Origin of the sequence: Synechococcus sp. UW86, assembly GCF_900474085.1 — a bacterium.
Taxonomy (GTDB): domain Bacteria; phylum Cyanobacteriota; class Cyanobacteriia; order PCC-6307; family Cyanobiaceae; genus Parasynechococcus.
The window spans coordinates 1-53,494 of sequence record NZ_UCNU01000003.1 but is presented as its reverse complement, the minus strand read 5'-3'; the positions used below and the strand labels follow the sequence as shown (position 1 = coordinate 53,494).

General features: G+C 61.8%; 68 protein-coding genes and 3 tRNA genes (1 of these 71 cut by a window edge). 56 read left to right on the top strand and 15 right to left on the bottom strand.

Features of this window, described 5'->3' with window-relative positions; translation table 11 throughout:
• Both DXY04_RS00615 and DXY04_RS00610 read left to right on the top strand, forming a co-directional pair.
• Window positions 1-630, top strand: partial view of a lipid-A-disaccharide synthase-related protein gene (locus tag DXY04_RS00615; protein ID WP_115160575.1) — the 3' portion only. It extends 591 nt beyond the left edge of the window; 630 of the gene's 1,221 nt are visible here — the last part of the coding sequence; its start codon lies off the left edge, out of view; it ends in the stop codon at window positions 628-630.
• A 19-nt stretch (window positions 631-649) separates the two neighbouring features.
• The gene (locus DXY04_RS00610) at window positions 650-907 is read left to right on the top strand and encodes a hypothetical protein (RefSeq protein WP_006850096.1); all 258 of its coding nucleotides are present in this window, start codon (window positions 650-652) and stop codon (window positions 905-907) included.
• 9 nt (window positions 908-916) lie between these two features.
• Here DXY04_RS00610 and DXY04_RS00605 read toward each other — a convergent pair whose 3' ends face one another.
• The gene (locus tag DXY04_RS00605) at window positions 917-1,561 is read right to left on the bottom strand and encodes a ribonuclease D (protein ID WP_115160574.1); all 645 of its coding nucleotides are present in this window, start codon (window positions 1,559-1,561) and stop codon (window positions 917-919) included.
• 115 nt (window positions 1,562-1,676) lie between these two features.
• Between DXY04_RS00605 and DXY04_RS00600 the strand changes: the two genes are divergently transcribed.
• Genes DXY04_RS00600 through DXY04_RS00590 form a run of 3 tightly spaced genes read left to right on the top strand, consistent with a single transcriptional unit; the run spans window position 1,677 to window position 3,502 of the window.
• The gene (locus tag DXY04_RS00600) at window positions 1,677-2,060 is read left to right on the top strand and encodes a helix-turn-helix transcriptional regulator (protein WP_115160573.1); all 384 of its coding nucleotides are present in this window, start codon (window positions 1,677-1,679) and stop codon (window positions 2,058-2,060) included.
• A 50-nt stretch (window positions 2,061-2,110) separates the two neighbouring features.
• Entirely contained in the window at window positions 2,111-2,665 is a 555-nt protein-coding gene (locus DXY04_RS00595) for a cofactor assembly of complex C subunit B (RefSeq protein WP_115160572.1), read from the top strand.
• A 3-nt stretch (window positions 2,666-2,668) separates the two neighbouring features.
• Window positions 2,669-3,502, top strand: a complete 834-nt coding sequence (locus DXY04_RS00590) for an N-acetylmuramoyl-L-alanine amidase (RefSeq protein ID WP_115160571.1) — start codon at window positions 2,669-2,671, stop codon at window positions 3,500-3,502.
• On the opposite strand, the gene hemF is transcribed toward DXY04_RS00590, so the two are convergent.
• Window positions 3,499-4,587 (bottom strand): oxygen-dependent coproporphyrinogen oxidase, encoded by a 1,089-nt coding sequence (gene hemF / locus DXY04_RS00585; RefSeq protein ID WP_115160570.1) that lies wholly within the window; start codon window positions 4,585-4,587, stop codon window positions 3,499-3,501. The genes DXY04_RS00590 and hemF overlap by 4 nt on opposite strands.
• 115 nt (window positions 4,588-4,702) lie before the next feature.
• On the opposite strand from hemF, the gene DXY04_RS00580 reads away from it, so the two are divergent.
• The 8 genes from DXY04_RS00580 (at window position 4,703) to DXY04_RS00545 (ending at window position 15,105) form a co-directional block, all read left to right on the top strand.
• Window positions 4,703-5,779 (top strand): Mrp/NBP35 family ATP-binding protein, encoded by a 1,077-nt coding sequence (locus tag DXY04_RS00580; RefSeq protein ID WP_115160569.1) that lies wholly within the window; start codon window positions 4,703-4,705, stop codon window positions 5,777-5,779.
• A gap of 2 nt (window positions 5,780-5,781) precedes the next feature.
• Window positions 5,782-7,020: a rod shape-determining protein RodA gene (gene rodA / locus DXY04_RS00575; RefSeq protein ID WP_115160568.1), complete on the top strand. Its 1,239-nt coding sequence runs from the start codon at window positions 5,782-5,784 to the stop codon at window positions 7,018-7,020.
• The gene (locus DXY04_RS00570) at window positions 7,017-8,366 is read left to right on the top strand and encodes a sensor histidine kinase KdpD (protein ID WP_115160567.1); all 1,350 of its coding nucleotides are present in this window, start codon (window positions 7,017-7,019) and stop codon (window positions 8,364-8,366) included. Before rodA ends, DXY04_RS00570 begins: the two co-directional genes overlap by 4 nt.
• 102 nt (window positions 8,367-8,468) lie before the next feature.
• Window positions 8,469-8,900, top strand: coding sequence for a photosystem I reaction center subunit II PsaD (locus DXY04_RS00565; RefSeq protein WP_011363412.1), 432 nt, complete (start codon window positions 8,469-8,471; stop codon window positions 8,898-8,900).
• Between the two features lie 60 nt (window positions 8,901-8,960).
• Window positions 8,961-10,478, top strand: a complete 1,518-nt coding sequence (locus tag DXY04_RS00560; RefSeq protein WP_115160566.1) for an anthranilate synthase component I family protein — start codon at window positions 8,961-8,963, stop codon at window positions 10,476-10,478.
• Complete coding sequence (gshA, locus tag DXY04_RS00555) at window positions 10,475-11,617, top strand: glutamate--cysteine ligase (protein ID WP_115160565.1); 1,143 nt, start codon at window positions 10,475-10,477, stop codon at window positions 11,615-11,617. The genes DXY04_RS00560 and gshA overlap by 4 nt, the downstream gene beginning before the upstream one ends.
• Window positions 11,614-14,643, top strand: coding sequence for a phosphoenolpyruvate carboxylase (gene ppc, locus DXY04_RS00550; RefSeq protein WP_371634492.1), 3,030 nt, complete (start codon window positions 11,614-11,616; stop codon window positions 14,641-14,643). The genes gshA and ppc overlap by 4 nt, the downstream gene beginning before the upstream one ends.
• 6 nt (window positions 14,644-14,649) lie before the next feature.
• A complete protein-coding gene (locus tag DXY04_RS00545) occupies window positions 14,650-15,105 on the top strand; it encodes an N-acetyltransferase (RefSeq protein ID WP_115160563.1) in 456 nt (151 codons plus the stop codon).
• 17 nt (window positions 15,106-15,122) lie between these two features.
• Here the strand turns inward: DXY04_RS00545 and DXY04_RS00540 are convergent.
• A tRNA-Arg gene (locus DXY04_RS00540) sits at window positions 15,123-15,196 on the bottom strand.
• Window positions 15,197-15,299: 103 nt separating this feature from the next.
• Here DXY04_RS00540 and recF point away from each other — a divergent pair.
• A complete protein-coding gene (gene recF / locus DXY04_RS00535) occupies window positions 15,300-16,394 on the top strand; it encodes a DNA replication/repair protein RecF (protein WP_244278529.1) in 1,095 nt (364 codons plus the stop codon).
• Between the two features lie 31 nt (window positions 16,395-16,425).
• Entirely contained in the window at window positions 16,426-16,893 is a 468-nt protein-coding gene (gene speD, locus DXY04_RS00530) for an adenosylmethionine decarboxylase (RefSeq protein ID WP_115010551.1), read from the top strand.
• Between the two features lie 16 nt (window positions 16,894-16,909).
• On the opposite strand, the gene larE is transcribed toward speD, so the two are convergent.
• Window positions 16,910-17,737 (bottom strand): ATP-dependent sacrificial sulfur transferase LarE, encoded by an 828-nt coding sequence (gene larE, locus DXY04_RS00525; RefSeq protein WP_115160561.1) that lies wholly within the window; start codon window positions 17,735-17,737, stop codon window positions 16,910-16,912.
• A 53-nt stretch (window positions 17,738-17,790) separates the two neighbouring features.
• On the opposite strand from larE, the gene DXY04_RS00520 reads away from it, so the two are divergent.
• Window positions 17,791-18,939 carry a cob(I)yrinic acid a,c-diamide adenosyltransferase gene (locus tag DXY04_RS00520; protein ID WP_115160560.1) on the top strand — a complete coding sequence of 383 codons (1,149 nt, stop codon included), beginning with the start codon at window positions 17,791-17,793 and terminating at the stop codon, window positions 18,937-18,939.
• 9 nt (window positions 18,940-18,948) lie between these two features.
• Here DXY04_RS00520 and moeB read toward each other — a convergent pair whose 3' ends face one another.
• Both moeB and DXY04_RS00510 read right to left on the bottom strand, forming a co-directional pair.
• Window positions 18,949-20,085, bottom strand: a complete 1,137-nt coding sequence (moeB, locus tag DXY04_RS00515; protein ID WP_115160559.1) for a molybdopterin-synthase adenylyltransferase MoeB — start codon at window positions 20,083-20,085, stop codon at window positions 18,949-18,951.
• On the bottom strand, window positions 20,078-20,530 hold the full coding sequence (locus tag DXY04_RS00510; RefSeq protein ID WP_244278524.1) for a M67 family metallopeptidase: 453 nt from the start codon (window positions 20,528-20,530) through the stop codon (window positions 20,078-20,080). Before DXY04_RS00510 ends, moeB begins: the two co-directional genes overlap by 8 nt.
• A 64-nt stretch (window positions 20,531-20,594) precedes the next feature.
• Between DXY04_RS00510 and DXY04_RS00505 the strand changes: the two genes are divergently transcribed.
• The gene (locus DXY04_RS00505) at window positions 20,595-20,981 is read left to right on the top strand and encodes a CAAD domain-containing protein (RefSeq protein ID WP_114987298.1); all 387 of its coding nucleotides are present in this window, start codon (window positions 20,595-20,597) and stop codon (window positions 20,979-20,981) included.
• Between the two features lie 3 nt (window positions 20,982-20,984).
• Here the strand turns inward: DXY04_RS00505 and DXY04_RS00500 are convergent, their stop codons facing one another.
• Window positions 20,985-21,872: a fructosamine kinase family protein gene (locus DXY04_RS00500; protein ID WP_115160558.1), complete on the bottom strand. Its 888-nt coding sequence runs from the start codon at window positions 21,870-21,872 to the stop codon at window positions 20,985-20,987.
• Between the two features lie 50 nt (window positions 21,873-21,922).
• On the opposite strand from DXY04_RS00500, the gene crtD reads away from it, so the two are divergent.
• Entirely contained in the window at window positions 21,923-23,425 is a 1,503-nt protein-coding gene (crtD, locus tag DXY04_RS00495) for a C-3',4' desaturase CrtD (RefSeq protein ID WP_115160557.1), read from the top strand.
• On the opposite strand, the gene DXY04_RS00490 is transcribed toward crtD, so the two are convergent.
• Window positions 23,409-24,290: a prephenate/arogenate dehydrogenase gene (locus DXY04_RS00490; RefSeq protein ID WP_115160556.1), complete on the bottom strand. Its 882-nt coding sequence runs from the start codon at window positions 24,288-24,290 to the stop codon at window positions 23,409-23,411. The two genes, crtD and DXY04_RS00490, sit on opposite strands and share 17 nt — an antisense overlap.
• 83 nt (window positions 24,291-24,373) lie before the next feature.
• Between DXY04_RS00490 and DXY04_RS00485 the strand changes: the two genes are divergently transcribed.
• From DXY04_RS00485 to DXY04_RS00475, 3 genes are all read left to right on the top strand, one after another.
• Window positions 24,374-25,819, top strand: coding sequence for a helicase (locus DXY04_RS00485; RefSeq protein ID WP_115160555.1), 1,446 nt, complete (start codon window positions 24,374-24,376; stop codon window positions 25,817-25,819).
• 35 nt (window positions 25,820-25,854) lie between these two features.
• Window positions 25,855-26,103 (top strand): DUF2839 domain-containing protein, encoded by a 249-nt coding sequence (locus tag DXY04_RS00480; RefSeq protein WP_115010475.1) that lies wholly within the window; start codon window positions 25,855-25,857, stop codon window positions 26,101-26,103.
• A 69-nt stretch (window positions 26,104-26,172) separates the two neighbouring features.
• A complete protein-coding gene (locus DXY04_RS00475) occupies window positions 26,173-26,517 on the top strand; it encodes a DUF1815 family protein (RefSeq protein WP_115160554.1) in 345 nt (114 codons plus the stop codon).
• Between the two features lie 2 nt (window positions 26,518-26,519).
• On the opposite strand, the gene recA is transcribed toward DXY04_RS00475, so the two are convergent.
• The 6 genes from recA to DXY04_RS00445 form a co-directional block, all read right to left on the bottom strand.
• Entirely contained in the window at window positions 26,520-27,644 is a 1,125-nt protein-coding gene (gene recA / locus DXY04_RS00470) for a recombinase RecA (RefSeq protein ID WP_115160553.1), read from the bottom strand.
• An 86-nt stretch (window positions 27,645-27,730) separates the two neighbouring features.
• Window positions 27,731-28,480, bottom strand: a complete 750-nt coding sequence (locus tag DXY04_RS00465) for an HAD family hydrolase (RefSeq protein ID WP_115160552.1) — start codon at window positions 28,478-28,480, stop codon at window positions 27,731-27,733.
• 9 nt (window positions 28,481-28,489) lie between these two features.
• A tRNA-Gln gene (locus tag DXY04_RS00460) sits at window positions 28,490-28,561 on the bottom strand.
• A gap of 102 nt (window positions 28,562-28,663) precedes the next feature.
• Window positions 28,664-30,304, bottom strand: a complete 1,641-nt coding sequence (locus DXY04_RS00455) for an AAA family ATPase (protein ID WP_115160551.1) — start codon at window positions 30,302-30,304, stop codon at window positions 28,664-28,666.
• 22 nt (window positions 30,305-30,326) lie between these two features.
• A complete protein-coding gene (locus tag DXY04_RS00450; protein WP_115160550.1) occupies window positions 30,327-31,358 on the bottom strand; it encodes an LdpA C-terminal domain-containing domain in 1,032 nt (343 codons plus the stop codon).
• Complete coding sequence (locus DXY04_RS00445) at window positions 31,325-31,786, bottom strand: NAD(P)H-quinone oxidoreductase subunit N (protein ID WP_115160549.1); 462 nt, start codon at window positions 31,784-31,786, stop codon at window positions 31,325-31,327. Before DXY04_RS00445 ends, DXY04_RS00450 begins: the two co-directional genes overlap by 34 nt.
• Before the next feature lie 381 nt (window positions 31,787-32,167).
• Here DXY04_RS00445 and rplC point away from each other — a divergent pair, with 381 nt between their 5' ends.
• The 30 genes from rplC (at window position 32,168) to prfA (ending at window position 48,610) form a co-directional block, all read left to right on the top strand.
• Window positions 32,168-32,824 (top strand): 50S ribosomal protein L3, encoded by a 657-nt coding sequence (rplC, locus tag DXY04_RS00440; protein WP_115010470.1) that lies wholly within the window; start codon window positions 32,168-32,170, stop codon window positions 32,822-32,824.
• A complete protein-coding gene (gene rplD / locus DXY04_RS00435; protein WP_114987276.1) occupies window positions 32,824-33,459 on the top strand; it encodes a 50S ribosomal protein L4 in 636 nt (211 codons plus the stop codon). Before rplC ends, rplD begins: the two co-directional genes overlap by 1 nt.
• Entirely contained in the window at window positions 33,452-33,754 is a 303-nt protein-coding gene (locus DXY04_RS00430; RefSeq protein ID WP_006850625.1) for a 50S ribosomal protein L23, read from the top strand. Before rplD ends, DXY04_RS00430 begins: the two co-directional genes overlap by 8 nt.
• Window positions 33,755-33,769: 15 nt before the next feature.
• Window positions 33,770-34,633: a 50S ribosomal protein L2 gene (gene rplB / locus DXY04_RS00425; RefSeq protein WP_006851794.1), complete on the top strand. Its 864-nt coding sequence runs from the start codon at window positions 33,770-33,772 to the stop codon at window positions 34,631-34,633.
• Between the two features lie 35 nt (window positions 34,634-34,668).
• A complete protein-coding gene (rpsS, locus tag DXY04_RS00420) occupies window positions 34,669-34,944 on the top strand; it encodes a 30S ribosomal protein S19 (protein WP_006849645.1) in 276 nt (91 codons plus the stop codon).
• Window positions 34,945-34,947: 3 nt separating this feature from the next.
• Complete coding sequence (gene rplV, locus DXY04_RS00415) at window positions 34,948-35,313, top strand: 50S ribosomal protein L22 (protein ID WP_114987273.1); 366 nt, start codon at window positions 34,948-34,950, stop codon at window positions 35,311-35,313.
• 20 nt (window positions 35,314-35,333) lie between these two features.
• Window positions 35,334-36,062 carry a 30S ribosomal protein S3 gene (gene rpsC, locus DXY04_RS00410; RefSeq protein ID WP_011363386.1) on the top strand — a complete coding sequence of 243 codons (729 nt, stop codon included), beginning with the start codon at window positions 35,334-35,336 and terminating at the stop codon, window positions 36,060-36,062.
• A gap of 16 nt (window positions 36,063-36,078) precedes the next feature.
• Complete coding sequence (gene rplP / locus DXY04_RS00405) at window positions 36,079-36,555, top strand: 50S ribosomal protein L16 (RefSeq protein ID WP_006851743.1); 477 nt, start codon at window positions 36,079-36,081, stop codon at window positions 36,553-36,555.
• 2 nt (window positions 36,556-36,557) lie between these two features.
• Window positions 36,558-36,767 (top strand): 50S ribosomal protein L29, encoded by a 210-nt coding sequence (gene rpmC / locus DXY04_RS00400; RefSeq protein ID WP_115010469.1) that lies wholly within the window; start codon window positions 36,558-36,560, stop codon window positions 36,765-36,767.
• Window positions 36,768-36,784: 17 nt separating this feature from the next.
• Window positions 36,785-37,081, top strand: a complete 297-nt coding sequence (gene rpsQ, locus DXY04_RS00395) for a 30S ribosomal protein S17 (RefSeq protein WP_115160548.1) — start codon at window positions 36,785-36,787, stop codon at window positions 37,079-37,081.
• On the top strand, window positions 37,078-37,443 hold the full coding sequence (gene rplN / locus DXY04_RS00390; protein WP_114987269.1) for a 50S ribosomal protein L14: 366 nt from the start codon (window positions 37,078-37,080) through the stop codon (window positions 37,441-37,443). The genes rpsQ and rplN overlap by 4 nt, the downstream gene beginning before the upstream one ends.
• A gap of 2 nt (window positions 37,444-37,445) precedes the next feature.
• Window positions 37,446-37,802 (top strand): 50S ribosomal protein L24, encoded by a 357-nt coding sequence (gene rplX, locus DXY04_RS00385; RefSeq protein WP_006852039.1) that lies wholly within the window; start codon window positions 37,446-37,448, stop codon window positions 37,800-37,802.
• A gap of 40 nt (window positions 37,803-37,842) precedes the next feature.
• Window positions 37,843-38,382: a 50S ribosomal protein L5 gene (gene rplE, locus DXY04_RS00380; RefSeq protein ID WP_006851706.1), complete on the top strand. Its 540-nt coding sequence runs from the start codon at window positions 37,843-37,845 to the stop codon at window positions 38,380-38,382.
• A gap of 19 nt (window positions 38,383-38,401) precedes the next feature.
• A complete protein-coding gene (rpsH, locus tag DXY04_RS00375; protein ID WP_006850769.1) occupies window positions 38,402-38,803 on the top strand; it encodes a 30S ribosomal protein S8 in 402 nt (133 codons plus the stop codon).
• 14 nt (window positions 38,804-38,817) lie between these two features.
• Window positions 38,818-39,357, top strand: coding sequence for a 50S ribosomal protein L6 (gene rplF / locus DXY04_RS00370; RefSeq protein WP_114987267.1), 540 nt, complete (start codon window positions 38,818-38,820; stop codon window positions 39,355-39,357).
• 33 nt (window positions 39,358-39,390) lie between these two features.
• Window positions 39,391-39,759 (top strand): 50S ribosomal protein L18, encoded by a 369-nt coding sequence (gene rplR, locus DXY04_RS00365; RefSeq protein WP_114987264.1) that lies wholly within the window; start codon window positions 39,391-39,393, stop codon window positions 39,757-39,759.
• A gap of 14 nt (window positions 39,760-39,773) precedes the next feature.
• Window positions 39,774-40,418 (top strand): 30S ribosomal protein S5, encoded by a 645-nt coding sequence (gene rpsE, locus DXY04_RS00360; protein ID WP_011363379.1) that lies wholly within the window; start codon window positions 39,774-39,776, stop codon window positions 40,416-40,418.
• 6 nt (window positions 40,419-40,424) lie between these two features.
• Complete coding sequence (rplO, locus tag DXY04_RS00355) at window positions 40,425-40,880, top strand: 50S ribosomal protein L15 (RefSeq protein WP_115010467.1); 456 nt, start codon at window positions 40,425-40,427, stop codon at window positions 40,878-40,880.
• 104 nt (window positions 40,881-40,984) lie between these two features.
• On the top strand, window positions 40,985-42,304 hold the full coding sequence (gene secY, locus DXY04_RS00350) for a preprotein translocase subunit SecY (protein WP_115010466.1): 1,320 nt from the start codon (window positions 40,985-40,987) through the stop codon (window positions 42,302-42,304).
• 52 nt (window positions 42,305-42,356) lie between these two features.
• Window positions 42,357-42,908 (top strand): adenylate kinase, encoded by a 552-nt coding sequence (locus DXY04_RS00345; RefSeq protein WP_115160547.1) that lies wholly within the window; start codon window positions 42,357-42,359, stop codon window positions 42,906-42,908.
• Window positions 42,909-42,954: 46 nt separating this feature from the next.
• Window positions 42,955-43,068 carry a 50S ribosomal protein L36 gene (rpmJ, locus tag DXY04_RS00340; protein ID WP_006850859.1) on the top strand — a complete coding sequence of 38 codons (114 nt, stop codon included), beginning with the start codon at window positions 42,955-42,957 and terminating at the stop codon, window positions 43,066-43,068.
• A 71-nt stretch (window positions 43,069-43,139) separates the two neighbouring features.
• Window positions 43,140-43,505 (top strand): 30S ribosomal protein S13, encoded by a 366-nt coding sequence (gene rpsM / locus DXY04_RS00335; protein ID WP_006850466.1) that lies wholly within the window; start codon window positions 43,140-43,142, stop codon window positions 43,503-43,505.
• A 35-nt stretch (window positions 43,506-43,540) separates the two neighbouring features.
• A complete protein-coding gene (gene rpsK, locus DXY04_RS00330; RefSeq protein ID WP_006850182.1) occupies window positions 43,541-43,933 on the top strand; it encodes a 30S ribosomal protein S11 in 393 nt (130 codons plus the stop codon).
• 47 nt (window positions 43,934-43,980) lie between these two features.
• Window positions 43,981-44,919 carry a DNA-directed RNA polymerase subunit alpha gene (locus DXY04_RS00325; protein WP_114987249.1) on the top strand — a complete coding sequence of 313 codons (939 nt, stop codon included), beginning with the start codon at window positions 43,981-43,983 and terminating at the stop codon, window positions 44,917-44,919.
• 49 nt (window positions 44,920-44,968) lie between these two features.
• Entirely contained in the window at window positions 44,969-45,319 is a 351-nt protein-coding gene (gene rplQ / locus DXY04_RS00320; protein ID WP_006851925.1) for a 50S ribosomal protein L17, read from the top strand.
• Window positions 45,320-45,344: 25 nt separating this feature from the next.
• Complete coding sequence (truA, locus tag DXY04_RS00315) at window positions 45,345-46,226, top strand: tRNA pseudouridine(38-40) synthase TruA (RefSeq protein WP_115160546.1); 882 nt, start codon at window positions 45,345-45,347, stop codon at window positions 46,224-46,226.
• Window positions 46,227-46,381: 155 nt separating this feature from the next.
• On the top strand, window positions 46,382-46,834 hold the full coding sequence (gene rplM / locus DXY04_RS00310; protein ID WP_115160545.1) for a 50S ribosomal protein L13: 453 nt from the start codon (window positions 46,382-46,384) through the stop codon (window positions 46,832-46,834).
• Entirely contained in the window at window positions 46,831-47,232 is a 402-nt protein-coding gene (rpsI, locus tag DXY04_RS00305; RefSeq protein WP_006849745.1) for a 30S ribosomal protein S9, read from the top strand. Before rplM ends, rpsI begins: the two co-directional genes overlap by 4 nt.
• Window positions 47,233-47,245: 13 nt before the next feature.
• The gene (rpmE, locus tag DXY04_RS00300; RefSeq protein ID WP_006851595.1) at window positions 47,246-47,497 is read left to right on the top strand and encodes a 50S ribosomal protein L31; all 252 of its coding nucleotides are present in this window, start codon (window positions 47,246-47,248) and stop codon (window positions 47,495-47,497) included.
• A 15-nt stretch (window positions 47,498-47,512) separates the two neighbouring features.
• Window positions 47,513-48,610 carry a peptide chain release factor 1 gene (gene prfA, locus DXY04_RS00295; protein ID WP_114987239.1) on the top strand — a complete coding sequence of 366 codons (1,098 nt, stop codon included), beginning with the start codon at window positions 47,513-47,515 and terminating at the stop codon, window positions 48,608-48,610.
• A 3-nt stretch (window positions 48,611-48,613) separates the two neighbouring features.
• Here prfA and DXY04_RS00290 read toward each other — a convergent pair whose 3' ends face one another.
• The gene (locus DXY04_RS00290; RefSeq protein ID WP_114987236.1) at window positions 48,614-49,114 is read right to left on the bottom strand and encodes an HNH endonuclease; all 501 of its coding nucleotides are present in this window, start codon (window positions 49,112-49,114) and stop codon (window positions 48,614-48,616) included.
• Window positions 49,115-49,183: 69 nt separating this feature from the next.
• On the opposite strand from DXY04_RS00290, the gene alr reads away from it, so the two are divergent.
• From alr to DXY04_RS00265, 5 genes are all read left to right on the top strand, one after another.
• On the top strand, window positions 49,184-50,314 hold the full coding sequence (alr, locus tag DXY04_RS00285; protein WP_170951281.1) for an alanine racemase: 1,131 nt from the start codon (window positions 49,184-49,186) through the stop codon (window positions 50,312-50,314).
• A 37-nt stretch (window positions 50,315-50,351) separates the two neighbouring features.
• Window positions 50,352-50,440: transfer RNA gene (locus DXY04_RS00280), tRNA-Ser, on the top strand.
• Between the two features lie 503 nt (window positions 50,441-50,943).
• Complete coding sequence (locus tag DXY04_RS12325; protein ID WP_136975346.1) at window positions 50,944-52,128, top strand: calcium-binding protein; 1,185 nt, start codon at window positions 50,944-50,946, stop codon at window positions 52,126-52,128.
• A 90-nt stretch (window positions 52,129-52,218) separates the two neighbouring features.
• Window positions 52,219-52,419 carry an AlpA family transcriptional regulator gene (locus DXY04_RS00270; protein WP_115160543.1) on the top strand — a complete coding sequence of 67 codons (201 nt, stop codon included), beginning with the start codon at window positions 52,219-52,221 and terminating at the stop codon, window positions 52,417-52,419.
• 615 nt (window positions 52,420-53,034) lie between these two features.
• A partial coding sequence (locus DXY04_RS00265; protein ID WP_136975345.1) for a C-type lectin domain-containing protein occupies window positions 53,035-53,494 on the top strand: 460 nt, incomplete at its 3' end.

The following is a 53,494-nucleotide window of genomic DNA, read 5'->3' as shown; positions in this document are numbered from 1 at the left end:
CTTCAGGTCCAACCGCTGCCATCGGCCCTGGACCGCTGCCGCCGAGTGCTCCTGCTCTGCGGAAGTCGCATGCCGGAGGCCCAGCGAAACCTGCAGCGGTTGGTTCGCAGTGCCATGGCGCTTCCCGGCCGTGTGCCGATGGCACTGCTCGTGGCCGTGGGCGCCCAACCCGATGCAGAGGCCCTGAGCAACAGTCTTGAACAACTGGGGTTTCGACGCAGCCTTCCGCCTTCGGACCAACTGGGTGCCGAAGCCTGCTGGGTGAAAGGAGCCTGCCTGGTGCTGATCGGGCGAGGTTGCTTTGACCAATGGGCCGGCTGGGCAGAAGCCGGCATCGCCACCGCCGGAACGGCGACGGAACAACTGGTGGGGCTGGGCATTCCGGCCCTGTCCCTGCCGGGACCAGGACCGCAGTTCAAGCCGGGCTTCGCTCGCCGTCAAAGCCGCCTGCTGGGGGGTGCGGTTCGTCCCTGCTCTGATGAATCCGAGCTCACGAGACGGCTCGAATTTCTCCTGGACGACCCGACACTCCGCTCCCACCTGGGACGAATCGGCACGCAGCGGATGGGGCCGGCAGGGGGAAGCGATCAGCTGGCACGCCTGATCCTGGATCGCTTCAACGGATACTGAAGATCTTCGGTTGGTTGCGATGGCCGCGATTCAAGACCCCACCCTCGTCAAACTTTGTGCCCAGTTGGCGAGTCGACTGAGCATCAGCCTCGCCAGTGCCCGGCGCCAGGTGGAACAGGCCGCGGCCCGAGAAGGACATCGCGATGTGGAGGGACGGCGAGCAATGGCTGAATCCATGCTGGCCGCCCTCGATAAGGACAACGGTGACCACGCCCGTCAGCTGGACGCGTTGCTCGAGAACAGCGAAGGCGACGGCAATTTCATGCTGGAAGACTGAGCCCCAACCTCAGTGCTCAAAGATCTGGTGAAAGCGCAGCCGATCCAGCTCGGCTACCACCGGAACGCACTGGAAGCAGCGTTGCGCCAGATCCCAGCGCCCTTCCCGCCGCAACATCTGCTCCAGGCGCTCACGGGCTGGCAGCAGATAGCGCACATCATTGGCGGCGTAGGCCAGCTGGGCATCCGTGAGTTCGTCCACCCGGCCCCAGTCACTGCTCTGGGCGCCCTTGTCCAGCTCAACGCCGACCAATTCCATCACCAGATCCTTGAGGCCATGGCGGGGGGTGTACGTGCGGCCGAGCCGACTGCCGACCTTGGTGCAGAACACGGGGTTCACGTCAATCCCCAAACCGGCGGCAAGCGCAGCCACATCAAAACGGGCGAAGTGAAACACCTTCTCCACCGTGGGCGCCTCAAACAGGCGCTTGAGATTCGGCGCCTCGGTCTGGCCCAGGCCAATGCGGACGCAGGCCACACGGTCTTCAGCGTCGGCGATCTGAACCAGGCAAAGCCGATCACGCCCATGGATCAGCCCCATCGCTTCGGTATCAACCGCAAGCCGCGGGGACTGCAGATAGCGCTCCGTCCAAGCTGCATCGAGGTCGCGATCAAAGACGGCGAATTCCGCTGGGGATGACGACTTCTCAGCCATGACTTCAGGAAGGGATAGGGCCAGTGTGGCCAATCACCTCCACAGCAAGTCTCAAGACTCTCCTCTTGAATCTCGAAATGAGATCGCTTTTGATTGGTGAAGTCGTCCCGCGCCTGTGTTCTCTCGCAGAAAGCCTTCGCGCACCTGTCTGTCAGACATCGAGCAGTACTTCCATCAGCCGCCGCCGCAGTTCCTCGATCTCGAGCTGGCTGTCTGCTGGATCCTCGAGTGCTTGCTCAAAGACGACAACTACCCCTCCGGACTCCTGCAGAAACTGATCCGGGAGGAGCCCCAACTGCGGCTTTCTGAAACCGTGCTGCAACAGGCCCTGGAGTTCCTTGAGCAACAGGGCTCGATCAGCAGTTACACCCAACGCTGCCCGAGCCGCGGACGGCCACGGCGCATGCTGCACCTTGAATCCGATGCACGCGGCGAAGCCGAGCGACTGATGCAGCCCTGGCGCAGCTGGCTGGACTCCCACCGTTTCGCCTTGAACTAAGCGATTCAGCCGGCGCAAGGCTTAAAAAGGTTGAACATCACCGGGATGCCATGCCTGCAGGATTCCAATCCACCCTCCTGCTGACTGTTCTGCTGGCGATTGGTCTGGTCTTCTTTCTGCGTGCAGCCAGCAAAGACCGAACCACAGTGGTGGACGTGATGTCCCCCCAACCCCCCATCACCGTGCTTGACGGGCTCAGCACTTGGCTGGAAGAGCGCGGCTGGAGCCGGGATGGCGGCGATGCTGAGCGCCAGGTGCTCCGCTTCAAGGGGAAAGTGGCCTCCAGCCAACCCCTTGCGGTGTTGCTGTCAGTACTGGCGGCCATTGGCTCCGGCTGCTTCGGCCTGGTCCTGCGTCAGCTGGCACCGCAACTGCACTGGTGGCCTCTGCTGCTGATCGGCATCGGCCCTCTGGCAGGAGCTGTCTACACACGGCGGGCCGCTCGCACAGAAGCCCTTGAACTGCAACTCCTTCCTGCTCCCGAGGGAGACGGCAGCGCCATTCGTCTGCGGGCTCATCGGGACGAATTGATCGCCATCGAACTGGAACTGGCTGAGACCCTGCAACTCGCCAGTGACGGATCCCTGCTCTCCTCCCCCATCTGAACCATGGGTCTGCCGGCCTGGATGCGACGGCGTCGCTTTGCCTCAGGACTTGCCATCGCAGGCCTGTCACTGGCAACCCTGGCGATGACCAAGGCTGCGGAACAGCACAACTGGCTTGGCACAGCCGAGCCCAGCAAAAAAACAGCACCGAAACAGCCAGCCCCCTGTCCTGAGCCCGCCACGCCAGATCCCTTGCTCGGCCCACGCACAAAGAAACCCGGGAGCTGGGTTGGCAGAAGCCCTGTGCAGAGCAACCTGCCAATCGTCGTCATGGCAGGACACGCCGACTCCCAGGGCACTGCCAGTCCAGGGACCCCTGGATATGCCGTGGATCAGCAGAAGCGAGCGCCGATGCAACCGGGCATTCGCGATGAGCTGTTCTGGAACCGCGAAGTTCAGGCCGCTGTGGTGACCCAAGGCCAGGCCCGTGGCTTGAACATCCGCGCCTACACCCCGCCGTCCATCAGCATCGCGAACGATGACGACCCCAGCACCAACTGGTCGAAGGCCAAGGTCTTTTCAGAGCGTGGTGAATATGTCCTGGAGATCCATTTCGATGCCTTCCGGCCCCATGGCTTCGGTTCCGGCCTGATTCCGGTGCTCCCAAATGTGCGCGAACTGAATGTCGTCGATGAAAGCCTGGCCCAGGCATTTGGGCGCTACCCACGCCTGTTCCGCGGAGGCCTTGGCGGTCCGCGGCGCGGGATCGGAATTCTTGAAATCGCCATGCTTGAGCCCCCTCTCGAGACGAAACTGAGGGATCCACGCTCCAGAGAGCACACGTTGAATTGCCTGGCCGAGCGCGTGGTGAACGCGCTCGTTCAAGGCGTCAGTTAGTTGATCGCTCCATGGGGGCGGCAGCGCTCATCCAGCGAGGCATCACCGAGCCAGTCCTGCGGCTTGGTGAACAGTTCGGTCAGCAGGGCTTCCCTTGATCCGGCCTCAGCGGTGTAGCCGTACTCCCAACGCACCAAGGGGGGCAGAGACATCAGGATCGACTCCGTGCGTCCATTGGTCTGCAGGCCGAAGATCGTGCCGCGATCCCACACCAGGTTGAACTCCACATAACGTCCCCGGCGATAGAGCTGAAAGTCCCTTTCGCGATCGCCGTAGGCCATCGGGTGGCGCTTCTCCACGATGGGGGCATAGGCGGGTAGGAAGGCTCTGCCATTGGCCTGCCCCAAGGAGAACAGCTGCTCCCAGCTCAACGGCCGAGCTCCCAAGCGAGCCGACACCTGAGCAGCAGGCCCGGAGGGATCCTGACCCTTGTAGAGGGTGCCGTTGGCGTCTTGGTAGTCGTAAAAGATGCCGCCAACGCCGCGGGTTTCACCACGGTGCTTCAAATAGAAGTATTCATCGCACCAGGGCTTGAACACCTTGTGCAGATCCGGGTGAACTGAATCACAGGCCGCCTGGTGGGTGCGATGGAAATGACGGGCGTCGTCGAGGAACGGGTAGTAGGGCGTCAGGTCGGCACCGCCGCCGAACCACCACACCGGGCCAGCCTCGAAATAGCGGTAATTGAGGTGAACGGTCGGGATGTAGGGGTTGCGGGGATGCAGCACCATCGAGGTTCCCGTGGCGAACCAGGGATGCCCCTTGGCCTCAGGACGCTGCTTGAGGATCGACGGGGGCAGTTCTTCGCCTTGAACCTCGGAGAAATTCACGCCGCCCTGTTCAAAGACGCGCCCCTCACGCATCACCCGGGAGCGCCCACCACCCCCTTCAGGCCTGACCCAACTCTCCTCAACGAAGCGACCTTCACCGTCGATGGCTTCCAGGCCCGCACAGATTTCGTCCTGCAGCCCCATCACCATCGCCCGGGCCCGCTCTCTGGAATCGCTGGGGGGCAGCTCAAGGGGAGCCTTGCTGACACCCACGTCCTGGCGTCCGAGGACGCGGCGAATCAGGGAGCGGACCATGTGTCAGAGACTGAAGACATCGAAACCTAACCAGGTCACCCCAGGCCTGGACAAGCATCCGTCAGGGACTGTCACGGGCGGCGCCCCTAGGATCCGGCTTGCCTTGATGAAACGGATGACCCCGGTCGAGCAGGCCAACCAAGCCCTCCAGCAAGTCAAAGATGCCGGCAGTGGCAAAACGGCCCTGGAGCTCGGCTGGATCGAACAGATCCGCATCACCCCGCCGCGGGCTGTGTTTCGCCTCAGCCTTCCAGGCTTTGCCCAAAGCCAGCGTGACCGCATCGTGGCCGAAGCACGGGGCGCTCTGATGGCGCTCGATGGCATTGACGACGTGCAGATCGAGATCGGCCAACCGCCAAGCCAAGGGGGCATTGGCCAAGCCGGCCATGGTCAGCCGGCGGAACGCCAGTCGATCCCCGGCGTCCGCCAGGTGATTGCCGTGAGCAGCGGCAAGGGCGGCGTCGGCAAAAGCACCGTCGCGGTCAATCTGGCCTGCGCCCTCGCCCAGACCGGCCTGCGGGTCGGACTTCTGGACGCCGATATTTACGGGCCGAACGCACCCACCATGCTGGGCGTCGCTGACCAAACACCTGAGGTGCAGGGCAGCGGCGATCAGCAGCGGATTGTCCCGATCGAGACCTGCGGCATCGCCATGGTGTCGATGGGTCTGCTGATCGACGATCACCAGCCTGTGATCTGGCGCGGCCCGATGCTCAACGGCATCATCCGGCAGTTCCTGTATCAGGCCGAATGGGGTGAGCAGGACGTTCTCATCGTTGATCTGCCGCCGGGCACCGGTGATGCACAGCTCTCCCTGGCCCAGGCAGTGCCGATGGCGGGCGTTGTGATCGTGACCACCCCACAACAGGTGTCGCTGCAGGATGCGCGACGGGGGCTCGCCATGTTCCGGCAGATGGGCATTCCCGTTCTGGGGGTGGTGGAGAACATGAGCGCCTTCATTCCTCCGGACCGTCCCGACTGCCGCTACGCCCTCTTCGGCAGTGGCGGCGGCGCCCAACTCGCTGCGGATTACGACGTACCCCTGCTGGCTCAGATCCCCATGGAAATGCCCGTGCAGGAAGGCGGTGACACGGGGCGACCGATCGTGATCAACCGCAGCGACTCGGCCAGCGCCGCTGAGTTCAAGGGCCTTGCGACAGCGGTGCTCAAGGCCGTCACCCAGCCCGTCTGACGATGTTCAGCCGACGTGACCGCCGCAGATCGCACCGGGAGTGGGTGCTCTGGGGTGTTCCGCTCGGAATGATCACCATCGCCGGGGTGCTGATCGCCAGCACCCAACGCCAGGCGGACTATGCCGACTGGTATCACCACTGGATCACCGCGGCCTTCGGAGTGCTGCTGGCGCTGGGACTGGAACGGCTGCCGTTGCAGCGTCTACGGCCTCTTTTGGTTCCCGTCTACGCCTTCACGGTGATCAGCCTGGTGGCGGTGCGCGTGATTGGAACCACAGCGCTGGGCGCCCAACGCTGGATCAGCATTGGCGGGGTTCATGTTCAGCCATCAGAGTTCGCCAAGATCGCGGCGATCCTGCTCGTGGCAGCAGTCCTGTCGCGACACCCGGTGGAACGACCGATTGATCTGATGCGCCCGCTCGGGGTGATTGCAGTGCCGTGGCTGTTGGTGTTCATCCAGCCTGATCTCGGCACATCGCTTGTGTTCGGCGCCCTGATGCTCACGATGCTCTATTGGTCGGGGATGCCGGTCGAGTGGGTGATTCTGTTGTTCTCACCGCTGGTGACGGCCCTGCTCTCAGGCCTTCTCCCCTGGGCCATGGCCCTCTGGATCCCGCTGATGGGAGTTCTCGCATACCGCTCCTTGCCCTGGAAACGTCTGGCAGCCACAGCAACCCTGGCCATCCACGGCGCCATGGCTGCTGTGACGCCATGGCTCTGGATGCATGGTTTGAAGGACTATCAACGGGACCGTTTGGTGCTGTTCCTCGACCCAAGTCAGGATCCATTGGGCGGGGGCTATCACCTGCTCCAGAGCACCGTTGGCATCGGTTCAGGCGGCGTCTTGGGCACAGGTCTTCTTCAAGGACAACTGACCAAGCTTCGTTTCATCCCTGAACAACACACCGATTTCATCTTCAGCGCCCTGGGTGAGGAAACCGGCTTTCTTGGCTGCCTTTTGGTGGTTCTTGGCTTTGCCGCGTTGATGGCACGGCTGCTCCAGATCGCACGCAATGCCCGCACCGACTTCGAATCACTCGTGGTGATCGGGATCGGCACGATGCTGATGTTCCAGGTGGTGGTCAACATCTTCATGACCATCGGCTTGGGCCCCGTCACAGGAATCCCCCTGCCCTTCCTCAGTTATGGGCGCTCAGCCATGGTGGTGAACTTCATAGCGCTCGGCCTCTGCCTGTCGGTGGTCCGGCAAAGCCGTCGCTCCTTGGCGCACCTCCGTTGACCGGCCCCTCCTTCACAGACCTGCGGCAACGGCTGGCACAGGACGTGCCCCAGGGCCGCTGCGATGAGATTGGTGTGCGGCGGCTTTGGTGGGCGGCCCTGGAAACCCTGCAACAGGACCTGCTTGAGCGAGGCCTGGAACGCGGCATCTGGCTGGCTGCCCCCCTGCCAGCTCTCTACGAACCGGAATTACTGAAACATCTGCAGGGATGGGTGTGGGCTCCAGATCAACTGGATCAACTGAGTCCGCATCCAACGGCACTGCCGGGACGGTCCAGCAGCGATGAGTCCGGTTCCCTGCGGGGATTCCAACGCTTGTCCCTGGGCCCCGACGACGGAGATGACCCACTGCTGCTGGTGATCACACCCGAGGTCCAGGTGGCCCTTGCCCTGCATGGGCCGCCCCAGAAGCGGCAGCTGCTGATGCGATGCGACCCTGCAACGCTCAGTGATGTGCTGGTGCAGCTGGGGGGGCGGCTGGAGCACCAGTCACCAGCGCAGGCCGAGCAGCTGCGCAAAGCACTCGAATCGATCGGCTCCCTGCAGAGCAATGCAGCCTGGTCAGAACAGTTCTGGCCCCGTCTCACGGAGCGGCTCACCGGCACAGCCCCCGGGCTGATGCTGCAACCCATCCAGGCTGAGCGCCCACCGGAAGCGCCCAGCCATGGAGATCTGAATTTGCTGGAAGCGATCACCCATGAGGTGCGCACCCCGCTGGCCACGATTCGAACACTGATCCGCTCTCTGCTGCGGCGAAAGGATCTGGCTGATGTCGTTATGAATCGCTTGCGGCAGATCGACGTGGAATGCAGCGAGCAGATCGATCGATTTGGCCTGATCTTCCATGCCGCTGAACTGCAACGGGAGCCCAACGAGGCCAATCTGGCCCGCACGGATTTGCGGGCCATGCTGAGCGCCCTTGCACCCAGCTGGACGGAGCAGCTGAACCGTCGCGGGATCGCCTTGGAGCTGGATCTCAGCGCCGACCTACCGGCGATCCTCAGTGACTCCCGTCGACTGGAACCGATGCTGGGGGGTCTGATCGACCGCAGCACCAGGGGGCTCCCCTCCGGCAGTCAGCTCACGCTTCACCTCCAGGCAGCCGGTCCACGGGTGAAGCTTCAGCTGCATGTGGAGCATCCCGACAGGAGCCAGGCCACGGAGGCCGGCCCGTCTCCCCAACGCGAGGACGTGGGCACCGTCCTGAGCTGGGATCCCAGCACCGGGAGCCTGCAGTTAAGCCAGGATGCGACCCGCCAGATGATGGCCAGCCTGGGAGGCCGCTATCAGCCCAGGCGCGACCGCGACATCACCGTTTTTTTCCCGGTGCATACGCCCGCAGAGTGATGGGTTTGTTGACGGGTGTGAAGGTTGCTGTCGGAGCTCAAAACAGGCCCCAATGACGGTGCTACTTTCCAGCCATAACGGCTCTTGTGGATTCTTTCAGCCATGGCAGCAACGGCGTTGAACGGTCAACTTCCCCAGCACATCGCCAGCACTGGCGGCCTTCTTAATTCAGCGGAGACTGAAGAGAAATACGCAATCACCTGGACCAGCAAGACAGAGCAAGCTTTTGAGCTGCCCACCGGTGGCGCCGCTCTGATGAACTCAGGCGAGAACCTGATGTATTTCGCTCGCAAGGAACAGTGCCTCGCCCTCGGCACCCAGCTGCGCACGAAATTCAAGCCGCGGATCGAGGACTACAAGATCTACCGGATCTACCCCGGTGGTGACACAGAGTTCCTGCATCCCAAGGATGGTGTGTTCTCCGAAAAGGTGAACGAAGGTCGTCCCATGGTGGGCCACAACCCTCGTCGCATTGGCCAGAACGTCAACCCGGCCAACATCAAGTTCAGCGGCCGCAACACCTTCGACGCCTGATCTCTCAAAACCGACGCCCGGAGGTCATGATCTCCGGGTCCCGGCTGCGATGATCAGGTCATGTTCAGTCCCGATCGCGACGCCTTTCATCAGGCTGTTTGCAGTGGTGCCAACCTGATTCCTCTGGCTCAGAGTTGGCCCGCAGATCTTGAAACACCCCTCACCACCTGGATTAAGGTGGGTGAAGGAAGGCCTCCTGGCGTGCTGCTGGAGTCCGTCGAGGGTGGTGAAACCTTGGGGCGTTGGAGTGTGATCGCCTGCGATCCGCTCTGGACGGCGTCAGCGCGCAACGATCATCTGACGCGCACCTGGCGAGACGGTCGTGAAGAGACCTTCAACGGCAATCCATTCGAATCCCTGCGCCACTGCCTGTCGCCGTACTCCTGCGTCAACCTGCCGGGCCTCCCTCCGCTTGGGCAGCTCTATGGCGTTTGGGGTTACGAACTCATCCAGTGGATCGAACCCACCGTCGCCGTTCATCCCCGCGCTGCTGCCGATCCCCCGGATGGGATCTGGATGTTGATGGACGCGATCCTGATCTTTGATCAGGTGAAACGACAGATCACCGCTGTCGCTTTTGGCGACCTCTCCGACGGAGCGGATGAGGAGCAGGCTTGGCAAACCGCAATCGGACGGATTGAGGCCCTGCGCCAGCGGATGGACGCACCTCTGCCGGCCGTCAAACCACTCACCTGGGACGCGAGAAGCAAAGAGCTTCCCGCGGTGCGCTCCAACCGCAGCCGCGATGAATTCGAAGCCGCCGTCGACACCGCCAAGGAACACATCGCAGCTGGTGATGTGTTCCAACTGGTGATCAGTCAGCGCCTGGAAACCGAGATACCTCAATCGCCCCTGGAGCTGTACCGCAGTCTGCGGATGGTGAATCCTTCCCCGTATATGGCGTTCTTCGACTTTGGGGACTGGCAACTGATTGGCTCCAGTCCGGAGGTGATGGTTCAGGCCGAACCCGCTGCTGATGGCATCCACGCCAGCCTTCGGCCCATTGCCGGAACCCGGCCCCGCGGCGCCACGCCCCTGGAAGACCGCGAACTGGAAGCTGACCTGCTGGCCGACCCCAAGGAAAGGGCTGAGCACGTGATGCTGGTGGATCTGGGCCGCAATGACCTCGGCAGGGTCTGTCAGCCCGGAAGCGTTGCGGTGCAGGACCTGATGGTGATCGAGCGCTACTCCCACGTGATGCACATCGTCAGCCAAGTCGAAGGACGCCTGGGGCCCACGCACGACGTGTGGGATCTGCTGATGGCGGCGTTCCCCGCCGGCACCGTGAGCGGCGCACCGAAAATCCGGGCGATGCAACTCATCCACGAGCTGGAGCCCGATGCCCGTGGCCCCTATTCCGGGGTGTACGGATCCGTTGATCTGGCCGGGGCCCTCAACACGGCGATCACGATCCGCACCATGGTGGTACAACCCCGTGATGGCGGGGGATGCAGGGTGAAAGTGCAGGCCGGAGCCGGCGTTGTGGCCGATTCACAGCCGACGGCGGAGTTTGAGGAGACCCTCAACAAAGCCCGGGGAATGCTCACAGCACTGGCGTGCCTGAATCCACAGGGATGAGAGCGCACCCCCTTCTGCTGAAAGGCTTCGAGGTTGAACTATTCACCGGTCGAAGCAACGGAGCCAACGTGGGAGTCGCCCCCGACGTGGCCAGGGAGCTGCCTGGCTTCGTGACGGAACCGGACTGTCGCAACCTCGAATACGTCACCGAGCCGATCCGGGATTACGCCGAACTGCCCGAGGCGCTGCTCGCTCCCCGACGGACGCTGCGGCGGTGGCTGCAGAAGCGGGAGCTAACGCTGCTCCCCGGCAGCGCCATGAGCCTGGGTGACAGCAGCCGATTCGAACGCTCCGACCCTGAAAACGCCTATCACGCGCTGATTGAACAGCTTTATGGCACCAGGGTCGTGACAGCCAGCATCCATATCAACCTTGGGATCACCGATCTCAACTGGTTGTTTGCAGCAGTGCGGCTCGTGCGCTGCGAAGCGGCTCTGCTGCTTGCCCTGAGTGCAAGTTCTCCCTTCCTGGATGGGCAGAGCACCAGCAACCACTCCCAGCGATGGCATCAATTCCCGCTCACGCCCGCTGCAGTTCCTCTCTTTAGGGATCACCAGCACTACATCGAGTGGGTGGAGGAGCAGCTGTCCACGGGTGCCATGCGCAACGAGCGTCATCTGTGGACGTCGGTTCGGCCCAATGGTCCGCGGCGCCCCTACGACCTCAACCGGTTGGAATTAAGGATCTGTGATCTGGTCACCAATCCCGATCAGCTGCTGGCGATCACCTGTCTGCTGGAGCTGCGGCTACTGGCCCTCAAAAACAACATCGAAAACCTCGATCCACTACGCAGCAGTTCGCTGAGCGCCGCTGAACTGGTCCAGCTCGCCGACAGCAACGACGCCGCCGTGGCCCGATCCAGCCTGAATGCTGAACTCAGGCATTGGCAGGACGGCCGTGTCATCAACTGCAAAGACTGGCTGCTGGAGCTGATTGATCAGCTCACTCCCCTGGCCGAATCGCTCCAGCTCAGCGCCTGCTTGAAGCCCTTGGATTCCCTGCTTGTTGATGGCAACCAGGCCATGCGCTGGGAAGCGGCCCATGGCCAGGGGCAATCCATCGAAAACCTGCTTCAGGAAGGGATCCAGCGGATGGAGGAGGAGGAACGGATCTCCACCGGGGAAGCCTGTTTGGGATGATCATGTCGAGTTCGTCGCAGCGTGGAGACTTCATGCCCGAGTCCACCACCCCTGTCTCCGAGCAAGAGACTGCACGCTTGAGCGGTGGCGGATCCGGCGCAGGACAGCTTCTTCAGCACCGCCTGGACCTGATTGAAGACCTCTGGAAGTCGGTGCTGCGCAGCGAGTGCCCACCGGAGCAGAGCGAACGCCTGCTGAGGCTCAAACAACTCAGCGACCCCGTCTCGATGGGAGGGCGAGATGGCGACACCACGAGCGAGGCGATCGTCGAGCTGATCAAGGCCATGGACCTTTCGGAGGCCATCTCGGCCGCCCGTGCCTTTTCGCTGTATTTCCAGCTCATCAACATCCTTGAGCAACGGATCGAGGAAGACAGCTATCTCGACAGCCTGAGGCCCAATTCCAGCGCTGACGCGGCCCAACGGGACGCCTTTGATCCCTTCGCCCCGCCCCTCGCCAACCAGACCGATCCAGCCACCTTTGGAGAGGTGTTCGAGCGGCTGCGGCGGATGAACGTTCCCCCCGCGCAGGTGGAACAACTGCTGCGGGAACTGGACATCCGGCTGGTCTTCACCGCGCACCCGACGGAGATCGTGCGGCACACGGTGCGGCACAAACAGAGGCGGGTGGCCAACCTGCTCCAGCAACTTCAATCCGACGCCCCTCTGGCGCATGAGCTGCGGGAGGACTGCCGCGACCAACTGGAGGAGGAAATCCGCCTGTGGTGGCGCACCGATGAACTCCACCAGTTCAAGCCCACCGTCATCGACGAGGTGGATTCAACCCTGCACTACTTCCAGCAGGTGTTGTTTGACGCGATGCCGCAACTGCGCCGAAGACTGATCTCCGCCCTGCATCGCCACTACCCCGATGTCCAGGTGCCCCAGGCGTCGTTCTGCACCTTCGGCTCCTGGGTGGGTTCCGATCGGGACGGCAATCCTTCGGTCACACCCGAGATCACCTGGCGAACTGCCTGTTACCAGCGACAGCTGATGCTGGAGCTCTACATCAGTTCTGTGCAGTCGCTCCGGCAGCAGCTGAGCATCTCCATGCAGTGGAGTCAGGTGGCTCCATCACTGCTGGAGTCGCTCGAGATGGATCGGCTCCGGTTCCCTGAGATCTACGAGCGCAGAGCAGCGCGATACCGATTAGAGCCCTACCGGCTGAAGCTCTGCTACGTGCTCGAAAAACTGGAGCGCACCCTCGCCCGCAACAACCAACTGTCGGAAGCGGGCTGGCAGATGCCTTGTGAGGCGCTGGCCGATCCCAAGGATGGGCTCGGTAACGCTGAGGTTCTCCACTACACATCGGTGGACCAGTTCCGCAGTGATCTGGAGTTGGTGCGTAACAGCCTCGTTAGCACTGAACTGAGCTGCGAACAGCTCGACACCCTGCTGCACCAGGTGCACATCTTCGGGTTCTCACTGGCCAGCCTCGACATCCGTCAGGAGAGCACCCGCCACAGCGATGCCATCGACGAGCTCACCCGCAGCCTCGAACTGCCCCAGGCCTATGGGGACATGGACGAGACGGAGCGGATGGCATGGCTCCTGCAGGAACTGCAGACCCGTCGCCCCCTGATCCCGCCTGCCGCCAGCTGGTCGGCCGCGACGGCCGAGACGCTGGCAGTGTTCCGAATGCTGCAGCGCCTCCAGGAGGAGTTCGGTCCGCGGATCTGCAACTCCTACGTGATCTCCATGAGCCACACGGCATCGGATCTCTTGGAGGTCCTGCTGCTGGCCAAGGAGGCGGGTCTCGTTGACCCGCCCAACAAACGGGCCTCCCTGTTGGTGGTGCCGCTGTTCGAAACCGTGGAGGATCTCCAACGGGCCCCTGAGGTGATGGAGGGTCTGTTCAAGACGCCGCGTTACCGCGAACTCCTCCCCGTTGTGGGGCAGCAAAAGCAGCCGCTGCAGGAGCTGATGCTGGGCTACTCCGACAGCAACAAGGATTCCGGCTTCCTCTCCAGCAACTGGGAGATTCATCAGGCTCAGATCGCCCTTCAGGAACTCGCCAGCCGCCAGGACGTGGCGCTTCGCCTCTTCCACGGCCGCGGTGGATCCGTCAGTCGTGGTGGTGGGCCGGCCTATCAGGCGATCCTGGCCCAACCCAGTGGCACACTTCAGGGGCGAATCAAAATCACCGAACAGGGCGAAGTGCTGGCCTCGAAGTACAGCCTGCCCGAATTGGCGCTCTACAACCTGGAGACCGTCACCACGGCCGTGGTGCAGAACAGCCTGGTTACCAACCAGCTTGATGCGACACCCAGCTGGAACCAGCTGATGAGTCGCCTAGCCACCCGCTCACGGGACCATTACCGGGCTCTGGTTCACGACAATCCCGATCTGGTGGCGTTTTTCCAGCAGGTCACACCGATCGAGGAAATCAGCAAGCTGCAGATCTCCAGCCGACCAGCCCGACGCAAAACCGGTGCCAAGGATCTCTCCAGCCTGCGGGCCATTCCCTGGGTCTTCGGCTGGACCCAGAGTCGGTTCCTTTTGCCGAGCTGGTTTGGCTTCGGCACGGCGCTCTCGGAAGAAGTGGGCGGCGACTCCGAACAACTCGACCTGCTGCGGCGCCTCCATCAACGTTGGCCGTTCTTCCGGATGCTCATTTCCAAAGTGGAAATGACCCTCTCCAAGGTGGATCTCGACCTGGCCCATCACTACATGAACAGCCTGGGGCACCCGGAACAGCGGGAGGCCTTTGAAGCAATCTTCGAGGTGATCGCCAAGGAATACGAACTCACCCGAAAACTGGTTCTGGAAATCACGGGCCAAAACCGACTGCTGGGCGCTGATCAAGGACTGCAACTGTCGGTTGATCTCCGCAACCGCACCATCGTTCCCCTGGGCTTCCTGCAGGTTGCGCTGCTGAAGCGACTGCGGGATCAGAACCGGCAACCGCCCATGAGTGAGACGCCAGGCGCCCCCGAGGACACCCGCACCTACAGCCGCAGTGAACTGCTGCGGGGAGCCTTGCTCACCCTCAACGGCATTGCAGCCGGCATGCGCAACACCGGCTGATCCACAGTGCTGTCGTTCCTTCAACAACCCTCGATTCCACCCTTGCCCGAGGGAACGCGACTCGAAACATCAACACCTCCCACCTCCCAGCAGCTCAACACGTTGCTGATGTCTTGCGGGGAATCAACCCACCCCGAGGAACGCTGGGAGCTCGCCCTTCAGCGCAGCCTGTGGCAGATCAGCATCCTGGAGGAATCAACAGGGGAACTGGTCGGATTTGTGCGGGCCACCAGTGATCTGGCCCTCAACGCCAATCTTTGGAACCTGGCCGCCAAGCCAGGGCCGAACCAAGGGGCCCTTTTCGCCGTTCTGGTGCACCGTGCCCTGCAGATTCTGCGCCGGGATCTGCCGGGCTGCAGCCTTTCAATCTCGGCCCCTGCGGATGCGCTGGAAGCTCTCAAACAGCAGGGTTTCCTGATTGATCCCAATGGCATTCGCGCCATGGGCCTCAGCCTGAGCTGAGACATTGAGTTCAAACACGAGCATGGAGGGACTCGAACCCCCGACCCTCAGAACCGGAATCTGATGCTCTATCCAACTGAGCTACATGCCCACTGATCGGCGTTAAGCCGCAGTGATATCGAGCGGCAACCGTCCCGATACAGGTACCTTACTCACTGGTCGCCCCAGCACCCATCCGGCTCCACAGGCTCCAACTGCAGGGCTTCCGGAACCACACCGTTCTGCAGCTGGAACTGAAGCAGCCACGCCTTTTGGTGATCGGGCCCAATGGCATCGGCAAGTCCAACCTGCTCGAGGCGGTTGAGCTGCTGGGCAGCCTGCGCTCCCATCGCTGCAGCAATGATCGCGATCTGATCCAGTGGGACGCTCCACAGGCCCTGATCCGGGCCGACGTGGGGGATGGGGATCGTCTGGAACTGGAACTGCGCCGCCAGGGTGGCCGTCAGGCCAAACGGAACGGCAAGCTGCTGGATCGGCAGCTGGACCTGATTGGTCCGCTGCGTTGCATCGGCTTCAGCGCCCTGGATCTGGATCTGGTGCGGGGCGAACCCGCCTTACGCCGCCAGTGGCTGGACCGCGTCGTGCTGCAGCTCGAACCGGTGTATGCCGATCTGATGGCACGGCTGAACCGGTTGTTGCGGCAGCGCAGCCAGCTCTGGCGCCAGAGGCAGGTCTCCAGTGGCGAACGCCATGCACTGCTCGATGCCTTTGACGTTCAGATGGCGCTGGTGAGCACCCGAATTCACCGGCGACGGCAACGGGCCCTGCATCGGCTGGAACCGATCGCCCAACGCTGGCAGGCCCACCTCAGCGGGGGCACAGAAGCCCTGGAACTGCACTACAAACCCGGCAGCAAGCTCGACGGGGAGGATGCCGAAGAACCCTGGCGACTCGCCATCGAGGAGCAACTGCGCCAGCAGCGGGGAGAGGAGGAACGGCTCGGCAGCTGCCGCGTGGGCCCGCACCGCGATGAGATCGCCCTGCTGCTGGGGGGCAGTCCGGCACGACGGTTTGGCTCCGCAGGCCAGCAGCGGTCGCTGGTGCTGGGCCTGAAGCTCGCCGAACTGGAGCTGGTGACCCAGCTCTGTGGGGAGCCACCCCTGCTGCTTCTTGATGATGTGCTCGCCGAACTGGATCCAACCCGGCAGCAGCTTCTGCTTGAGGCCGTGGGCGAATCGCATCAATGCCTGGTGAGCGCCACGCACCTTGAAGGCTTTGGCGGCGGATGGCAGCAGCAGGCCCAAATTCTCGGCGCAAGAGACCTGAGACCCGACCTGAAGATCGGATAGGGTGGCGGACCTGTTTTTCTCTCATCGCCTGATGGAGCAGACCCTCTCTGAACTGCATCCCAACCCGGGATGGGGGGCACCTGAGATTCATGCCACCGACATGGTTGGCAAACACTGCATTCTCGAGCTCTACGACTGCGATCCGAGCCGGCTCGACGACGAAGCATTCATCCGCACAACGATCACCTCAGCAGCCAAAGGCGCTGGTGCGACGCTGCTGAACCTGATCACCCATCAATTTCAACCCCAGGGCGTCACAGGCCTTGCCCTGCTGGCGGAATCCCACATTTCCATCCACACCTGGCCGGAATCCGGCTACGCCGCGGTTGATGTGTTCACCTGTGGTGACCACACCATGCCGGAGCAGGCCTGCGCGATTCTCTGCAGTGAGCTTCAAGCGAAACGCCATGCGTTGAAGAGCTTTCTGCGTGAAACACCTGCGGCCATTGCCACTGGGGTGAGAGAGCCTGTGGAAACGCCAAGCCAGCTCCCCAGCTGATCCGGCCCAGGCGAAATCAGCGGCGGTTCAACTTGCCGCTGACCAGACCTTCAAGATCCAGGTTGACGGAGGTGAAGCCAAGGGAGCGAAAAGCCTCCACCAAAGGCTCGCTTTCCGCCAGCGCGAGCACAGCGCGGATCTGCTCGCTGGGCACCTCAATCCTTGCTGCCAACCCGTGGGAGCGCACACGAACGAAGCTGAATCCCCTGGCGATCAACCAGGCTTCCGCCTGACCCACCCGCTTCAACCGCTCGGCGCTGATGCTTTCGCCATAGGGAAAACGGGAGGCCAGGCAGGGCTGCGCCGGTTTGTCCCACCAGGGAAAACCAAGGGCCCTCGACAGGGCACGGATCGCTGCTTTGTCGATCGACAATTCCGCCAGGGGGGAGCGAACCCCCGCCTGTCGGGCCGCTTCAATGCCGGGCCGGTGATCACCGAGGTCATCGAGATTGACCCCATCAATCACCAACGCGTCTCCAGCCGCCGCGGCAATGGGCTGAAGGTGCTGGTGCAGTTCACGCTTGCAGGCAAAGCAGCGATCCACGGGGTTGCTGCTGTAGTCCGGGTCGTTCAACTCGGCCGTCGCACACTCCCGATGCGGGATGCCGATCCAGGAGGCTTGATCACGGGCTTCCCGCAACAGATGCGGCGCCAGGGCCGGGGAGACACCCGTTACCGCCAGAGCGGCATCGCCATGGGCTTCGTAGGCCATCGCCGCCACCAGGGTGCTGTCGACTCCACCGGAATAGGCCACACAAAGGGCAGATTGGTCTGCCATCCACTGCCGCAGGTTCGCCAGCAGCTGCTGCTCTCGATCCGCCAAAGGCTCCTGCAACCGAAACATCAGCGGGGAAAACCAGTTGAGCTAGGTAGGCTCCAACGGTAAGAGCTGTCCCCATGCCTCGAAGCATCGGCATCGTCACCGCAGCAGACAGCCGCGAGCGCAGCCACGGACAGCTGCACATCTATGACGGTGAGGGCAAGGGCAAAAGCCAAGCAGCCCTTGGGGTTGTGCTGCGCACCATCGGCCTCGGCATCTGCGAGCAACGCCAGACCCGGGTGCTGCTACTGCGCTTTCTCAAAGGCCCAGGCCGGGCGTACGACGAGGATGCGGCTATCGAAGCTTTGCAGCAGGGTTTTCCCCATTTGATCGACCATTTGCGCACCGGACGGGCCGATCACTTCACCGCTGATGAAGCCACCCGGTTCGACCGCGACGAAGCCCAGCGGGGCTGGGTGATCGCCAAGGGCGCGATCGCCAGTGCCCTCTACTCGGTGGTGGTTCTGGACGAGCTGAATCCTGTGCTGGATCTCGGCCTGCTGGATCTGGAGGACGTGGTGCGCACCCTCAGCAACCGACCGGAGGGGATGGAGATCATCGTTACCGGTCGGGCTGCACCCGCCCCGTTGGTGCGTGAGGCCGACCTCCACTCCGAGATGCGAGCCCATCGCCGCCCGGGCATGAACGACAACCGGGTGGTGCCCCTCAACGTAAGCAGCGGCATCGAGATCTACACGGGCGAAGGCAAAGGCAAATCAACCAGTGCGCTGGGCAAAGCGCTGCAGGCCATCGGCCGGGGCATCAGCCAGGACAAGAGCCACCGGGTCTTGATCCTGCAGTGGCTCAAAGGCGGTAGCGGCTACACCGAAGATGCGGCCATCGCTGCTTTGCGCGAGAGCTATCCCCATCTGGTCGACCACCTCCGCTCCGGCCGTGATGCCATCGTCTGGCGGGGCCAGCAGGAGCCGATTGACTACGTGGAGGCCGAGCGGGCCTGGGAGATCGCACGGGCCGCCATCTCCAGCGGCCTCTACAAAACCGTGATCCTCGATGAGTTGAACCCCACGGTCGATTTGGAGCTGCTACCCGTCGAACCAATCCTGCAGACCCTGCTGCGCAAACCGGCGGAAACCGAGGTGATCATCACGGGACGCTGCAAAAACCCGCCCGCCTACTTCGATTTGGCCAGCATCCATTCCGAAATGGTGTGCCACAAGCACTACGCCGAACAGGGCGTCGACCTGAAGCGAGGGGTGGATTACTAACCCTCAGGTTCAGTAGCGAGGGATTGCAGGATCCACCTGCTGAGACCAGGCATCAATTCCACCGGTCACATTCGTTGCCGCGATGCCCTGCTGAGCCAACAGCTCAACGGCCCTGGCAGAGCGCCCCCCGAGCTTGCAGTGCACCAAAAGGCGCCGTCCCTCTGCCAATGCACGAATGCGATCGATCGCCTCACCACTCTCCAGCGAAGCCAACGGCACCAAGTGGCTTCCTTCAATCGAAGCCACCTCTGCTTCAGCAGGATTGCGCACATCAACCAGCGCAATCTCGTCTGGAGCGGAGTCGAGCAGGGCCTTCAGCTCCATGACAGTGATGGCTTCCATCTCCGATGACGCCGGACGGCAGAACTGGCGGTAGTCAATCAGGCTCTCGACCTTTGGTCGGTCGGGATCAACGCGGAGGGTGAGTTCGCGAAATCGCATCGCCAGGGCGTCGACCACCAACAGCCGACCGTCCAGGCACTCACCAATACCGGTGATCAGTTTGATCGCCTCGGTGGCCTGAAGCAGACCGATCAACCCCGGCATCACACCCATCACCCCAGCCTCCGAGCAAGACGGAACAGCGTCCGGGGGAGGGGGTTCCGGCAGCAGATCGCGGTAATTGGGGCTCGTCGGCGTGCGGTTGAACACGCTGACCTGACCGTCAAAGCGCTGCACGGAGCCGTAGACGAGGGGCTTGCCGAGCAACACACAGGCGTCGTTGATCAGATACCGGCTGGGGAAGTTGTCAGTGCCGTCACAGACCAGGTCATAGGCACCGATGAGATCCAAAGCATTGCCCACATCCAGCATGTGTTCATGCACCTCCACCTGGCAGTGAGGATTGAGGTCATGGATCCGGGCTGCGGCTGAGCGGGCCTTGGAGCCGCCAACCCCGCTGGAGCTGTGGATCACCTGCCGCTGGAGATTGGACAGCTCCACCACATCTCCATCCACGATTCCAATACGACCAACCCCTGCCGCGGCCAGATACAGCAACAGGGGGGATCCCAGCCCACCGCTGCCAACACAAAGCACAGAAGCAGACTTCAACCGGAGCTGACCGGCAGCACCAACCTCGGGAAGGATCAGATGGCGGGCGTAGCGCCCCCGCTCATCAGCACTCAGCATCGCGTGGTCATGCATGGTTTTGAGTGTCCCAGAGCTGAATCGGGATTTCATCCACACTGCGGTCCCCATGCAGCCACCAGGCCCGCAGGCCAAGCGAGGCAGAGAGGATCAACATCAAACTCTCCGTTTGTCCCAAGCGCCGATCCTGGGGCGAGGGAACGGGCGCGGACGCCGGATGGGAATGGGCCACCCCAAGACAACGTTGATGGCGATCCCGCGCCCATCGCTGGGCTGCCAACTGCTCCCTCGGATCCACCAGAAACCTGCTGCGACGGTCGTGGACAGGCTGCTGACCGGATGCACCCCGTCCCCAGACATTGCAACAGGGCCAGGTCGTGGTCAGCCTCAAACAGCCTGAATTCGTCCGTTGTCCCAGCAGCAAGGCGCAGCCTTCTTCGGGGTGGGGCGCCAGCAAAATCCGGGCCAGATCCGTGTGGCATCGGTGATCAATTTGCAGCACGGATGGCGTAGACCCCGTCGCACCGATACGCTCAGCTGAAATTGTGAAGGATTTAGTCGTTCTCATGAGTGACGCCACCACTGAAGTTAAGGATGCCGCCACAACCGTGACGACACCGCTCGAAACCCCTGAGCAGGAGGACACCACCTCCTTCGCTGAGCGCTACAGCGACGTACTGGGCAAGGTGAACGACACGCTCGATCAGGTCGACTGGAGCCAGATGGGACGCATCGGCAAGATCGTCGGCATCTTTGCTGCCGTGATCATTGCCCAGATCCTGATCAAGGGAATCCTCGACACGATCAACCTGTTGCCGATCGTTCCGGGCCTGCTGGAACTGCTCGGCGTGGTCGTGGTGGGCCAATGGAGCTGGAAGAACCTCACCACCAGCGACAAGCGCAATGCACTGGTTCAGCGTGTTCAAACCCTCCGGAAGGAGTACCTGGGCTGAGCCTCAAAGCCGCCGAGCCAGATCTTTGAGACTGGCTCGGCATTGGCTCAGATAACTCCCCCCAAACAAATTGGCGTGGTTGAGCAGGTGGTACAGGTTGTAGATCTCCACCCGACCGTCAGCGCCTGAAGCCTCGGGAATCACCTCCCGATAACCCGAGCGGAAGGCTTCACCGAAGCCGCCGAATAGCCGGGTCATGGCCAGATCAACTTCCCGATCAGCCCACCAGCTGGCGGGATCAAAAATGCTCCCCCGTCCATCGCTGAGGCTGGCAGCATTCCCACCCCAGAGATCGCCGTGCACCAACGCAGGACACGGTTGATGCTCGTTCAAGTGCTCGGCGAGGCGCAGCAACAACGGATTGAGGTCCATTGAATCCTGCTGCAACCCATCAAGGATGTCGAGCTGCGGGCGCAGCCTGAGCTCCACGAAGGCCGATCCCCAGTCATCACGCCACCCACCGGGTTGAGACCCAGCGCCGATGAAGCCATCCCGGTGCCAGCCGAAACGAGCTGGGCTGGAGGCCATCGACGACTGGTGCAGCAAGGCCAAACCCCGGCCAAGGGCTGTTTGGTCGCTGCCACCAAAATCCAGCCAAGGCAACAGCAGCACCGCACCGTGGGGCAGTACTGCCAGAGCGATGGGCTGCGGCACAACCAGGAACGAGGCATCAGCTTGGGCATGCAGGGCCTCGAGGGCCTCCGCCTCCACCTCAAACAGGGGTAGGGCGCTGGCGCCACCAGTTTTGGCAAACAACACCTGGCCATCACGGAGGCGAAGTTTCCAGGCCTGATGGATGCAGCCCCCACCAACAGGGGAGACGTCTGTGATCACAGCCCCCGCCAATGGCCCATCCTTCGCGGTGAGATCCCGGCGCAGTTCGCTGTTCATCCTCAGCAGGCCCCCTGTCTTGCCAGCATGGCCCGATTCTTCAGGGCGTCGTGAGCGATTCCAGCGTGATCGTGGTGGGAGGTGGGATCGCTGGCTTAACCGCAGCGGCACTCCTGGCCCGCGATGGCGTCAAGGTCACGCTGCTGGAAGCGCATCAACAACCGGGGGGATGTGCGGGAACATTCCGGCGTGGTCCATGGGTGTTCGATGTTGGGGCGACCCAAGTGGCTGGATTGGAGCCCGGAGGCAGTCATGCGCGACTGCTGAAGCATCTGGACATGCCTCTGCCCAGCGCAGAGCTTTTGGACCCAGGTTGTGTGGTCGACCTGGGCGATGGATCCCCTCCCATTTCGCTCTGGCATGACCCGGACGCCTGGGCCGCCGAGCGTGAACGTCAATTCCCAGGCAGCCAGCGCTTCTGGAGCCTTTGCCATCAGTTGCATTCCAGCAACTGGCAGTTCGCCAGCCAGGACCCTGTGGTGACGCCGCGCTCCCTCTGGGATCTCGGCACATTGCTGCGGGCACTTCGGCCCGCAACGCTGGCATCGGGACTGTTCACAGGTCTGACCATCGCCGATCTGTTGCGGCTGTGCGGTTGCGGTGACGATCAACGGCTGCGGCGCTTTCTCGACCTCCAGCTGAAGCTGTACTCCCAGGAACCGGCCGATCGCACGGCGGCGCTGTACGGCGCAACCGTCCTGCATATGGCCCAAGCACCACTCGGGCTCTGGCATCTGGAGGGATCGATGCAGGTGTTGAGCAATCAGCTGGTGGCGGCCATTGAGCGCGACGGCGGAACGGTACTGATGAAGCATCGGGTCACCAAGCTGCAGCCCAGCTCATCCGGTTGGCAGGTGACGATCAGCACCGGCAAGGGCACGGAACACCAACGCAGCAGCCGTGATGTGGTCTGCAGCCTGCCGCCCCAGTGCCTGCAGGAGTTGATCGAACCGGATCAACTGCCCCAGGGGTACCGCAAGCGACTGAACAACCTGCATGAACCGAGTGGTGCACTGGTGCTTTACGGAGCGGTGCGGCGTGATGCACTGCCACATTCCTGCCCAGGCCATCTCCAGCGGGGCTGCGCATCCCCAGGGCCTCTGTTTGTGTCCATCAGCCGCGAGGGCGATGGGCGTGCGCCCCAGGGGCAGGCCACCTTGATTGCCAGCGTGTTCACCCCAACAGGTGACTGGTGCCGCTTGCCGGAGCCGGAGTACCAGCAGCGCAAAACAGAGATGCTGAACCTGATCCAAGCCGAATTGAACCGCTGGCTCTCGCTCGAAGACGACGCCTGGTTGCACGCTGAACTGGCAACACCACGGGGCTTCGCCGGCTGGACGGGTCGTCCCAACGGCATGGTCGGGGGCCTTGGACAGCATCCAAGCCGGTTCGGCCCCTTCGGCCTGGCAGGACGAACGCCGATGCCGGGGCTTTGGCTCTGCGGCGACAGCCTCCATCCGGGCGAGGGCACAGCGGGGGTGAGCCTGTCAGCCCTCAATGCCTGCCGGCAGCTCAGGGCCGAACGGGGTCAACCCCTCAGTTTTCGGAGCTGACTTCCCCAGGTGCCCTCAAAAAATCCGGGCGCAGGGTCTGGGTTCGGCGCAGTTCCAACGCGAGCTGAGACCAGTTTTGCTGGAGCACGGCATCTTCGAGCTGCTCCAGGCTCCAGCGGTAAGCCGCCAAGCCACGCAACACCGCATCCCGATTGGTGGAGGCCATCGCCACCCCCAGCTCGGGATTCCCGCCACCCACACGACTGGTGTCGGCAAAGCCACTGGACGCCAGCACCATGGCCAACTGCCGGATCTCCGGATCCCGTTCATCACCCACTGCCCGCAGCAGTGCAGCACTCACCAGCACCGGCATGTGGGAAATCAGAGCCACAGCCTGGTCGTGCTGGGACGCGGTGGCCGTCAGCCAATGGCCACCCACGCTGACGGCCAGATCACGAACCTGAGCCAGGGCAGCGGGGTCTGTTTTTTGATCCGGAGTCGCGATCCAAGGGCGGCCGCGGAACAGATCCAGCACACCGGCCTCAACGCCCGCCTGAGCTGTGCCTGCCATGGGGTGACTGGCCACAAAGCGGGGATGCCACTGGCGCCAAGCCTCCAACACAGGCTGTTTGACCGAACCAACATCTGTGATCACCGCTGCTTCAGGCAGGGCCGCAATGAGCTCATCCGGTGGGTTCAGCAGCAAGGGAATGGGCAACGCCAGGATCACCAGGTCGCAACCCGAGAGGCAGCTCGGATCGGTCGACACCGAACCCACCAGCCCTCGGGCCATGGCGCGATCCGCCGTGGCCTGACGATGCACAAGGCCCTGCACCGACCAGCCCCGCGCCTGCAGATCCAGACCAAGGGATCCCCCGATCAAGCCAAGGCCAACGATCCCCACACGTCCCGGTTGCACCGCCATCTCTCCCGCAGGGTCGTGAAGCCATGTTGATGGATGGATTGCCATGAACCAATCGCCAGGGGAAGCCTGCTTAGGGTTTGACGATGTTGGAAGCCCAGGCCCACCACCAGATCAAAACCCTGCTCCGTCAGGAGGAATCGGACTGGCCCCACCACCTGACCCTGAGCCGGCTGGTGGCACGAAGCCTGAGGCGTCGCGACACAACACTCGTTCAGCTCCCCCCCAGCAGCAGCGAACGCTGGTGGCTCGGTCTGCTGGTGCCGCTGTGTCTGGCACCCGAAGCGGGGGCACTGGTGCTGACGGCCCCCCAGCGCCGGCGTCTGCTCCAGCTGGAATTGCCCCGTCTCCGCAACCAGGGCCTGAGGCTCCCCTGCTGGCAGGGACCGACCCCTCCGGAGGGTCCACAGCTCTGGCTAATGGATGTTGGCGAGCTGATTCAGGCCCATCGCGACGGGCACTTGGGCCAACGGCAACTGCTGATCCCGGAGATGGATCAGTTGAGCCGGCGCATGCGCAACGCCTTGACTTTGGAGATCGAGCATCAGCACTGGGATGAGCTGCGCCAGGCCTGTCCCCAGGCGGAATCCGGATTGCTGGAACTGCATGACCGGATGAGCCGGCAGCTGTTCGCTGATGCCACGAGGCCCGATGGAGCCGTGCGACTCGAAGGCTCAGCCGGGCAGGCCCTGCGTGACCTACTCCAGCTGATGCCAGCCAGCCCTGAACCATGGAACAGCCTCCGCACCATCAACCCGGCGGAGTGGAGTCAATGGGCTGAACTGGATCACCGGCTGCTCCAGTGGCGCTGGAAGCTGGCCCCCCTCGAACCACTCCAACTGCTGCGGGGGGTTCTGCTGGATCACCCATGCCTGATGTTCAGCAGCAATGGAGACAACGCCAGGCTTGATCTGGAATTTGAACAGGCCGGCGTTGTCCCCGACGTGCGGGCAACACTGCGGGAACGGGAGCTGAATGAACCGCTCCCCGTCTATGCCCCGCGTCGCCAGCCCCTGCCGAACACCCGGATCTACGCCCAACATCTTCTGGAGGAGAGCAGAAGGCTCATCCTTGGCCAGGCGGGGCTCACCCTTGTTCTGATCAATGACGACCAGCTGCGTCGGCAGCTGACCAGCTCCCTGGCTGCGGAATTCGGACGCCGTGTGGTGCATGAGTCGACAGCACCCGAAAGCAATGGCGTGGTGACCTGCAACTGGGACTGGTGGCTGGAGCATCAGGAGCAGCTGCCGGCCCCAGCACAGCTGATTGTCGGCATGCTCCCCATCGCCAGCCTGGACAATCCACTCACCTCGGCTCGGGTGGAGCGACTGAAACAGCAGGGAGAGGACTGGTTCCGCACCCTGCTGCTGCCGGAAGCCCTGAGCCTGATCCCTACCGCCATTGCGCCGCTGCGCCGCAGTGGTGGCCGTCTGGCCATTCTCGATGGCCGCCTGCGAGGGCGCAGCTGGGGTGATCAGGTGCTGAATCGACTGGAACCTTGGATTCCATTGCAGCGACTGCTGCCGGAGTGAACAACGCTTAGCCTCCCTGCAACGCTCAGAAGTGCATGGGAGAAGCACGCCGCCGGGCTGCCCAGGGCTTACCCCCTCGTCAACCCAAGGCCAGCACCAAAGCCGTGGACACCTCCCCACGGGTCGTGTCCTGGCTTCCGCTCACCCGCAATCAGACGCAGCAGTTCATGGCGGTGACCACCCGCGGCGCCTGGATTGGAATCGGAGGGATGGTGGTGCTTTGGGTGACGGTGCGCTTCATCGGCCCAGCGGCCGGTTGGTGGACGCTTGCGGATACCCCCTGAGCAACCGGCTCAACCAACAAACGAAAACAAAAGAAAACCTTTAGACTGGGTCTCATTGGAGACTCAGTTATGTTTCCGCGCCTCGCAGAGCACTATCGATCCGTTGTTGAAGACCTGGTGATGAGCCTGCAGGCCCTCGCCAGCAGACTTCAAAGCGCGGGCTTCACAGCCACTTGCTATTCCTGTGGCGACGGCCGCGATGGCCATGGAGCTTCGTTTGTGGCTGACATCGGCGATGGCCACATGGTGCGCTTTCTTGTCTCCGACTTCGGCATCAGCTGGGTGGAATCCCGCAACGGCCGAGAACTGGTGAAGCTGGAGGGAGCAGAAGCCATCCAGGAATTGCAGCGGATGGCTGATTTGGCCCAGGAAGGCCAGGTCCGCGCCATGCAGTCCCTGGCCCAGGCCGCCTGAAATCAGGCCGCCGCCTCTGAGGCCTTGGCCGGGGCCGACTTATCAGCAGCAGCCGCCTTCGCAGCGGCGGCCAAAGGCCGCATGGAATTCGACTTCACCTCAGAGCCCTCCGTCAGCTTTTGACGCACCAGCGTTTCGATGGTGGCTGTTGCATCCGGGTTCTCCTCCATCCAGGTGATGGTGTTGTCGCGACCCTGACCGATGTTGTCTCCCTCGTAGCTGTACCAGGCGCCCTTACGGACAACAACGCCTGTCTCTTCGGCGAGATCCAGCAGACAACCCAAGGTGCTGATGCCGCGGCCAAAGAGAATGTCGAATTCGGCAATGCGGAAGGGTGGCGCAACCTTGTTTTTCGCCACTTTCACCTTGGCCCTGATGCCGAATTCCTCTGTTCCCTTCTTGAGGGTCTGAATCCGACGGATGTCGAGGCGAACCGAGGCATAGAACTTGAGCGCGTTGCCTCCAGTGGTGGTCTCTGGATTGCCGTAGGTCACACCAATCTTGAGACGCAGCTGGTTGAGGAAGATGACGGTGCAACCCGACTTGCCGATGTTGCCGGTGATCTTCCGCATCGCCTGACTCATCAGACGCGCCTGGGCGCCAACCGCCAGATCTCCCATCTCACCTTCGATCTCAGCGCGGGGGGTGAGGGCAGCCACCGAGTCGACAACGACCAGATCCACCGCCGCCGATCGCACCAGTTGATCAACGATCTCCAGCGCCATCTCGCCGGTGTCGGGCTGAGAGACCAGCAGGTTCTCCACATCAACGCCCAGAGAAGCGGCATAAACGGGATCCAGGGCATGCTCCGCATCCACGAAGGCCGCCACACCACCACGCTTCTGCACTTCAGCGATGGCGTGCAGGGTGAGCGTGGTTTTACCGGAACTTTCCGGGCCGTAAATCTCCACCACGCGGCCCTTCGGGTATCCACCACCCAAGGCGAGGTCAAGGGTCAACGCACCGGTGGAAATCGTCTCCACCCGCATGCGGGAGGCATCGCCCAGCCGCATGATCGATCCCTTGCCGAAGTTGCGCTCGATCTGACCCAGCACCAGATTCAGCGCCTGGTCCCTCTCGCCGGAGGAACGGGGATCGGAAGCGCCGGATTTCATATCTGCAGGCATGAAAAGGACCTGAAACTAAGGAACGAGAGATCCAATGCCACAGAAGCGCCGAATCGTCTCAAGTAGTACAAGCGTACCGTAACGAATCAGGGCCATTGCGCCAGGGGGGCCCGAAAGCGATCCGGATGGAGCAACGCAATCCCAGGCGGAAGACCGCTCTGATCCTGAGGGCGAAGATAGCCCCAACTCACCAGAAAACAGGGCAACTTTTCTAACCCTGGTGTTGAGCGCACCGCCTCCAGCGTCGGCCGGCGGTCTTCCACGAAGCCACACAGCCTTCGCTGCTGCTGAAGCTGACGCAGAACCTGAGGCTTGGCGCCAGCCTCACGGCCATCCAGGCGCCAAGGATGCAGGCCAAGGCTGTTCAACAGTTCAGCTGTGAAGGCCTGCGTTTTGGTGGTCAGAACAGACCAGTCCACCCCCTCAGCCTCCAACCGCTGCAGCCGCTCCACCAGACCGGGAAAAGGTCGATGCAGCGCCAACCAAGCCGAACGGTTCTGCTGAACGGCTTGATCTCTGGCGTCATCGAGGGCCGCCTGAAGCTGCTCCGGCCGCCATCCATGCCGTTGCAGTGCCGAAGCCTGCGCCTCCCCATAGGAGTCCAGCCAATTCTGAAGGTTCAACACCGGCAGCTCCGCGGCCAGCAGAACCATCTCCCAACCGTGATGCACCCACGGCCGCAGCTGTCGGAAGGCGTCAGGCACCCGATCAGGAGTTAAGCCCTCTGGAGCAGCCTCAAGACCACGACAGGCATGCCAGGCACTCCACCAGTACTCCGCCATGCCATCAACGATGACCCCGTCGAAGTCGAAGACGAGGAGGGGGCGATCATTCATGGACAAAAACTGGGCCGCTAGGATTCGAACCTAGGAATGGCGGGACCAAAACCCGCTGCCTTACCACTTGGCGACGGCCCACTGATCCGTTTGAACCGCGACCTGCGGATCACCGGAGTACACATAGTTACCCACAGCAGCCAACCCTTCGTCAATCCACCGGGCGAACCAACCGACAATCGATCAGCGGGGGAAAACCCTCAGGCGTGACATTTCAGCCTCACCGAAGACATCACTGCGCAGTTGGTAATGGCGCACAAGGTCGGCCTGCATCCGGAGAACACGCTCACTGCGAGGCAGCAACTCCACCGGCCTGCCTTGCGGCATCACCACCTGTTCCACCGCAAGCCGGCATTCCTCGAGAGCAGCCAATTCATCGTCCTGAGACGCCCGATCTGGCGGAGTGACCTCTGCGGCTGTTTCGGTGGCCTGACGGCGCAGAAGACGTGCCATGGCACGGGTCACCTGGGGCAGGGTGTCGGACTTGATCACCAGGATCGGGATCCCCAGATCCCTGACCTGACGGCGCAGTGATGGTTGACGACTGAGGCCCAGCCGAACGCTCAACACCACATCAGCCTCACTCAAGTCCTCCACAACCCGCGCCTTCCAACCGTGGGAACGGATGGCCTCTTCCACAACACGAGGTGGAACCCCGCAACAGAGAACCTGCAGATGCTCGGCGCTGGTCTCCTGCGGAGGTGGTTCCTCTGCCGCACTGGCCCCTTGGGCACTGGCTGCAGGCATGGGCACGGGAGCGGAGACCGGCTGATCCGCAAACGACCGTTGGGACGGAGGGCGCAGCAAACCGGAAGCCTGAGGCGGGTCCACCAGCTGAACGCCCCCCTCAGGCGTCAGCTCGCGCTCCTGAACCTTTGGCTTCAGGCCCCGGAGCAGTTGATCCACGGTGGCGGCAACGTCGGTGTGAACGGCCCAGCGCTGCCGGCTGTGCATTTCAACCGCCACCGGAAACGTTGGTTCGGCGGCGCGCTCCAACACCGTTTTCTGACTGCGCCGCCGCCGGGCCTCCTCATCCCCGAGGGTGACCGCCTGAATGCCCCCCACCAGATCGCTGAGGGTGGGGTTCTTGATCAGGTTGGCCAAAGCATTGCCGTGGGCTGTGGCGACGAGAACCACACCACGTTCAGCGATGGTGCGCGCGGCCTGCGCCTCCAGCTCCGTGCCGATCTCATCGATCACGATGACTTCGGGCATGTGGTTTTCCACCGCCTCGATCATGGTTTGGTGCTGCAGCTCAGGCCTGGCCACCTGCATGCGGCGGGCTCGACCGATCGCGGGGTGCGGGATGTCGCCATCACCGGCGATCTCATTGCTCGTGTCGATCACAACAACGCGCCGCTCCAGCTCATCGGCAAGCACCCTGGCGATCTCGCGCAACGCCGTTGTCTTGCCAACACCCGGGCGCCCCATCAACAACAAGGACTGCCCTCCATCCAGGAGGTCCCGCACCATGGCAACGGTGCCGAACACGGCACGGCCCACCCGGCAGGTCAAACCGACCACCTCACCCTGACGGTTGCGAATCGCACTGATCCGGTGAAGCGTTCGTTCAATTCCCGCCCGGTTGTCGCCACCGAACTGACCGAGCCTGGCCACCACAGCCGTTAGATCCTGGCGGGACAAAGGCGTGGAACCCAACGCCAGGGCACGGCCCGGATAACGAGCTTCTGGAACCCGACCCAGATCGAGCACCACCTCAAGCAACTGCTCTCGCGCTTCTTCCGGCCGCAACTGCTCCTGCACGGCATCCGGCAGGAGCTCGAGAAGGCGATCCAGATCGTCGGTGACCCGTTGCGTGCCCATGGAATCTGCGCGTTTCAGCCTTCTAGCAAGAGCGCTGCAGCCATGGCGCAACCAATGGACGCGCGAGGGAGAGGGCACGCTTCCAACCCTCGGGCCATTGCCACAGGGCAAGGCCACGGGTTTGCGCCTCATCCAGCACAGGCATCAGCAAGCGACGGGCCACACCACCAAAGGCGATGCCAGCCGGCCGCTCCGTCGGACGCAAGAACTCCAGCGTTGCGGCGTTGGTACCACCGGCCAGCTGCAGCGGGCCCGGCGGGGCCAGACTTCGCATGGCACGCCAGAGCTGAACTGCAGCCCGCGCGGTGCCAGCCCCCACATCGCCGCTCATCGGACGCCCATCCAGCTGCCAGAGGGGTCTGTAACCGGCTTGCCGCAGGCGGGAGTAGCGACGCCAAAGCAAATCAGCCAACTGATCAGCCTTCACGCCGTGGCCCTCCAAGCCGGAGCTCACAGCCAAGCGCCGCAAGGGAACCTTGTGCTGCTGAAGGCTTTGGATCAGCGTTGCGAAGCCCTCGTCATGCCCAGATGCGGTGTGAATCTCCACAGCATCGGGCTGAATCGATTGGAGCAGGGAGATCACCTGTTCGGGCGCCAAGCGGTGGTCGCGCTCCTCAATCAGCCCATGGGGGCAAGCCGGCAGGCAGCGGCCGCAGCCATAGCAACGCTGCTGGTCGATGCCAGCAGCGGGCGGAATCGCTAACGCCGGACAAATCCTTTCGCAGGGCCGCGGACAGTCCACAGGGCAGCGGCCAGGATCGAACCAGGCCTTGCGGAAGTGAGCATCGGTGCCATCGCTGAGGCTCACCATCAGCCAGGGGCGACGCCCTGTTTGCGCCTCAGCCCAGTCCAGGCCGCGACGCGCTGCCAGGGCAACCGCTGGATCGGCCGCCACATCAATGCAATGAACACCAACAGCCGCAAAGACTGCGGTCAGGTCGGCAATGGCCGGCAGATCCTGGTTGCTTGCTCCACAGATCAGCTTGACCCAACGGCCCTGAACGAGGGCGTCGTCAGGCGTCAGGCCTTCAGATATGTGGTCATCGGTTCCCACTTCAGGCTGCGAGCACCACCCACCTCCACGATGATGCGTAAACGCGGTTCGCGCTTGCAGAGATCGCAGAGCGAAAGAAGTTCGGAGCGCGAGAGCACCTGGCCTTCCAGCAGCCAGAGAGCCACGGGAGCATCACCTTCAAACAGGTCGCCGAGCTGGGGAGCCACCTCCTGCACTTCTCCCACAGCAGCACCACGACCAACACTTTGATGGCCGAGATGGGGCGGACGAATGCCGTGCTTCTGGGTGAGAAACACCTCCGGATCACCAAGACCACGGGCCGAAGTCATGCGGGTGCTGTAACCGGCGCCGCGCAGACGTCTTAATAGACGGGTTTCTGCACCGCCTTCGAGCGGAGCCTGCACCGCCAGACAGCCATTGGCTTCGAGATCACGGCGAAATGCCTGACCGGTGAGAAGCAGAGGCATGGCAGCTACAGGGACTGGAGGAGATTCTGGCAGCATGCAGAGGGATCAGGGGAGAGGGAAGGTCGGTGTTGTAGGTTCGATGTTTGTTCTGTGTTTCTGTGCCCGTCCGCTAGCCGGGCCTCCAGTCGGCAGAACAGATTCGACGATTGCGTCGAATCTCCAGGCCAGTACGGAAGCTTTCTTCGGAGATCTCCGTCGGGAAACTGCAACAGCACATCGTGCAGATGCAAGTCCCAGCCTCGCTGAATCGTTCGCTAGCCCATTCGAATCCACTCCTTCGGGAGTTCCGCTTCGAACCACGTCTGCGTCCAATCGATCAGCACCTGACCCCATGCGGTTCTCCGCCTGGTGGTTGTCCACGCTGGCGCTTCCTCCCCATCCATGTCCATCGGCATCCTCGGGAAGAAGCTGGGTATGTCCCAGTTCTTCGACGAGCAGGGCAGAGCTGTTCCGGTCACCTTGATCGAAGCCGGCCCCTGCCGCATCACCCAACTCAAAAACGACGACACTGACGGTTATTCCGCAGTGCAGATCGGCTTTGGCGAAACCCGCGAGAAGCTGATCAACAAGCCCGCCCAGGGTCACCTCAACAAATCCGGTGAGGGCCTTCTGCGTCATCTGCGCGAATACCGCGTCGACAGCGTTGAAGGTCTTGAACTCGGTGGCGCCATCACCGTCGGCGATTTCGAAGCCGGCCAAAAGGTGGACGTCAGCGGTGACACCGTCGGCCGCGGCTTCGCTGGCTACCAGAAGCGCCACGGCTTCAGCCGGGGTCCGATGACCCACGGTTCGAAGAACCACCGCGAGCCCGGTTCGACCGGTGCCGGTACGACCCCGGGCCGCATCTATCCCGGAAAGCGGATGGCCGGTCGCTACGGCGGCAAGAAAATCACCACCCGCGGCCTGACCATCCTCAAGGTGGACAGCGAGCACAACCTGCTGGTGGTGAAGGGATCCGTGCCCGGCAAGCCTGGTGCGCTGCTCAACATCCGCCCGGCCTTGCGCGTGGGCGCCAAGCCCGCCAAAGGAGGTAAGTGATGGCCAGTTGTGTCGTTCGTGATTGGCAGGGCAAGGAAGCCGGCAAGGCAACCCTGGACCTGAAGGTGGCCAAAGAGACCACCGCCGTTGACCTGATGCATCGGGCCGTTCTGCGTCAGCAGGCCCATGCACGCCAAGGAACCGCCAGCACCCTCACCCGCTCAGAAGTACGCGGTGGTGGTCGCAAGCCCTACAAGCAGAAAGGAACTGGTCGGGCCCGTCAGGGATCGATCCGCACTCCTCTGAAACCCGGCGGCGGCATCATCTTTGGACCCAAGCCCCGCACGTACAACCTTGCGATGAACCGCAAGGAGCGTCGTCTGGCCCTGCGCACCGCGCTGATGGCCCGCATTGACGATGTGACCGTCGTGAAGGACTTCGGTGCTTCGCTGGAGGCCCCCAAGACCCGTGAGATCACAGATGCTCTGGGTCGCCTCGGTGTTGCTGCCGGCTCCAAGGTGCTCATCGTTCTGACGAACCCCTCCGATGTTGTGCGCCGTTCCGTGCGCAACCTGGAGAAAGTCAAGTTGATCTCCGCAGATCAGCTGAACGTCTTCGACCTGCTCCACGCCAATGCTCTGGTGCTGGGCGAGGAAGCTCTCGCAACCATCCAGGAGGTCTACGGCGATGACTGAACGTTTCCAAGGACGCCTGGCGGATGTGATCCGCCGTCCCCTGATCACCGAGAAGGCCACCCGCGCCCTCGAAATCAACCAGTACACCTTCGAGGTGGACCACCGCGCCGCAAAGCCCGACATCAAGGCCGCCATTGAGCAGCTCTTCGATGTGAAGGTCACCGGCATCAGCACCATGAATCCCCCGCGACGCTCCCGTCGCATGGGTCGCTTCGCCGGCAAACGTGCCCAGGTGAAGAAAGCCGTGGTGCGCCTGGCGGAGGGCAACTCGATCCAACTCTTCCCTGAGTCCTGAGGGGTCTGAATCGTCATGGCAATCCGTAATTTCCGCCCCTACACCCCCGGTACCCGCACCCGGGTGGTCACTGATTTCAGTGAGATCACCAGCCGCAAGCCGGAGCGGACCCTGGTGGTGGCCAAACACCGCCGCAAGGGCCGCAACAACCGCGGTGTGATCACCTGCCGCCACCGCGGTGGTGGCCACAAGCGCCTCTATCGCGTGGTGGATTTCCGTCGCAACAAGCACGGTGTCCCCGCCAAGGTGGCCGCGATTCACTACGACCCGCACCGCAACGCGCGTCTGGCACTGCTCTTCTACGCCGATGGCGAGAAGCGCTACATCCTTGCTCCTGCAGGAGTTCAGGTGGGCCAGACCGTGGTCTCCGGCCCTGATGCCCCGATCGAAAACGGCAACGCCATGCCGTTGTCCTCGGTGCCCCTCGGTTCGGCGGTTCACTGCGTTGAGCTCTACGCCGGTCGTGGTGGCCAGATGGTCCGTACCGCCGGTGCCAGTGCCCAGGTGATGGCGAAAGAAGGCGACTACGTCGCTCTGAAGCTGCCCTCCACCGAGGTTCGCCTGGTTCGCCGCGAGTGCTACGCCACCCTCGGCGAGGTCGGCAACTCCGAGATGCGCAACACCAGCCTGGGTAAGGCCGGTCGTCGCCGCTGGCTCGGTCGCCGTCCTCAGGTTCGAGGCAGTGTGATGAACCCCTGCGATCACCCCCACGGTGGTGGTGAGGGTCGTGCACCGATCGGCCGTTCCGGCCCGGTGACCCCCTGGGGCAAACCCGCCCTCGGTCTCAAGACCCGCAAGCGGAACAAACCCAGCAACCAATACGTGCTCCGGAAGCGTCGCAAGACCTCCAAGCGGAGCCGTGGCGGACGCGATTCCTGATGCAAACCATCACTTATCCGCTTGCTTAAACCGTTATGGGACGTTCACTCAAAAAAGGTCCGTTTATTGCCGACAGCCTGCTTCGCAAGGTTGAAAAGCAGAACGACAACGACGACAAGTCTGTGATCAAGACCTGGTCACGGGCCTCCACGATCCTGCCGATGATGATCGGCCACACGATCGCGGTTCACAACGGCCGCACCCATGTGCCGGTGTTCATCACCGAGCAGATGGTGGGCCACAAGCTGGGAGAGTTCGCTCCCACCCGCACCTTCAAGGGCCACATCAGAGACAAGAAAGGAGGCCGCTAAACCATGACATCGTCAACCCAAACGGCACCCACCGCCCAGGCTCACGGTCGCTTCATCCGAGGCTCCGTGTCGAAGGTGCGCCGTGTGCTCGACCAAATCCGTGGCCGCACCTATCGCGACGCGCTGATCATGCTCGAGTTCATGCCCTACCGCTCCACTGGCCCGATCACCAAGGTGCTCCGGTCTGCGGTGGCCAACGCTGAGCACAACCTCGGTCTCGACCCCTCATCTCTGGTGATCTCGAGCGCGACCGCTGACATGGGCCCCTCCATGAAGCGCTACCGCCCCCGCGCCCAGGGCCGGGCTTACCAGATCAAGAAACAGACCTGCCACATCAGCATTGCTGTGGCGGCTCAGACCGATTCCTGACCCCCGAGGACTCTGACCCAATGGGACACAAAATCAACCCAACCGGTCTGCGCCTGGGGATCACCCAGGAACACCGGTCACGCTGGTACGCCTCCAGCAAGAACTATCCGGCCCTCCTCCAGGAGGACGACCGGATTCGCAAGTTCATCCACAAGAAGTACGGCTCCGCCGGCATCAGTGATGTGCTGATCGCCCGCAAGGCCGATCAACTGGAAGTTGAACTCAAGACCGCACGCCCCGGCGTGCTGGTCGGCCGTCAAGGCAGCGGCATCGAAGAGCTTCGCTCCGGCATTCAGAAGACCATCGGCGACTCCAGTCGTCAGGTGCGGATCAATGTTGTCGAGGTCGAACGCGTCGACGGTGATGCCTTCCTCCTTGCCGAGTACATCGCCCAGCAGCTGGAGAAGCGTGTGGCCTTCCGCCGCACCATCCGCATGGCTGTGCAGCGCGCTCAGCGTGCCGGAGTTCTGGGTCTGAAGATCCAGGTCTCCGGTCGCCTGAACGGTGCTGAGATCGCCCGGACGGAATGGACCCGCGAGGGTCGGGTGCCCCTGCACACCCTGCGTGCCGACATCGACTACGCCACCAAGGTGGCCAGCACGACCTACGGCGTGCTCGGCATCAAGGTTTGGGTGTTCAAGGGCGAAGTGCTGAGCGAACAGGCTCAGCCCATGCCGGTGGGTGCTGCCCCCCGGCGCCGGGCCAGCCGTCGGCCCCAACAGTTCGAAGACCGCTCAAACGAGGGTTGAACAGGAGGCCTGAACCATGCTGAGTCCAAAACGCGTCAAATTCCGTAAGCAGCAGCGAGGCCGCATGCGCGGCGTCGCCACCCGGGGCAACACCATTGCCTTCGGACAATTCGCGCTGCAGGCACAGGAATGTGGCTGGATCACCTCGCGCCAGATCGAGGCCAGCCGTCGTGCCATGACCCGCTACGTCAAGCGTGGCGGAAAAATCTGGATCCGGATCTTCCCCGACAAGCCGGTCACCATGCGCGCTGCCGAAACCCGGATGGGTTCCGGTAAGGGCAACCCAGAATTCTGGGTCGCGGTGATCAAGCCCGGCCGGATCCTGTTCGAGATGGGTGGTGATGAAATCACCCCCGAAATCGCCAAGGAAGCCATGCGCCTCGCGCAGTACAAGCTTCCCGTGAAGACCAAGTTCATCCAACTGGATGAGCAGGAGAAGTCAGCTGGTGCCAAGGCTCCGGCAGCTTCTGAAGCCGTCACCGTGGAGTCCTGACCATGGCCCGTCCCAACGCCGCCGATGTGCGCAGCCTGTCCGATTCGGACATCAACGAACAGATCGACGGCCTGCGCCGCGAGCTGTTCCAACTCCGTTTCCAGCAGGCCACGCGCCAGCTCGCTAACACGCACCGTTTCAAAGAGGTCCGCATCAAGCTGGCCCAGCTGCTGACGGTGCAGTCGGAGCGCCAGCGCTCCACCGCCTCCTGATCCCCCACTCCGTAACCATGGCAGTCAAGGAAAGGATCGGCACCGTCGTCAGCGACAAGATGGAAAAAACGGTGGTGGTCGCGGTGGAAAGCCGCTTCCCACACCCCATCTATCAAAAGACGGTCAGCCGTACCACCCGTTACAAGGCTCACGACGAAGACAACACCTGTCGCGTCGGTGACCGCGTTCGCATCACTGAAACCCGTCCGATGAGCCGCCAAAAGCGGTGGGCCATCACCGAGGTTCTCAGCCACAGCCCGAAAGCTGCGGCTGAGGAAGCCAACAAGGCTGAAGCTCAGGAGGTGAAGCAGTGATCCAGCAGGAGTCCTATCTCACCGTTGCTGACAACAGCGGCGCCAAGCGCATTCAGTGCATTCGCGTCCTCGGCACCAACCGTCGCTATGCCCACGTGGGCGACGTGATCGTTGCCGCCGTGAAGGATGCCGCCCCCAACATGGGCGTCAAAAAGTCCGACGTGGTGAAGGCCGTTGTGGTGCGCACAAAAGCCACCATGCGTCGTGAAACCGGAAATTCGATCCGTTTCGACGACAACGCCGCCGTCATCATCAACGACGACAAAAACCCAAAAGGCACCCGCGTCTTCGGACCGGTGGCCCGTGAGCTGCGTGACCGCAGCTTCACCAAAATCGTGTCCCTCGCTCCGGAGGTGATCTGACCATGGCGACTGCAACCACCAAGGCCAAGGCCACCGAGCGCATCAAGATGCGCATCCGCAAGGGCGACACCGTTCAGGTGATCGCCGGCAAGGACAAGGGCAAAACCGGTGCCGTTCTGCGCACCCTGCCCAACGAAAACCGTGTCGTCGTGGAGGGCGTGAACATGCGCACCCGCCACGAAAAGCCCACCCAGGAGGGCGAGACCGGCCGCATCGTGACGGAGGAAGCTTCCCTGCATGCCTCCAACGTGATGCTGTATTCCACCGACAAAAAGGTGGCCAGCCGCGTTGAAATCGTCGTCGAGAAGGACGGCACCAAGAAGCGCCGGCTGAAGAAAACCGGTGAAGTCCTCGACTGATCCCGACTTCTGACCACGCCCAGAAGCACCCCAACCCGTTATGTCACTCAAGAAGCGCTACCGGGAGACCATCCAGCCCAAGCTGCAGAAGGATCTCTCCCTCACCAACATCCATGAAGTCCCCAAGGTGGTGAAAGTCACCGTCAACCGGGGTCTCGGCGAAGCCGCCGCCAATGCCAAGTCCCTCGAGGCTTCGGTGAATGAGCTGGCACAGATCACCGGCCAGAAGGTCGTTGTGACCCGTGCCAAAAAAGCTATCGCCGGCTTCAAGATTCGGCAGGGCATGCCGATCGGCTGTGCCGTCACCCTCCGTGGCGATCGGATGTATGCCTTCCTCGAGCGCCTGATCAACCTGGCGCTGCCCCGCATCCGCGACTTCCGCGGGGTCAGCCCCAAGAGTTTCGATGGCCGCGGCAACTACACCCTTGGGGTGCGCGAACAGATCATTTTCCCTGAGATCTCCTTCGACAAGATCGATGCGATCCGGGGCATGGACATCACCATCGTGACCACTGCCCGTTCGGACGAAGAGGGCCGGGCCCTCCTCCGCGAGATGGGAATGCCGTTCCAGAGCAACTGAGCCCTCCCCGTCGACACCTATGGCCAACCACGACCCCATTTCCGACATGCTCACCCGCATTCGCAATGCGAGTGAGAAACGTCACGAAACCACCAAGATCCCCGCTTCGCGGATGACCCGCAGCATCGCCAAGGTGCTGCAGCAGGAGGGCTTCATCTCCGAGATCAGCGAGCAGGGTGAAGGCGTTCGCACCGAACTGGTGCTCGCCCTCAAGTACAGCGGCAAGCACAGGCTGCCCACCATCCGCTCCATGCAGCGGGTCAGCAAGCCCGGTCTCCGCATCTACAAGAACACTCGCGGCCTGCCCAAAGTCCTCGGCGGACTGGGCGTGGCGATCATCTCCACCTCCAAAGGTGTGATGAGCGACCGCGACGCCCGTCGTGAGGGCGTCGGTGGCGAAGTGCTCTGTTACGTCTACTGATCCGGAGCTGAACCATGTCACGAATCGGCAAAAACCCTGTTCCCGTCCCTGAAAAGGTCACAGTTTCCCTCGACGGTCTCACCGTCAAGGTGAAAGGACCCAAAGGCGAACTGGAGCGCACCCTTCCTGAAGGCGTCAGCGTCAGCCAGGACAACAACACCATCGTGGTCTCCCCCACGAGCACCAAGCGCATCTCCCGTGAGCGCCACGGCCTGAGCCGCACCCTCGTCGCCAACATGATCGAGGGTGTCAGCAACGGCTACAGCAAAGCCCTGGAGATCGTTGGTGTGGGCTCCCGTGCCCAGGTCAAAGGCAAAACTCTCGTGGTGAGTGCTGGCTACAGCCACCCCGTCGAGATGGAAGCCCCTGAAGGCATCACCTTCAAGGTGGAGAACAACACCAAGGTGATCGTCTCCGGCATCGACAAGGAGCTGGTGGGCAACGAAGCCGCCAAGGTCCGCGCCATCCGTCCGCCCGAGCCCTACAAGGGCAAAGGCATCAAGTACGAGGGCGAGCGCATCCTGCGCAAGGCAGGCAAGTCCGGCAAGAAATAAGCCTTGTCCTGACGTTCCTTCCCTTCACCCACCATGTCCCAACTGTCCCGCAAACAGCAGACGCAAAAACGCCACCGGCGTCTGCGTCGTCACATCACCGGAACCTCAGACCGTCCGCGTCTGGCCGTGTTCCGCTCCAACAACCACATCTACGCCCAGGTCATCGACGACGCGGCCCAGAGCACACTCTGCTCCGCCTCCACCGTTGATAAGGAGCTGCGCGCCGGCCTCAAGGCTCCGGCTGGCAGCTGCGACGCCTCTGTCGCCGTCGGCGAACTGGTCGCCAAGCGCGCCATCGCCAAAGGCATCCAGCAGGTGGTGTTCGACCGCGGCGGAAATCTGTACCACGGCCGGATTAAAGCCCTCGCCGATGCCGCCCGGGAAGCGGGCCTTCAGTTCTGATTCCTGCTCAACCCATGACAGATTCCTCCCCCCAATCCAATCCCAACGCCGTGCCGGGTGCGGCCGACGTTCCAGCGGCAGCCGAAGGGCAGCAGCAACAGGAACAGCGCCGCGGCCGTGGCGACCGTGATGGTCGTCGTGGCGACCGGCGTGGTGGCCGTCGCGGCCAGGAACGCGATTCCGAATGGCAAGAGCGCGTGGTTCAGATCCGCCGCGTCTCCAAGACCGTGAAAGGCGGTAAGAAGATGAGCTTCCGGGCCATCGTGGTTGTCGGCAACGAGAAAGGCCAGGTCGGCGTTGGCGTCGGCAAGGCCGGTGATGTGATCGGTGCCGTCCGCAAGGGTGTTGCCGATGGCAAGAAGCACCTCGTCAAAGTGCCGTTGACCCGCCACAACTCCATTCCGACCCTCTCCAATGGTCGTGATGGTGCTGCCAGCGTGCTCATCCGCCCTGCAGCCCCTGGTACCGGTGTGATCGCTGGCGGTTCCATCCGCACAGTGCTCGAACTCGCCGGCATCAAGAATGTCCTGGCCAAGCGCCTGGGCAGCAAGACCCCCCTGAACAATGCACGGGCTGCCATGGTGGCCCTGTCGCTTCTCCGCACCCACAAGGAGACGGCGAAGGAACGGGGAATCTCCCTCGAACAGATCTATTCCTGATTCGCGATGACTCTCCGACTCGATTCCCTCAAATCCAACAAGGGCGCTCGTCGCCGCAAATTGCGCAAGGGCCGCGGCATCGCCGCTGGTCAGGGTGCCAGCTGCGGCTTCGGTATGCGCGGCCAGAAATCCCGTTCGGGTCGCCCCACGCGCCCCGGCTTCGAGGGTGGCCAAATGCCTCTGTACCGCCGGGTGCCGAAGCTGAAGCACTTCCCCCTGGTGAATCCCAAGTTCTTCACCGTGCTCAACGTTTCTGCGTTGAACGACCTGAAGGACGGCAGCACCGTCAACTTGGATTCCCTGGTCAAGGACGGCATCGTGACCAGCCCCAAGCATCCTCTGAAGATGCTCGGCAACGGTGAACTGAAAGCCAAAAAGCTGACAGTGCAAGCCGCGGCGTTCACCGCCTCGGCCCGCACCAAGATCGAAGCCGCAGGCGGAACCTGCGAAATCCTCGACTAATCAAGGGCTCGTCCCCAAGTCAGCCCTAGGGTCTGAGCCGTCCGCTGGATTTCGATCCACGGGCGGCTTCTTGGCTTTTCGCCCAACTTCACTTTCTTCCGGACATGCTCGTCAGTCGGGGTCGCAACCCCAACGCCTCCGAAGTGATCGGCCAGCTGATCACCAACCCTGGGCTCCGCAGTCGCGTGCTCACCACACTCGGCCTGCTGTTGTTGGTGCGTCTTGGGATCTACATCCCAATGCCCGGAATCGATCGGGAAGCGTTCAAGCAATTCATCGATCAAGGCGGACAGCTGATCGGTTTTCTCGACATCTTCACCGGCGGCGGGATCTCCACCCTGGGCATCTTTGCCCTGGGGATCCTGCCCTTCATCAACGCCTCGATCATCCTCCAGTTGCTGACCGCAGCGCTGCCGCAGCTGGAAGACCTCCAGAAGAATGAAGGCGAGGCCGGCCGACGCAAGATCGCCCAGATCACCCGTTATGTGGCGCTCGGTTGGGGTCTCGTCCAGAGCGTCGTCTTCGCCATGATCCTGCGCCAATACGCCGTGGAAGGTCTCAGCGAAGTGACCTTTGTGGTGCAGACGGCACTGGCCCTGGTGACCGGCTCGATGGTGGTGATGTGGCTGAGTGAAGTAATCACGGAGCGAGGCATCGGCCAGGGGGCTTCCCTGGTGATTTTTCTGAACATCGTCGCCACCCTGCCGCGCACCCTGGGCGCCACGATCGAAGCCGCTCAAACCGGTGACAGGGACACCGTGCTGGGCATCATTGTTCTGGTGCTGGTGTTCCTGGCCACGATCGTTGGAATCATCTTCGTGCAGGAGGGGGCTCGCCGTATCCCTATCGTCAGCGCCAAGCGCCAGGTGGGTGGAGCAGGTGTGCTCCCCACGCGTCAGAGCTATCTGCCGCTCAAGCTGAATGCCGGCGGTGTGATGCCGATCATTTTCGCTTCAGCCCTGATTTTCCTGCCGGTCACCATCGCCAACCTCACCAAGAGTGAGTGGTTGATCCGTGCTGCCAGTGCCCTGAATCCTGGGGCAGCGAACCCCTGGCCATACGCACTCACATTTTTTGCGTTGATCCTGGGCTTCTCTTATTTCTATGCCTCGCTCACGGTGAATCCCGCCGACATCGCCACCAACCTGAAACGGGGTGGTGTGGCCATTCCAGGCGTTCGCCCCGGCAGCGCCACGGCCACTTATCTCTCAGGAGTCCAGAACCGCCTCACCTTGCTGGGTGGTCTGTTCCTCGGCGCCGTCGCCATCATTCCCGCGGCCGTCGAACGCGCCACGAATGTCCAGACCTTCCAGGGGCTTGGCGCCACATCACTGCTGATCCTTGTCGGTGTGGCCATCGACACGGCCAAGCAGGTGCAGACCTATGTGATCTCACAACGCTACGAAGGCCTCGTTCGCCAGTGAGAGCTGCTGGGCAGCGCACCTTCCGTTCACGTCACCTCACGCTTACGCAACCATGAAAAATCGATTGCTCTTTCTTGGGCCTCCCGGAGCCGGCAAAGGCACCCAGGCCGCCCGGATCTGCGATGCCAACGGCATGAAGCATCTGTCCACAGGCGATCTGCTGCGCTCTGAAGTCGCAGCCGGCAGCGAACTGGGCAAAGAAGCTGAAGCGGTGATGAACCGCGGCGAACTGGTGAGCGACGCCCTCGTGCTGGCGATTGTGGAAAGCCAGATGAAGGCACTCACCACAGATGGCTGGTTGCTGGATGGGTTTCCCCGCACGGTGCCCCAGGCTGAAGCGCTCGAACCGCTGCTGGCCGAATTGCAACAACCCATCCAGGCCGTGGTTCTGCTGGAGCTGGATGACGCCGTTTTGATTGAACGGCTGTTGGCCCGCGGTCGCGCCGACGACAACGAAGCGGTGATCCGCAATCGCCTGGAGGTTTACCGCGAAAAAACCGCACCCCTGATTCGCTTCTATAGCGACAAGGGTCTCCTCGTTTCCGTCCCCGCCCAGGGCACAGTCGAGGAGATCACCAAGCGGATCGAGTCCGTTCTCGGTTGACCGGCATGGTAACGTTGCCGTTTGGAAATTTGGAGAGCCACGCCTCATGAAGGTGCGCAGCTCAGTGAAAAAAATGTGTGACAAGTGCCGGGTGATCCGTCGCCACGGCAAGGTCATGGTCATTTGCGCCAACCCCAAGCACAAACAGCGCCAGGGCTGATCCCCCGCTGTTCTGAAACATTCCTCGCCTCCAGGACTTCGGAGGCATCTGTCCTTTTCAACTAAACGAACGTGGCAAGGATCGCCGGCGTTGACATTCCCCGCGACAAGCGGATCGAAGTGTCCCTCACTTACATCTACGGAGTTGGTCTCACCCGCTCACAGGCCATCCTGGCCAAAACCGGCGTGAACCCCGACATCCGGGTGAAAGATCTGGAGGACGGAGATCTTCAGAAGCTCCGCAACGCCATGGAGGAATACACCCTCGAAGGCGATCTGCGCCGTCAGGAGGGCATGGCCCTCAAGCGCCTGCAGGACATCGGCTGCGTCCGTGGCCGTCGCCACCGCATGAGCCTTCCCGTTCGTGGCCAACGCACCCGCACCAACGCCCGCACCCGCCGCGGCGCGCGGAAAACTGTGGCCGGCAAGAAGAAGTAAGTCCTCTACATCCTTATCCCTGACTGCATACGGCCATGGCTAAAACCGTCAAAAAATCCGGCCCCAAGAAGGCCAAGCGCAACGTCCCGAACGGCGTCGCTCACATCCAGAGCACCTTCAACAACACCATCGTGTCCATCACCGACACCGCCGGTGAGGTGATCTCCTGGTCGTCTGCAGGTGCCAGTGGCTTCAAAGGTGCTCGCAAAGGCACCCCCTTCGCGGCTCAAACCGCTGCAGAAGCAGCAGCACGTCGCGCCCTTGACCAAGGCATGCGTCAGATCGAAGTGCTGGTGAGGGGTCCTGGCTCAGGCCGTGAGACCGCCATCCGTGCTCTCCAGGTTGCTGGCCTCGAAATCACCCTGATTCGCGATGTCACCCCCCTGCCCCATAACGGTTGCCGCCGGCCCAAGCGCCGCCGCGTCTGAACCGAGCTGATTTCCGTCCGGTTTCTCCCCTTACCCCGTTTCAGACCGTGTTGCAGTACCAGATTGATCGCATTGAGCATCAGGTGGCCGAGGATCGCGCCCAGTCCGGCGTTTTCCTGATCGGTCCCCTCGAGCGTGGCCAGGCCACGACCCTGGGCAACGCGCTGCGCCGCGTGCTGATGGGTGGGCTGGAAGGCAGTGCTGTCACCGCCATCCGGATTGCCGGTGTCAATCACGAATACGCCACGGTTCCTGGGGTCCGTGAAGACGTTCTCGACATCCTGCTGAACTGCAAGGAGCTCACCGTCAACAGCCGTTCAGCCGAACTCGAGATTGGTCGTCTCGTGGTGGCTGGTCCCGCTGAAGTGAAGGCCGGAGATCTTCAGTTCTCCTCTCAGGTGCAGGTGGTGGACGCCGATCGTCCGATCGCCACCGTGGCCGACGGCCACAGTCTCGAGCTGGAAGTGCACGTTGAGCGCGGCGTTGGCTATCGCCCGGTGGATCGTCACAACGAAGAAACCAGTGCCATCGATCTGCTCCAGATCGATGCCGTGTTCATGCCCGTGACCCGGGTCAACTTCACCATCGACGAAACCGCCGTTGCCGAAGGCGGTTCGGCCCGCGAGCGCCTGCGGATGGAGATCGTCACCGACGGCTCCATTACCCCCGACGACGCCCTGGCTCAATCAGCCAATCAATTGATTGAGCTGTTCCAGCCGCTGGCCACGGTCACTCTCGTGGAGGAAGTTCCTGCTGAACCCGAGCCCTCGGCGGAAGCACAGATTCCTCTTGAGGAACTGAACCTTTCGGTTCGCGCCTACAACTGCCTCAAGCGGGCCCAGGTCAACTCCGTGTCTGACCTGATGGGCTTCAGCTACGAGGATCTTCTGGAGATCAAGAACTTCGGTTCCAAATCCGCTGATGAAGTGATCGAAGCCCTCGAGCGCATCGGCATCTCCATCCCCCAGAGCCGCACTTCTGCATAACTGCAGAACGGCCTGAACGTCCTTTTTCGTCTTCGTCACCGACAGAACCATGCGTCATCAATGCCGAGTTCCTCAGCTGGGACGTCCAGCTGACCAGCGCAAGGCAATGCTGCGCGCCCTGACCACCCAGCTGATTCGCGAAGGTCGGGTCACCACCACCAAGGCCCGGGCCAAAGCGCTTCGCGACGAAGCCGAGCGCATGATTACCCTGGCCAAGGACGGCAGCCTCGCCTCCCGTCGCCGGGCCATGGGTTACATCTACGACAAGCAGCTGGTGCATGCCCTGTTCGACAAGGCTCCCAACCGCTACAGCGATCGCAAGGGTGGCTACACCCGCATCACCCGCACCGTTCCCCGTCGTGGCGACAACGCCGAGATGGCCATCATTGAACTGGTCTGATCAGACCTCACGTCAGTTCTGACGTTTGAACACCCAACCCTCGTCTGCAGGTCCTGAGCCAGCGTCCCTTCAGCGGATCGCGCTCAGCCTTCAGTACGAGGGTTCTTCGTTTTGTGGGTGGCAGCGCCAACGCAACGGTCGCAGTGTTCAGGCCGTGCTGGAGGACGCCATCGCCAAGCTTGATCCGCACCGACCGGTGCAGACCTTTGCCGCCGGTCGCACCGATGCCGGCGTTCATGCCGCCGGTCAGGTGGTGCACTTCGACTGCAGTGGGCCGATCCCAGCGCGCAAATGGGCCCCAGCCTTGAACGGACGCCTGCCGAGCACCATTCGTGTGCGCGAATCCGTCGCCCGCCCCCTGGATTGGCATGCCTGTTACTCCGCCACTTACAGGCGGTACCGGTACACGATTCACAACGGGCGCCGCCCCAATTTGTTTTTAAGCCCCTGGAGCTGGCACCGTTACCAACACAGGCTGGATGAGTCCCGCATGCGGGACGCTTTGAGCAGCATGCTTGGTCTGCACGACTTCAGTGCCTTCATGAAGGCAGGCAGCCGTCGCGCCCATGCCCGAACCACCGTGCAGGAGGTGCTCGTGGAGCGCCAAGGCGATCTTCTGCGGGTTGAGATTCAGGCCAGTGGTTTTCTGTACGGCATGGTTCGCCTGCTGATGGCCCAGTTGGTGGCCGTTGGCGAGCACCGTCTCAGTGTTGCCGCCTTTGAACAGCGCTGGAGGGAACAACGACGCCATGAGGTGAAAGAGGCGGCGCCGGCCACGGGCCTCTGCCTGCTTCGGGCTGGCTATGCCGAGTCCATCTTCACCAAAGCCGGCTGGTACGATAGTCAGCCGTGGTTTTTTCTGGCCGAGAGCGATCCGCCTCCGGATCCACCCTCAACGCCGGGATAAACGGGCCTCTACCTCGAAAGCTGCCCAACTCACTGGAGCTGGAGGGCCGAAGAGTAAGCTCGATCTTTAGCCCCGTCAGGTCCAGTTCTGGACCGACCCCTTTGCCCAGTTCCGCTTCTTCAGGCGGGACATAACCGAACCGGCATGCCGGCGCGATGAACAAGACCTCTCTCCCCCCGATTGATTCGATCGACCGCCAGTGGTACGTGGTGGACGCTGAGAATCAAACCCTCGGCCGTCTGGCCACTGAAGTGGCCGCCGTGCTGCGGGGCAAGAACAACCCCAGCTTCACCCCCCATCTGGACACCGGTGATTTTGTCGTCGTCGTGAACGCCGAGAAGATCAAAGTCTCCGGCCGTAAGCCCCAGCAGAAGCTGTACCGCCGTCACTCCGGTCGTCCCGGCGGCATGAAGGTGGAAACCTTCGAAGCTCTGCAGGAACGGATCCCCGAGCGGATCGTGGAGAAGGCCATCAAAGGCATGCTCCCCCACAACGCCCTGGGCCGCCAAATGTTCCGCAAGCTCAAGGTCTACAAAGGCACCGAGCATCCCCACGCCGCTCAGAACCCCCAGCCTCTTCAGCTCAACCCCTCCGCATCCGCCCAATGAGCAACAACTCCGTCGTCTACTGGGGCACCGGTCGTCGCAAGACCTCTGTCGCCCGTGTTCGTCTCGTCCCCGGGAATGGAACGATCACCATCAATGGTCGTCCCGGTGACAACTATCTGAACTACAACCCCTCGTACATCGCAGCGGTGAAGGCTCCCTTGGAGACCCTCGGCCTCAGCAGCGAGTACGACATTCTCGTCAATGTTCACGGTGGTGGACTCACCGGTCAGTCCGGCGCCATCAAGCAAGGTGCAGCCCGTGCCCTGTGCGAACTGTCGGCCGACAACCGCAAGCCGCTGAAGACGGAAGGTCACCTCAGCCGCGACCCCCGTGCCAAGGAACGCCGCAAGTACGGCCTCAAGAAAGCCCGTAAGGCTCCTCAGTTCTCCAAGCGCTGATTTTTTTTTACCGATGCCAAAGCCCGACATTCATCCCACCTGGTATCCCGACGCCAAGGTGATCTGCAACGGCGAAGTGGTCATGACCACAGGCGCCACCCAGCCTGAGATCCACGTCGACGTCTGGAGCGGCAACCACCCCTTCTTCACCGGCACCCAGAAGATCCTCGACACCGAGGGTCGTGTGGACCGCTTCATGAAGAAGTACGGCATGGGCACCAAGAAAAAAGGTGCCGACTCTGCCAAGGCCGAGTCCAAGGCCTGAGGGTGAGAACGGGGCATGGACGCCTCGACCTTGTTCACACGGCTGGAAACAGCCACAGCCAGCTTCCGCAACCTCGAGCGGCAGCTGGCTGATCCTGATGTGGCCGCTGATCCGAAGCGGCTTGAATCGATCGCACGGGAGCGATCAAGACTTGAGCCACTCGTGCTCGACTTCGAGGAACTCCAGAAGCTCGAATCCGAGCGTGATTCCGCACGTCAGCTGCTGAAAGACAGTCGCGGTGACGCTGCAATGGAGGAGCTGGCGCAAGATGAGTTGGCCAGCCTCCAAGAACAGCACGCAACGCTGACGGAGCGGCTCACCCTGGCTCTGCTGCCGCGGGATCCCCGCGATGAGCGCAGTGTGATGCTGGAAATTCGTGCCGGCGCAGGCGGCGACGAGGCCTGTCTCTGGGCCGGTGATCTGGCACGGATGTATGAGCGGTACAGCCAAAAAGTGGGCTGGGCCGTGCAATCCATCAGCTGCACCGAGGCCGACCTGGGCGGGTTTCGCGAACTGATCCTGTCGGTGCGTGGCGACAGCGTCTACAGCCAACTGAAATTTGAAGCGGGAGTGCATCGGGTGCAACGGGTCCCGGCCACGGAATCCCAGGGTCGGGTCCACACCTCAACAGCCACGGTGGCCGTGATGCCCGAAGCCGATGCCGTGGAAGTTCAGCTTGACCCGAAGGATCTCGATATCAGCACCGCGCGTTCAGGCGGTGCTGGGGGGCAGAACGTCAACAAGGTGGAAACAGCTGTGGACCTTCTCCACAAACCCACGGGCATCCGCGTGTTCTGCACCCAGGAACGCTCCCAGCTGCAGAACCGGGAACGGGCCCTGGAGATCCTGCGCGCCAAATTGTTGGAGCGGGAGCAGGCGGCTGCCGCAGAACGCGAAAGCAGCGACCGACGCGCCCAAGTGGGGAGTGGTGACCGCTCTGAAAAAATCCGCACCTACAACTACAAAGACAACCGAACCACAGATCACCGGCTGGGCCGAAACTTCACCCTGGAACCTGTGTTGGAGGGCCAACTAGAAGACCTGATTGGTGCCTGCATCGCCGAAGAGCAGCGTCAGAAACTCGAAGCGCTGAGCGATCAGGCCGAGGCCTGACGGTCAAGCACCGATCACGTACTTCGCCCATTCCTGGTGATGACCGGAATGGATCTGGCGCCGGGCCTCAAAACTGAGGCTGCTGGCCGGTCGCCGCGGCACATGGCGCAGAGGCATGGCGGCTTCCTTCGGAGTTCGATTGCCTTTGCGCACATTGCAGCTGAGGCAAGCCGTGGTCACGTTCTCCCAGGTGTCGCTACCTCCCCGACTGCGAGGCATCACATGGTCGATGGACAACTGATTGTCACGACTGCCGCAGTACTGGCAGGTGTGGTTGTCCCGCTGGAAGAGGTTGCGACGCGTCAGGGGCAGCTGACGAAAGGGAACGCGAACGTACTGGCGCAGGCGGATCACCGTTGGCAGGTGGGTGCCCTGACGCAGTTGCCGACAGGGGTCGTGTTCCAGACTCTCGGCCTTGCCCTTCAGCATCATCACCACAGCCCGTCTCCAGGTGGTGATATTGAGCGGCTCGTAGGACGCATTGAGAACGAGAACCTGGCCCATGCCAGCTCACTCAATAATGGTCATGCTATCGGCGATGTGAAGCTGTCTCGGTAGCGCCGAGCACCGCCTGTGATTCCGGAGCTGAATCCACGTCAGCGCGCCTGGGTGGAGGTTTCACCTGCAGCGATTCGGGCCAACGCCAGGGCGCTCTGCCAACACCTCGGTGCTCGTACCCAACTGATGGCGGTGGTGAAGGCCGATGGCTACGGCCACGGCGCCGAGACGGTGGCACGGGCTGCCCTTCAGGGGGGAGCCACCAGCCTTGGCGTAGCCACGCTGCAGGAAGGCCTTGAGCTGCGGCGGGCCGGGCTGGAAGCACCTGTGCTGTTGCTCAGCAACCTCAATGAACCGGACGACCTGCGCACTTGCCTGCACTGGCGGTTGATGCCCACCCTGAGCAGCCTCAGGGATGCCCAGCTCTGCAACGCTCTGGCAGCCGACAGCGGTCGGTGTTTCGACGTGCAATTGAAGATCGACACCGGCATGGCACGGCTGGGCTGCTCCCTCAGCGAGGGACATCAGACCGCGGCGGAGCTGAACAGCCTGGAACACCTCAATCTGGAGGGCATCTATAGCCATCTGGCCTGTGCCGATGAGCCGAACGATGCCTTGACCAGCCACCAGCAGGAGCGCTTCGTGAGCATGCTCTCGGCCCTGCCCCAAGCGGGTGCCGGCATCACCCGCCATCTGGCCAACTCGGCAGGGACCCTGCTCAACCGGGAGCTGCACCACGACCTCGTGCGCGTTGGATTGGCCCTGTACGGCCATGCCCCCGCCAGTCATCTGAGCAACGTCATTCCCCTGCAACCCGCCCTGGCGGTTCGTGCCCGGGTCAGCCTGATCCGCGACGTGCCCGCCGGCACTGGAGTCAGCTACGGCCATCGCTTCATCACCCAGCGCCCCACGCGGCTTGCGGTGGTGGGGATCGGCTATGCCGATGGTGTTCTGCGGTCCCTCAGCGGGCACATCCACGCCTTGCATCGCAATCGCCAGCTGCCTCAGGTGGGAGCCATCACCATGGACCAGCTCCTGCTGGATGCCACCGATGCAGCTGAGCTGGAGCAAGGCGACATCGTCACTCTGCTGGGCCAGGACGGCGAACTGGAATTAAGCCCTCAAAGCTGGAGCAACCACTGCGGCTCGATTCCCTGGGAGATCCTCTGTGGTTTCAAACGACGTCTGCCCCGCGTTGAAGTCTGACCACCTGCCCAGCACTTGGTACTCTGGGTGCGCCGCTGGAGAGGTGGCTGAGTGGTTGAAAGCGGCTCCCTGCTAAGGAGTTACAGGAGGCAACTTCTGTCGAGGGTTCGAATCCCTCCCTCTCCGCTTCCTGAGATTCATTCTCAGTAGCTTCATCCCCTGAAATTGACTGTCCTGCAGTCGGTTTCGGGGGATTAGCTTTTGGGGACCTCGCCCAATCAAGCCAATGCGCTTCGATGTTGCTCTGATCTGCGCAGGAGCCCTCTCGCTCTTGGCTTTGCCTGCTCAGGCGAACCAGATGTTCCGCGCAGGCGGGAGCAGTGGAACCTCCTGTCCTTCTGGCTCCCAATACCGAGGCAGCGGCTTCTGCAGAGCAACAAAGCCGAACTACCAGTTCTTCCGTGCTGGAGGCAGCAGTGGGACGTCATGCCCCAGCGGATCGCAATACAAGGGCAATGGCTTCTGCCTAGCGCGCTGAGCAGAGCTGAGAACAGGTAAAGACCAAATTCATAGGGCTTGATGTATGCAATTGACGGCTTGACTAAACGACCAGGCGAGATGAGAGGAGTTTCAGAAGAGAATCTAAAGAGAAGATGCTAAAATGATCAAATATCAAATAAGTCAGATCAGTGGCATTCGATCCGAATTCATCGATTTATAGAACTACAGACTCTCCAGTCAAGATTGAAATCCAAGACGATAATACTATTCATGCAATTTATAACGGCAAAAAGGTTCCCATTACCTTGACTGATAGGCGCTCTGGCACTCTAACTAGATCTCAAGTATTGACTGAAGGAACAGGCTTTGAAGATGGAGTTGTAACTGGCTTCAAGGCATATGCAAGTGGACTAGACGTAGGCAGAAACGAAGGAGTTTTTATATGGAAAAATCAGTATTTTCCTGGCGTAACAGGTGTCGCTGACGGCACCCCATGGGGTCCGCCTGCATATCAAGCCTGGGCTTTCTCCTTGGATACAGGTGAAATTACTGCTCAATTCACTGACAATGGCGGTTGGCTGTCCATCAATGCGACTCTTGATTGGGTTGACTATGCAGCGTCTTTTGACAACTCATGGGGGGATAGATTGTATGATTGTCTTTACTGGGATAATCACGTAGATCGCCATAAACATGGTGGTCAAGACACCAAAATTCGCGATCTCCACGACAAGCATTTCTATTACATGTTTCACGGAAATGGAAGTAGCGATTGGAATGGAGGTGGCTTATTCTCGACTCCACGGGAATCTTTGACCCTGGATGCAGGCGATGAAATTAATGTTACTTTGAAGGCAAAATCAGGAGAAGATTTTGGTGATGATTTTATTAATGGCAGTTCTGGCGATGATGACTTGATTGCATTTAGAGGGAAAGACGAGCTCCAAGGGGGCAGTGGCAACGACATTTTGCGAGCCGGCAATGGAAGAGATTTGCTGAATGGTGGAGCCGGCGCAGATGTGATGTTTGGCGGCTTCGGATTGAATACATTTGAAGATTCGCTGGATGGCGAAGTTGATTCCCTATATGTAAAGAGTGATCAGTGGGCAGAAAACTGGCTCTACGGCAGTGCAGGCAACAGCCCCAATGGAGAAAAGGCAGACAAGATCGAAATGCTCGATGAGTTCGATCAGATCTATGTCCAAGGTGTTGAAACCTCTCAGCTGAGCTATGGGGTCGTGGACCACAACAGCAACCTGGGTGAGACGCTCAGTGGCATCGGCATCTACGCCTCAGGAGCCCTAGAAGCCGTCTATGTCGGAGGCAACCTCAACATGGGGCAGATCGCCTCCATGACCCAAGGCATCCTCTAAACCAACCAGTCCAGAGGGCTAAGAACAGCTACTCAGCTCTGGCTGCCTCAAGAAAAGAGCTCTGTCATCAGGGCTCTCCTTTCCTCTCTCATGCCCTCTGGCAATAGATCCAGACCGCACTTCCTCCGTATCTCAGAGGTCATCCGTCGCGTCGGCGTCAGTCGCCCCACCATCTACCGATGGATGAGAGAGGGAACCTTCCCCAAGCAAATCTCCATTGGTGCGAACTCTGTCGTCTGGTTGGAGTCCGACGCCACCAAGTGGATGGATCAGCGCATCGGGACGCGATGAACTTCTCTCATCCGGTCTCAGCGAAGCCCACAAATTGTGTGGGGGGAAGTGTGGGGGGAAAGTCTGATTTTTGCCTCAAACCTGCCTCAAGCAGAGTCATGCCAGTGCATTTCGGACCACTCCGAATGACTCCCTCTCCGCTTCCTGAGAATCATTCTCAGTAGCTTCATCCCTCGAAATTGACTGTCCTGCAGTCGGTTTCGGGGGATTAGCTTTTTGGGACCTCGCCCAATCAAGCCAATGCGCTTCGATGTTGCTTTGGTCTGCGCAGGAGCTCTCTCGCTCTTGGCTATTCCTGCTCAGGCGAACCAAATGTTCCGAGCAGGGGGAAGCAGTGGAACCTCCTGCCCTTCTGGCTCTCAATACCGCGGCAGCGGCTTCTGCAGAGCCACAAAACCGAACTACCAGTTCTTCCGTGCTGGAGGCAGCAGCGGGACGTCCTGCCCCAGCGGATCGCAATACAGGGGCAATGGCTTCTGCCTAGTGCGCTGAGCAGGGCTGAGATCCATTCGCAGCAAAGACATGGCGCGGGCAGGCATAACCCCGGCTCCTTACTGAGACCCATGCGTCTTAAGATTCTCGCAAGAATTGGGCGGGCTCTGACTCGCAGTCGCTATGGGCGTGATTCGGGGCAGCAGTTACTACACCACCATTTATGGTCCAAGCTGGAGCCAAGCAGCGACAGCTGCTAATAATTTGGGAGGATATTTAGCTTCGGTGACAACCGAATCTGAATTCAATTTTCTCCAAGAAAATAACTTTAAAGGGTGGATTGGCTTAAGCGACCCAGATAACACAGGTCAAGTCAATGCTGATGGGAGCAGAGGCGGCTGGGGCAAGAACGGATTCAGCTGGGAAAGCGGTGAAGAATATAACTTTGAGTCATGGATGCAACCTGTATTTAATGCAGATGGAAATTATGTCCACTTTTGGGATGGACATGGCGGAGGCGGCGAGACTGACATGCTTGCCACAAATGAAATTCCACCTAATGCACCTTGGTGGGAGGGGAAGGGCATCGCCGAGATACCTCTTTCATACTTCTCGGTTAGCGACCTAACGATAGAAGAAGGCG

Excerpts from the sequence above, each read along its gene's own strand:
- DXY04_RS00605 (WP_115160574.1), bottom strand. The coding sequence starts at position 1,561 with ATGGCTGAGAAGTCGTCATCCCCAGCGGAATTCGCCGTCTTTGATCGC.
- prfA (WP_114987239.1), top strand. The coding sequence starts at position 47,513 with ATGGACGCCTCGACCTTGTTCACACGGCTGGAAACAGCCACAGCCAGC.
- rplR (WP_114987264.1), top strand. The coding sequence starts at position 39,391 with ATGTCCCAACTGTCCCGCAAACAGCAGACGCAAAAACGCCACCGGCGT.
- DXY04_RS00480 (WP_115010475.1), top strand. The coding sequence starts at position 25,855 with ATGGGAGAAGCACGCCGCCGGGCTGCCCAGGGCTTACCCCCTCGTCAA.
- rpsH (WP_006850769.1), top strand. The coding sequence starts at position 38,402 with ATGGCCAACCACGACCCCATTTCCGACATGCTCACCCGCATTCGCAAT.
- moeB (WP_115160559.1), bottom strand. The coding sequence starts at position 20,085 with ATGCATGACCACGCGATGCTGAGTGCTGATGAGCGGGGGCGCTACGCC.
- DXY04_RS00590 (WP_115160571.1), top strand. The coding sequence starts at position 2,669 with ATGGGTCTGCCGGCCTGGATGCGACGGCGTCGCTTTGCCTCAGGACTT.
- DXY04_RS00455 (WP_115160551.1), bottom strand. The coding sequence starts at position 30,304 with ATGGGCACGCAACGGGTCACCGACGATCTGGATCGCCTTCTCGAGCTC.
- rpsS (WP_006849645.1), top strand. The coding sequence starts at position 34,669 with ATGGGACGTTCACTCAAAAAAGGTCCGTTTATTGCCGACAGCCTGCTT.
- rplB (WP_006851794.1), top strand. The coding sequence starts at position 33,770 with ATGGCAATCCGTAATTTCCGCCCCTACACCCCCGGTACCCGCACCCGG.
- DXY04_RS00565 (WP_011363412.1), top strand. The coding sequence starts at position 8,469 with ATGGCAGCAACGGCGTTGAACGGTCAACTTCCCCAGCACATCGCCAGC.
- rplO (WP_115010467.1), top strand. The coding sequence starts at position 40,425 with ATGACTCTCCGACTCGATTCCCTCAAATCCAACAAGGGCGCTCGTCGC.
- DXY04_RS00500 (WP_115160558.1), bottom strand. The coding sequence starts at position 21,872 with ATGAACAGCGAACTGCGCCGGGATCTCACCGCGAAGGATGGGCCATTG.
- DXY04_RS00580 (WP_115160569.1), top strand. The coding sequence starts at position 4,703 with ATGACCCCGGTCGAGCAGGCCAACCAAGCCCTCCAGCAAGTCAAAGAT.
- DXY04_RS00490 (WP_115160556.1), bottom strand. The coding sequence starts at position 24,290 with ATGGCGGTGCAACCGGGACGTGTGGGGATCGTTGGCCTTGGCTTGATC.
- rpsQ (WP_115160548.1), top strand. The coding sequence starts at position 36,785 with ATGGCAGTCAAGGAAAGGATCGGCACCGTCGTCAGCGACAAGATGGAA.
- rplF (WP_114987267.1), top strand. The coding sequence starts at position 38,818 with ATGTCACGAATCGGCAAAAACCCTGTTCCCGTCCCTGAAAAGGTCACA.
- DXY04_RS00270 (WP_115160543.1), top strand. The coding sequence starts at position 52,219 with ATGCCCTCTGGCAATAGATCCAGACCGCACTTCCTCCGTATCTCAGAG.
- rplV (WP_114987273.1), top strand. The coding sequence starts at position 34,948 with ATGACATCGTCAACCCAAACGGCACCCACCGCCCAGGCTCACGGTCGC.
- rpmJ (WP_006850859.1), top strand. The coding sequence starts at position 42,955 with ATGAAGGTGCGCAGCTCAGTGAAAAAAATGTGTGACAAGTGCCGGGTG.
- DXY04_RS00290 (WP_114987236.1), bottom strand. The coding sequence starts at position 49,114 with ATGGGCCAGGTTCTCGTTCTCAATGCGTCCTACGAGCCGCTCAATATC.
- rpsK (WP_006850182.1), top strand. The coding sequence starts at position 43,541 with ATGGCTAAAACCGTCAAAAAATCCGGCCCCAAGAAGGCCAAGCGCAAC.
- DXY04_RS00430 (WP_006850625.1), top strand. The coding sequence starts at position 33,452 with ATGACTGAACGTTTCCAAGGACGCCTGGCGGATGTGATCCGCCGTCCC.
- DXY04_RS00595 (WP_115160572.1), top strand. The coding sequence starts at position 2,111 with ATGCCTGCAGGATTCCAATCCACCCTCCTGCTGACTGTTCTGCTGGCG.
- DXY04_RS00520 (WP_115160560.1), top strand. The coding sequence starts at position 17,791 with ATGCCTCGAAGCATCGGCATCGTCACCGCAGCAGACAGCCGCGAGCGC.
- DXY04_RS00475 (WP_115160554.1), top strand. The coding sequence starts at position 26,173 with ATGTTTCCGCGCCTCGCAGAGCACTATCGATCCGTTGTTGAAGACCTG.
- rpsI (WP_006849745.1), top strand. The coding sequence starts at position 46,831 with ATGAGCAACAACTCCGTCGTCTACTGGGGCACCGGTCGTCGCAAGACC.
- rplP (WP_006851743.1), top strand. The coding sequence starts at position 36,079 with ATGCTGAGTCCAAAACGCGTCAAATTCCGTAAGCAGCAGCGAGGCCGC.
- recA (WP_115160553.1), bottom strand. The coding sequence starts at position 27,644 with ATGCCTGCAGATATGAAATCCGGCGCTTCCGATCCCCGTTCCTCCGGC.
- rplX (WP_006852039.1), top strand. The coding sequence starts at position 37,446 with ATGGCGACTGCAACCACCAAGGCCAAGGCCACCGAGCGCATCAAGATG.
- rpmE (WP_006851595.1), top strand. The coding sequence starts at position 47,246 with ATGCCAAAGCCCGACATTCATCCCACCTGGTATCCCGACGCCAAGGTG.
- rpsC (WP_011363386.1), top strand. The coding sequence starts at position 35,334 with ATGGGACACAAAATCAACCCAACCGGTCTGCGCCTGGGGATCACCCAG.
- rplD (WP_114987276.1), top strand. The coding sequence starts at position 32,824 with ATGGCCAGTTGTGTCGTTCGTGATTGGCAGGGCAAGGAAGCCGGCAAG.
- rplM (WP_115160545.1), top strand. The coding sequence starts at position 46,382 with ATGAACAAGACCTCTCTCCCCCCGATTGATTCGATCGACCGCCAGTGG.
- gshA (WP_115160565.1), top strand. The coding sequence starts at position 10,475 with ATGAGAGCGCACCCCCTTCTGCTGAAAGGCTTCGAGGTTGAACTATTC.
- DXY04_RS00445 (WP_115160549.1), bottom strand. The coding sequence starts at position 31,786 with ATGCCTCTGCTTCTCACCGGTCAGGCATTTCGCCGTGATCTCGAAGCC.
- DXY04_RS00505 (WP_114987298.1), top strand. The coding sequence starts at position 20,595 with ATGAGTGACGCCACCACTGAAGTTAAGGATGCCGCCACAACCGTGACG.
- DXY04_RS00465 (WP_115160552.1), bottom strand. The coding sequence starts at position 28,480 with ATGAATGATCGCCCCCTCCTCGTCTTCGACTTCGACGGGGTCATCGTT.
- DXY04_RS00610 (WP_006850096.1), top strand. The coding sequence starts at position 650 with ATGGCCGCGATTCAAGACCCCACCCTCGTCAAACTTTGTGCCCAGTTG.
- secY (WP_115010466.1), top strand. The coding sequence starts at position 40,985 with ATGCTCGTCAGTCGGGGTCGCAACCCCAACGCCTCCGAAGTGATCGGC.
- rpmC (WP_115010469.1), top strand. The coding sequence starts at position 36,558 with ATGGCCCGTCCCAACGCCGCCGATGTGCGCAGCCTGTCCGATTCGGAC.
- hemF (WP_115160570.1), bottom strand. The coding sequence starts at position 4,587 with ATGGTCCGCTCCCTGATTCGCCGCGTCCTCGGACGCCAGGACGTGGGT.
- larE (WP_115160561.1), bottom strand. The coding sequence starts at position 17,737 with ATGTTTCGGTTGCAGGAGCCTTTGGCGGATCGAGAGCAGCAGCTGCTG.
- rpsE (WP_011363379.1), top strand. The coding sequence starts at position 39,774 with ATGACAGATTCCTCCCCCCAATCCAATCCCAACGCCGTGCCGGGTGCG.
- DXY04_RS00485 (WP_115160555.1), top strand. The coding sequence starts at position 24,374 with ATGTTGGAAGCCCAGGCCCACCACCAGATCAAAACCCTGCTCCGTCAG.
- ppc (WP_371634492.1), top strand. The coding sequence starts at position 11,614 with ATGATCATGTCGAGTTCGTCGCAGCGTGGAGACTTCATGCCCGAGTCC.
- DXY04_RS00345 (WP_115160547.1), top strand. The coding sequence starts at position 42,357 with ATGAAAAATCGATTGCTCTTTCTTGGGCCTCCCGGAGCCGGCAAAGGC.
- speD (WP_115010551.1), top strand. The coding sequence starts at position 16,426 with ATGGAGCAGACCCTCTCTGAACTGCATCCCAACCCGGGATGGGGGGCA.
- rplC (WP_115010470.1), top strand. The coding sequence starts at position 32,168 with ATGTCCATCGGCATCCTCGGGAAGAAGCTGGGTATGTCCCAGTTCTTC.
- DXY04_RS00560 (WP_115160566.1), top strand. The coding sequence starts at position 8,961 with ATGTTCAGTCCCGATCGCGACGCCTTTCATCAGGCTGTTTGCAGTGGT.
- rodA (WP_115160568.1), top strand. The coding sequence starts at position 5,782 with ATGTTCAGCCGACGTGACCGCCGCAGATCGCACCGGGAGTGGGTGCTC.
- rplQ (WP_006851925.1), top strand. The coding sequence starts at position 44,969 with ATGCGTCATCAATGCCGAGTTCCTCAGCTGGGACGTCCAGCTGACCAG.
- rplE (WP_006851706.1), top strand. The coding sequence starts at position 37,843 with ATGTCACTCAAGAAGCGCTACCGGGAGACCATCCAGCCCAAGCTGCAG.